44 protein-coding genes and 1 riboswitch are annotated in these 53,050 nt (G+C 69.3%); of the genes, 23 read left to right on the top strand and 21 right to left on the bottom strand.

The annotated features are described in order from the left end of the window. Positions 1 to 103: 103 nt before the first annotated feature. Entirely contained in the window at positions 104 to 298 is a 195-nt protein-coding gene (locus tag KIP79_RS38415) for a hypothetical protein (protein ID WP_214109929.1), read from the top strand. 215 nt (positions 299 to 513) lie between these two features. Here KIP79_RS38415 and KIP79_RS49840 read toward each other — a convergent pair whose 3' ends face one another. Then, positions 514 to 1,557, bottom strand: coding sequence for a GntR family transcriptional regulator (locus tag KIP79_RS49840; RefSeq protein ID WP_308170105.1), 1,044 nt, complete (start codon positions 1,555 to 1,557; stop codon positions 514 to 516). A 28-nt stretch (positions 1,558 to 1,585) separates the two neighbouring features. Next, on the bottom strand, positions 1,586 to 1,897 hold the full coding sequence (locus KIP79_RS38425; RefSeq protein ID WP_214109930.1) for a hypothetical protein: 312 nt from the start codon (positions 1,895 to 1,897) through the stop codon (positions 1,586 to 1,588). A 503-nt stretch (positions 1,898 to 2,400) separates the two neighbouring features. Here KIP79_RS38425 and KIP79_RS38430 point away from each other — a divergent pair. Further along, a complete protein-coding gene (locus tag KIP79_RS38430) occupies positions 2,401 to 3,714 on the top strand; it encodes a helix-turn-helix domain-containing protein (RefSeq protein ID WP_214109931.1) in 1,314 nt (437 codons plus the stop codon). An 831-nt stretch (positions 3,715 to 4,545) separates the two neighbouring features. Here KIP79_RS38430 and bldC read toward each other — a convergent pair. Continuing rightward, the gene (gene bldC, locus KIP79_RS38435) at positions 4,546 to 4,749 is read right to left on the bottom strand and encodes a developmental transcriptional regulator BldC (protein ID WP_013133571.1); all 204 of its coding nucleotides are present in this window, start codon (positions 4,747 to 4,749) and stop codon (positions 4,546 to 4,548) included. Between the two features lie 321 nt (positions 4,750 to 5,070). Continuing rightward, a complete protein-coding gene (locus KIP79_RS38440; protein WP_214109932.1) occupies positions 5,071 to 5,928 on the bottom strand; it encodes a DUF8083 family protein in 858 nt (285 codons plus the stop codon). 130 nt (positions 5,929 to 6,058) lie between these two features. Here KIP79_RS38440 and KIP79_RS38445 point away from each other — a divergent pair, with 130 nt between their 5' ends. Both KIP79_RS38445 and KIP79_RS38450 read left to right on the top strand, forming a co-directional pair. Then, entirely contained in the window at positions 6,059 to 7,183 is a 1,125-nt protein-coding gene (locus tag KIP79_RS38445) for a Leu/Phe/Val dehydrogenase (RefSeq protein WP_214109933.1), read from the top strand. Between the two features lie 151 nt (positions 7,184 to 7,334). Further along, complete coding sequence (locus KIP79_RS38450; RefSeq protein WP_214109934.1) at positions 7,335 to 7,565, top strand: DUF3073 domain-containing protein; 231 nt, start codon at positions 7,335 to 7,337, stop codon at positions 7,563 to 7,565. A gap of 181 nt (positions 7,566 to 7,746) precedes the next feature. Here KIP79_RS38450 and purM read toward each other — a convergent pair whose 3' ends face one another. Continuing rightward, complete coding sequence (gene purM, locus KIP79_RS38455) at positions 7,747 to 8,778, bottom strand: phosphoribosylformylglycinamidine cyclo-ligase (protein WP_214109935.1); 1,032 nt, start codon at positions 8,776 to 8,778, stop codon at positions 7,747 to 7,749. Further along, the gene (purF, locus tag KIP79_RS38460) at positions 8,775 to 10,211 is read right to left on the bottom strand and encodes an amidophosphoribosyltransferase (RefSeq protein ID WP_214109936.1); all 1,437 of its coding nucleotides are present in this window, start codon (positions 10,209 to 10,211) and stop codon (positions 8,775 to 8,777) included. The genes purM and purF overlap by 4 nt, the downstream gene beginning before the upstream one ends. A 161-nt stretch (positions 10,212 to 10,372) precedes the next feature. Here purF and KIP79_RS38465 point away from each other — a divergent pair, with 161 nt between their 5' ends. Further along, on the top strand, positions 10,373 to 11,755 hold the full coding sequence (locus tag KIP79_RS38465) for a DUF4190 domain-containing protein (RefSeq protein ID WP_214109937.1): 1,383 nt from the start codon (positions 10,373 to 10,375) through the stop codon (positions 11,753 to 11,755). Between the two features lie 41 nt (positions 11,756 to 11,796). Here KIP79_RS38465 and KIP79_RS38470 read toward each other — a convergent pair whose 3' ends face one another. Further along, positions 11,797 to 12,243 (bottom strand): sterol carrier family protein, encoded by a 447-nt coding sequence (locus KIP79_RS38470; RefSeq protein ID WP_214109938.1) that lies wholly within the window; start codon positions 12,241 to 12,243, stop codon positions 11,797 to 11,799. Positions 12,244 to 12,387: 144 nt separating this feature from the next. Here KIP79_RS38470 and KIP79_RS38475 point away from each other — a divergent pair, with 144 nt between their 5' ends. Then, a complete protein-coding gene (locus KIP79_RS38475; RefSeq protein WP_214109939.1) occupies positions 12,388 to 14,481 on the top strand; it encodes a PhoX family protein in 2,094 nt (697 codons plus the stop codon). Between the two features lie 65 nt (positions 14,482 to 14,546). Here KIP79_RS38475 and KIP79_RS38480 read toward each other — a convergent pair whose 3' ends face one another. After that, positions 14,547 to 15,944, bottom strand: coding sequence for a DHA2 family efflux MFS transporter permease subunit (locus tag KIP79_RS38480; protein ID WP_214109940.1), 1,398 nt, complete (start codon positions 15,942 to 15,944; stop codon positions 14,547 to 14,549). 79 nt (positions 15,945 to 16,023) lie between these two features. Between KIP79_RS38480 and KIP79_RS38485 the strand changes: the two genes are divergently transcribed. After that, the gene (locus KIP79_RS38485; protein WP_308170106.1) at positions 16,024 to 16,704 is read left to right on the top strand and encodes a TetR/AcrR family transcriptional regulator; all 681 of its coding nucleotides are present in this window, start codon (positions 16,024 to 16,026) and stop codon (positions 16,702 to 16,704) included. Here the strand turns inward: KIP79_RS38485 and KIP79_RS38490 are convergent. From KIP79_RS38490 to KIP79_RS38500, 3 genes are read right to left on the bottom strand one after another with little or no spacing between them, the layout of a single operon-like run. Continuing rightward, a complete protein-coding gene (locus KIP79_RS38490; RefSeq protein ID WP_214109942.1) occupies positions 16,646 to 18,127 on the bottom strand; it encodes an MFS transporter in 1,482 nt (493 codons plus the stop codon). The two genes, KIP79_RS38485 and KIP79_RS38490, sit on opposite strands and share 59 nt — an antisense overlap. Before the next feature lie 32 nt (positions 18,128 to 18,159). Then, positions 18,160 to 18,828 (bottom strand): Crp/Fnr family transcriptional regulator, encoded by a 669-nt coding sequence (locus KIP79_RS38495; protein ID WP_214109943.1) that lies wholly within the window; start codon positions 18,826 to 18,828, stop codon positions 18,160 to 18,162. Between the two features lie 43 nt (positions 18,829 to 18,871). Beyond that, complete coding sequence (locus KIP79_RS38500; protein ID WP_308170107.1) at positions 18,872 to 20,995, bottom strand: adenylate/guanylate cyclase domain-containing protein; 2,124 nt, start codon at positions 20,993 to 20,995, stop codon at positions 18,872 to 18,874. Positions 20,996 to 21,349: 354 nt separating this feature from the next. On the opposite strand from KIP79_RS38500, the gene KIP79_RS49845 reads away from it, so the two are divergent. Then, entirely contained in the window at positions 21,350 to 22,078 is a 729-nt protein-coding gene (locus tag KIP79_RS49845) for a collagen-like domain-containing protein (protein ID WP_214109944.1), read from the top strand. 210 nt (positions 22,079 to 22,288) lie between these two features. On the opposite strand, the gene KIP79_RS38510 is transcribed toward KIP79_RS49845, so the two are convergent. The 4 genes from KIP79_RS38510 to pdhA form a co-directional block, all read right to left on the bottom strand. After that, complete coding sequence (locus KIP79_RS38510) at positions 22,289 to 23,077, bottom strand: hypothetical protein (protein WP_214109945.1); 789 nt, start codon at positions 23,075 to 23,077, stop codon at positions 22,289 to 22,291. A gap of 185 nt (positions 23,078 to 23,262) precedes the next feature. Beyond that, positions 23,263 to 24,561, bottom strand: coding sequence for a dihydrolipoamide acetyltransferase family protein (locus KIP79_RS38515; protein WP_214109946.1), 1,299 nt, complete (start codon positions 24,559 to 24,561; stop codon positions 23,263 to 23,265). Positions 24,562 to 24,573: 12 nt separating this feature from the next. Continuing rightward, on the bottom strand, positions 24,574 to 25,548 hold the full coding sequence (locus tag KIP79_RS38520; protein WP_214109947.1) for an alpha-ketoacid dehydrogenase subunit beta: 975 nt from the start codon (positions 25,546 to 25,548) through the stop codon (positions 24,574 to 24,576). Continuing rightward, positions 25,545 to 26,621 (bottom strand): pyruvate dehydrogenase (acetyl-transferring) E1 component subunit alpha, encoded by a 1,077-nt coding sequence (gene pdhA, locus KIP79_RS38525; RefSeq protein ID WP_214109948.1) that lies wholly within the window; start codon positions 26,619 to 26,621, stop codon positions 25,545 to 25,547. The genes KIP79_RS38520 and pdhA overlap by 4 nt, the downstream gene beginning before the upstream one ends. Positions 26,622 to 26,902: 281 nt before the next feature. Here pdhA and purS point away from each other — a divergent pair, with 281 nt between their 5' ends. The 4 genes from purS (at position 26,903) to KIP79_RS38545 (ending at position 29,583) form a co-directional block, all read left to right on the top strand. Continuing rightward, the gene (gene purS / locus KIP79_RS38530; protein WP_214109949.1) at positions 26,903 to 27,151 is read left to right on the top strand and encodes a phosphoribosylformylglycinamidine synthase subunit PurS; all 249 of its coding nucleotides are present in this window, start codon (positions 26,903 to 26,905) and stop codon (positions 27,149 to 27,151) included. A 170-nt stretch (positions 27,152 to 27,321) separates the two neighbouring features. Continuing rightward, positions 27,322 to 28,008 carry a phosphotransferase gene (locus tag KIP79_RS38535; protein ID WP_214109950.1) on the top strand — a complete coding sequence of 229 codons (687 nt, stop codon included), beginning with the start codon at positions 27,322 to 27,324 and terminating at the stop codon, positions 28,006 to 28,008. A gap of 268 nt (positions 28,009 to 28,276) precedes the next feature. After that, positions 28,277 to 28,726: an ATP-binding protein gene (locus KIP79_RS38540; RefSeq protein WP_214109951.1), complete on the top strand. Its 450-nt coding sequence runs from the start codon at positions 28,277 to 28,279 to the stop codon at positions 28,724 to 28,726. Between the two features lie 206 nt (positions 28,727 to 28,932). Beyond that, positions 28,933 to 29,583, top strand: a complete 651-nt coding sequence (locus KIP79_RS38545) for a class I SAM-dependent methyltransferase (protein ID WP_214109952.1) — start codon at positions 28,933 to 28,935, stop codon at positions 29,581 to 29,583. On the opposite strand, the gene KIP79_RS38550 is transcribed toward KIP79_RS38545, so the two are convergent. Continuing rightward, complete coding sequence (locus KIP79_RS38550; RefSeq protein ID WP_214109953.1) at positions 29,580 to 30,119, bottom strand: TetR/AcrR family transcriptional regulator; 540 nt, start codon at positions 30,117 to 30,119, stop codon at positions 29,580 to 29,582. The genes KIP79_RS38545 and KIP79_RS38550 overlap by 4 nt on opposite strands. Positions 30,120 to 30,302: 183 nt before the next feature. Here KIP79_RS38550 and KIP79_RS38555 point away from each other — a divergent pair, with 183 nt between their 5' ends. The 8 genes from KIP79_RS38555 (at position 30,303) to KIP79_RS38590 (ending at position 41,496) form a co-directional block, all read left to right on the top strand. Then, complete coding sequence (locus tag KIP79_RS38555) at positions 30,303 to 32,624, top strand: MMPL family transporter (RefSeq protein ID WP_214109954.1); 2,322 nt, start codon at positions 30,303 to 30,305, stop codon at positions 32,622 to 32,624. A 194-nt stretch (positions 32,625 to 32,818) separates the two neighbouring features. Continuing rightward, on the top strand, positions 32,819 to 33,190 hold the full coding sequence (locus KIP79_RS38560; protein WP_214109955.1) for a type II toxin-antitoxin system RelE/ParE family toxin: 372 nt from the start codon (positions 32,819 to 32,821) through the stop codon (positions 33,188 to 33,190). After that, positions 33,187 to 33,522 (top strand): helix-turn-helix domain-containing protein, encoded by a 336-nt coding sequence (locus tag KIP79_RS38565; RefSeq protein ID WP_214109956.1) that lies wholly within the window; start codon positions 33,187 to 33,189, stop codon positions 33,520 to 33,522. Before KIP79_RS38560 ends, KIP79_RS38565 begins: the two co-directional genes overlap by 4 nt. 147 nt (positions 33,523 to 33,669) lie before the next feature. Continuing rightward, positions 33,670 to 34,344, top strand: a complete 675-nt coding sequence (gene purQ / locus KIP79_RS38570; RefSeq protein ID WP_214109957.1) for a phosphoribosylformylglycinamidine synthase subunit PurQ — start codon at positions 33,670 to 33,672, stop codon at positions 34,342 to 34,344. After that, positions 34,344 to 36,602 carry a phosphoribosylformylglycinamidine synthase subunit PurL gene (purL, locus tag KIP79_RS38575; protein WP_214109968.1) on the top strand — a complete coding sequence of 753 codons (2,259 nt, stop codon included), beginning with the start codon at positions 34,344 to 34,346 and terminating at the stop codon, positions 36,600 to 36,602. Before purQ ends, purL begins: the two co-directional genes overlap by 1 nt. After that, entirely contained in the window at positions 36,602 to 36,895 is a 294-nt protein-coding gene (locus tag KIP79_RS38580; protein ID WP_214109958.1) for a Dabb family protein, read from the top strand. Before purL ends, KIP79_RS38580 begins: the two co-directional genes overlap by 1 nt. Positions 36,896 to 37,207: 312 nt before the next feature. After that, the gene (locus KIP79_RS38585) at positions 37,208 to 40,000 is read left to right on the top strand and encodes a M14 family zinc carboxypeptidase (protein ID WP_214109959.1); all 2,793 of its coding nucleotides are present in this window, start codon (positions 37,208 to 37,210) and stop codon (positions 39,998 to 40,000) included. Positions 40,001 to 40,083: 83 nt separating this feature from the next. Further along, a complete protein-coding gene (locus KIP79_RS38590; RefSeq protein ID WP_214109960.1) occupies positions 40,084 to 41,496 on the top strand; it encodes a M1 family metallopeptidase in 1,413 nt (470 codons plus the stop codon). Between the two features lie 76 nt (positions 41,497 to 41,572). Here the strand turns inward: KIP79_RS38590 and KIP79_RS38595 are convergent, their stop codons facing one another. Beyond that, the gene (locus KIP79_RS38595) at positions 41,573 to 43,384 is read right to left on the bottom strand and encodes an acyl-CoA dehydrogenase (RefSeq protein ID WP_214109961.1); all 1,812 of its coding nucleotides are present in this window, start codon (positions 43,382 to 43,384) and stop codon (positions 41,573 to 41,575) included. 155 nt (positions 43,385 to 43,539) lie between these two features. After that, a riboswitch (guanidine-III (ykkC-III) riboswitch) is annotated at positions 43,540 to 43,608 on the top strand. A gap of 11 nt (positions 43,609 to 43,619) precedes the next feature. On the opposite strand from KIP79_RS38595, the gene KIP79_RS38600 reads away from it, so the two are divergent. Both KIP79_RS38600 and KIP79_RS38605 read left to right on the top strand, forming a co-directional pair. Beyond that, the gene (locus KIP79_RS38600) at positions 43,620 to 43,856 is read left to right on the top strand and encodes a CBU_0592 family membrane protein (protein ID WP_214109962.1); all 237 of its coding nucleotides are present in this window, start codon (positions 43,620 to 43,622) and stop codon (positions 43,854 to 43,856) included. 42 nt (positions 43,857 to 43,898) lie between these two features. Next, on the top strand, positions 43,899 to 44,291 hold the full coding sequence (locus tag KIP79_RS38605; RefSeq protein ID WP_214109963.1) for a VOC family protein: 393 nt from the start codon (positions 43,899 to 43,901) through the stop codon (positions 44,289 to 44,291). Here KIP79_RS38605 and KIP79_RS38610 read toward each other — a convergent pair. Beyond that, positions 44,275 to 44,760 (bottom strand): hypothetical protein, encoded by a 486-nt coding sequence (locus KIP79_RS38610; RefSeq protein WP_250214534.1) that lies wholly within the window; start codon positions 44,758 to 44,760, stop codon positions 44,275 to 44,277. The two genes, KIP79_RS38605 and KIP79_RS38610, sit on opposite strands and share 17 nt — an antisense overlap. Positions 44,761 to 44,841: 81 nt before the next feature. Next, complete coding sequence (locus KIP79_RS38615; RefSeq protein WP_214109964.1) at positions 44,842 to 46,851, bottom strand: molybdopterin-containing oxidoreductase family protein; 2,010 nt, start codon at positions 46,849 to 46,851, stop codon at positions 44,842 to 44,844. A gap of 195 nt (positions 46,852 to 47,046) precedes the next feature. Between KIP79_RS38615 and KIP79_RS38620 the strand changes: the two genes are divergently transcribed. After that, positions 47,047 to 49,452, top strand: a complete 2,406-nt coding sequence (locus KIP79_RS38620) for a lysylphosphatidylglycerol synthase transmembrane domain-containing protein (RefSeq protein ID WP_308170108.1) — start codon at positions 47,047 to 47,049, stop codon at positions 49,450 to 49,452. Here the strand turns inward: KIP79_RS38620 and mgrA are convergent. Further along, entirely contained in the window at positions 49,449 to 50,474 is a 1,026-nt protein-coding gene (mgrA, locus tag KIP79_RS38625; protein WP_214109965.1) for an L-glyceraldehyde 3-phosphate reductase, read from the bottom strand. The genes KIP79_RS38620 and mgrA overlap by 4 nt on opposite strands. Continuing rightward, positions 50,471 to 52,519: a S9 family peptidase gene (locus tag KIP79_RS38630; protein ID WP_308170109.1), complete on the bottom strand. Its 2,049-nt coding sequence runs from the start codon at positions 52,517 to 52,519 to the stop codon at positions 50,471 to 50,473. The genes mgrA and KIP79_RS38630 overlap by 4 nt, the downstream gene beginning before the upstream one ends. Positions 52,520 to 53,050 lie beyond the last annotated feature (531 nt).

Consider the following 53,050-nt stretch of genomic DNA (forward strand, 5'->3'; position numbering starts at 1 on the left):
TGACGGCAGCAACCGTGGAGAGCCCGTTGCGTTGAAAGGCGCACGGCGGGTTCGGCGAGCGGCATGAGGAGACGGGTTGAGAGCAATCTCGATACCGCGCCTCATGCCGACTCAACGGCCGCCCGCTGCGCGGGCGGCGAGGGCCAACCCGGCCGCCCTCCCCGCCGGGCATGCGGCCTTCGGCCGGTCCCGGCGGGAGCGGCCAGGCCCCCGCCCCGACGATGGGACCATGATCATCAAGAAGGGCACCGCGGGACCACCAAGATCACCGATGCCAGGGCAGACCGTGATCATGTGACGGCCCGCGATCCGCCGGCCCGAACTCCCTCACGGTCGCCCCTCCGGGGTGGCCACGGCCATCCGGGACGGCCCATCGCTGTCACCACAACCAGGCCCGTACCGCCACGGTCGAGGTACCCAGCGCCACTTACGCCGCCCAAGTTCGTCGGCACGGCCCTTTCTTGCTCTGACCCCACACGCCAGAACGCCCTGCACTCTCGCCGACGCCGCTTCCTAAACCCCACCTCGATCAGCGGCAATCAGTTCGCGCCACCACTCAAGCGCGGGCCATTCATCGGCGGGCAGGACACAGATTCCCTTACTCCCGAAATCCCTCGCCCAGCCCGCTTCCCGGAGCAGCCGTCCCGCCGCCCGCACGGCCAGCTTCGACGCCTTATACCGGCGGACAAGAACATGCAGACTCGGAATCGCCTGGTACGGCGCGACCCACCCCTGACGGATCTCCCACGCCAGATCACAGGCGATTACCTGATGCACCGGCATCGCGTTGCGCATCCCCGGACTACCCCACCCGACGAAACTGCGCCGCCCCGGCACCGTGACCACCAGCTCACGCTCCCGCAGCTCCCGATAAACACGCCGCGCCAGGTTCGGCGAGATCCCATACTCCCGCGACAAGACCACCTCACCCGGGACCGGATCCCCCGCGCGCAGTTCCCGCCGCGCCATCCGGCCCGCCAGCCGATCGGCCGCCTGCACATACAAGGGAACCGGACTGTACCGATCCAGCACACCGGCCCCACCGGGTGCCACGTGCGGCAGCAGGCCATCACCCCCTGCTGGCCACTCCCGCGCAGGCGCGGCGAACACCCCGGAACCGGGAACGCTGTAGGCCCACCCGTGATACTCCACCCGCGCCAGCACGAAACCAGCCATCTCAGCGGAGATCTTGAAGCGGGTCCGCAGCTCCCGCTGAGTCCCCACCGACTCACCGGTGGCGATCTTCCCCGCCCGGATGCACTCGGCCAGATCCGCCGCAACCCGGGCCACCATCCCCTCCTTACGCGCCGACAACCCCGACAACGGCCCATCACCCGGAGGACCGACCACCAGGCCATGCCGGGGGACAAAGTGGATCAACCGGCGCTTCCTGAGCTGACGCCAGACCCAATACATCTGATCAGACGTCAGCCCGTACCCGGCCTTCAACTCATTCAGAGCATGCGGATACCGCCCCTCCGCGAACTCCCCGCCCACGATCCGCGCCACCGCGTCTTCCAGCGCCCGTTCCCACGGCTTCTCGTCCCGCGCCGTCACAACGCCGCCCCGCACCGCGCCATGACCGTCACCGCGACACCGCCCGCAGAACCATCCCCGCCGGATCGGCGCTCTGCACGCCAACGGTGACAGCCACCGTGCTGACACCCAGGGCGTAGGCACCCACGGTGTACAGCCAGCCAGCGCGCTCCCTGCGCACCCCCACCCGCACCACCCCGCTGGAACCTCCCGGCATCTCCAGGACCGCGTACTCCCCACGCCGTCCCGGCAACCGAAGCGTGCAGGACACCCCCCGCCCCTCAAGCTCGAATGCCAGACGAACCAGGTACATGAACCGCTCACGCCGTAACTGCTCCCGCAGCGACCCCACATCCGTCACCGGACGCCGCTCCCCCAGACGCTCATCCCGTCCGCGACGGCCCCGCCGCCTCCTCACCTCGGACACTGGCTCGCACCTCCACATGCGATCAAGAGTCCGTCCAGGCACCCGCTGCACCGGGCGGACCCGCACCGTTTCCGGGCATCAGCCCTCTGTCGTGGTGCAATAGTTCAAGTCACGCAAGGTGTCCGACAAGACACACAATGTGGCAATCCCTGCCCACCGCTGCGACCACAGACCGAAGCGGGACAACGACCAGAAGAACCGCCCACTGCCGGATGACCTGTGCGGCCATTCCCCACCCAGAGCCCGCCAGAGCCCTGCACGGCATCCACACACCGCGTGGACAGGGTGACCACACACTGACCACGATCACCAGGCGGCCCGACAACCTTCCTGTGGTGCAATGGCGGAAGCCGCCCGGGTATTCGGCAAGTCACCAGGCAGGGTCACGAGCACCACGACCGCACCGCAACCGCTCGACAGCCCCCCACGAGGAACAGATGACCACAGGATCGCCGCCCCACCGGAACGCCTTCCGCGCTCACCTGCTCGCCTGCGCCCTGCGCTGGTGGCGCGAGACCAGCCAGATGTCACTCCGCCAGGTGGCCGCAGCCATCCACACGGACCACTCCCACCTCGCCAAAATGGAACGCGGACTACGGCCGACACCACCCCACGTCATCGACCAACTCGACCGCATCTACACCGCCAACGGTCAACTGGTGGCTCTCCACACCGCCATCACCCGACTCCACCGAGAGAGCACGCCCGACCTGGCATTCCACACTCAAGGCAAGGACGAGGACATGGAACGCCGACAACTACTCCAACTCGCCGCCGCCACCGCCGGACTCGGAGCACTCGGAGCAGCGGGCGAACCCGTACGCCAGTTGCTGGACATGACGGTCAACGGCCCGCACCGCAGCATCGAAGACTGGGAACTGGCCTGTGCCGATCACCTCCACGCGATCAACACCCGGCCCGCCGCCCAAGTCCACGATGATCTCCTGGCTGACCTGGTGGCGATGCAGCGACAGCTACGCAGCGCCGATAGCGCCCACGTCGTCGAGTTGCACCGGATCACCGCTGTACTCGCCGCCTTCCACGCCAGCGTCTTGGTCCGCCTCGGGGAACCGGGATCCGCGCTCCGCTGGTACCGCACCGCACGCAACGCCGCCGACACCTCCGGCGATCTCGACCTGCGCTTGAGAATCCGCGCCCACGAGGCGGAACACAGCGCGTCCGGCCTCCGCGATGCGACCACAACCCTGCACTTGATCGAGAATGCCCTGCAAATCGCGGGTACGGCAGTGCGCCCGTCAGTCGGTCAGGTGTCACTCATCCGCGCCAAAGCCAAGACACTGGCTTTACTCGGTCGCCACGACGAAGCCCGCCACATGCTGCAAACTCTTCTCGACCTCGTGGCGAAAAGCGACCTGCCAGCGGTCCCCGGATTCTGGGAACCTGCCGATTACCGCATCTACGTCACCAAAAGCCAGGTGCTGTCCGCTGCGGGCGACGAAGCCGGATCCAGCCGGGCGCAAGAGCACGTGCTGACGGGCAGCCCTGCGGGGCACCACATCGCGGTCAACATCCGCCTTCACGCCGCACATTGCACCGTCGTCAACGGCGGCATCGACGAAGGAATGCGCCAAGCAGCCACAGTGATCGATTCCGTGCCAGGTCCTTACCGCAATATCATGATCATGGAGACGGCGCGGCGAGTCTTCAACGCCGTACCCATTGCACAGCGGGAACGCCCGGTAGTCGGTGAATTCCGCGAAGTGCTAGCCCTAACCCCCGCTTCCAGTTGAGGTCAACCCTTTGCCTCCGGCGGGGGATCCTGCGTCCAGGATGGCAGGAGCCCGCGCACACGCGCGGGTGGCGTGGCGGCTGGGCTGAGACCGGTCTGTCATCCCGCCCGCGATCACCTACGCGAAGCAAAGCAGTCCGACGCGGGGGCGTCCAGGTCGTTCGTCCGTAGGGCGCTCCACCTGGACGCCCCCACGTCGGCCCGCTAGGCCCCGCTACGGGTGATCGCGGACGGGATGACAGACCGGGGGGAGAAAGTATGGAAGGAATCGGACACATCCCGCCGTAGTGCAGGGAACCGCGTCAGCGGACAACGCGGGTAAGAGGGTAGATGCCCATACTCACGACCCGGATCCGGGCCATCAGGCCAGGGGAGATGCCATCCGAGCAGCCAAAACACGGGAGCACACTGGCCCGTGTGTGGCCCGCGAATGCTGAGCTGGAGCGGGTCATAGCGGACAACAGTGAGACACCTCCCATGTCGAACGAACGGCATATACGCAGGTCAAAGCCCATTTTGAGGCATTGACCAGGGGGGTTACAGGGTCACCCCCGATGCCCTACCTCCATGGGTGGGTGGGATTTCACGGCAACCGGGGTGGGCGGGCGGGACCCAAAGGCGTCGGGCCTACCGGCTACGTTCCGCTACGGGGTTGGGGGTGTGTATGCATGCTGGGATGGCCGGTGGATCAGGTGGGTGCGCCCGGCCACAGGGGGTTGTGGGCGGGGGCGAGCCCTAGCGGGCGGCGCCGGGCGGGCGGCGCCGTGTGGACGCGCTCACGACGGACGCGAGCGCGTCGTTTCCTCCCCCTAGGTCCTGCGTTCCCCCGCTGCTACTCCGAGCGCTGCTGCGGAATCCCCGCGAGCAGCGCCCGGACCTCGGTCTCCCGGTAACGCCGGTGTCCGCCGAGGGTGCGGATGGACGTCAACTTGCCCGCCTTCGCCCACCGAGTGACGGTCTTGGGGTCGACGCGGAACATGGTTGCGACCTCCGCCGGGGTGAGCAGCGGCTCGGCCTCGGGTGTACGAGCTGACATTTGTGCGGCCTCTCCTCCGTGTGGACCGGCGACAGCGATCCTGCGACTTATCTTGGCGCTTGTCACGGATGTCCCCCAATGATCCATAACGTGCGGTTTCTTGGACCATTTGCGGCATCACCCGATGTGACCATACAGCCACGTAGCGCGATTGGCGAGCCCTAAGGGCGCAACGTCTCGACCACGTGTTGATGTCACGCTCGGTGATTCTAGCGACACGTTTCGTGGTATCGCAGTGAAAACGGCAAACTACTCAGTTCGCAGTTGCGAGATCGGGCATCTCGTGACCCAAAACTGCACTTCAGCCCCATGCGTTGGGACTCAGTTGGCCGACTCCAGGCTCTGGATCGACCGCCACCGGAGGATCACTCGCTGATACATCGCGAAGGCAAGTTCTTCCTGACCGTTGTCCAAACCCGTCAGAGCCGCGGCCAACTCGGCCACCGACTGGTCGGCCTGCAGGGTCTCGTCGTCCATCAGGTGCACCAGACCGCCGTAGTCCAGCTCCACCAGCGAGTGCGGATGGAACTCCTCCAGCCAGCGCCCCACGTCCTCCACGTCGGTGAGCGTGTCCACCTCCCCGATGTGCCGCCTGATCACCACCAGGGCCCGCGCCACCCGCTTGCGCGCCTGCGCCATCGAGGTCACGTACAGCATGTTCCTGGCCGGGGCCATCGTGGTGCCCTCGGGAGTCTCCTCCGCGCGCAGCACCAGCCACCGCTCGGCCGAGTCGAACGGCACGAACCACGGGGTGGGCACATGCCAGGTGCTGGTCCTGATGTGCATGCGCAGCGACGGCTCCCCGCGCTTGAACCGGTCGAACTCGTCGGCGGTCCGCTCCGCCACCGCGGTGGGCACGAACCGGTCGGCCAGCTTCACCGGCATGCTCCCCCGGAAGGAGGCGAAGGCCAGCCAGGAGCGCAGCCTGCTCTGCCAGGGGCAGACGTACAGCACGTCGTCGACCCGGCGCAGGTAGGCGTTGTGGCTCTCCTTGCTGGGGGCGGGGAACGGGGGCACACGCAGGATGCGCCGCACGGCCTCCTCGTGCTCGACCTCCAAGGCTCCGGCCCGCCTCGGGCGTTCCGGATTCTGGGCATATCTGGCCCAGGCCAGTTGGTCCTGCTCCGGGAAAGCGCTCAGCGGCTCGTAGACGCGGAGGTAGGCGGCGTAGGGCAGCACACCTCGAATCGTGCCATGTTAGAAGCGTCCGCGCAGTGCCCGTATCATGCGAATCCATGATCGTCGTTACCCTGGAGGGTGAGATCCGCCGCAATGGGGCGGCGGACAGAGGCGATCAGGAGTCACCACCGTGACCGACGTCTTCGGGCTGTCCCAGCCCGTCCACTCCTCCCCGGCCTCCCACAAGGACCTCGGCCGACCCAGCGACCGGCACGAGCAGGTCGTGTTCTGCTCCGACGAACGGAGCGGGCTCTACGCGATCATCGCCCTCTACAGCACCGCGCTCGGGCCGGGGCTGGGGGGCACCCGTTTCTACCCGTACCCGGATGAGCAGTCCGCCCTGGCCGACGTGCTCAACCTCTCCCGGGCCATGGCGTACAAGAACGCGCTGGCCGGCCTCGACCACGGCGGCGGCAAGGCCGTGATCATCGGGAACCCCGACACCGACAAGAGCGAGGCGCTGCTGCGCGCCTATGGGCGGTTCGTGCAGTCCCTCGGCGGGCGCTACTACACCGCCTGCGACGTGGGCACCTACAGCGAGGACATGGACATCGTGGCCCGCGAGTGCGAGTACGTCACCGGGCGTACCGTGGCCAACGGCGGGGCCGGCGACTCCTCCATCCTCACCGCCTTCGGGGTCTTCCAGGGCATGCGGGCCGCCGCCGAGCACCGGTACGGCAGCCCCTCGCTGCGCGGCCGCCTGGTCGGCGTGGAGGGCGTCGGCAAGGTCGGGCACCGGCTGGTCGAGCACCTGATCGAGGACGGCGCCGAGGTGGTCGTCTGCGACGTGAACGAGCGGGCCGTGGAACAGGTACGGCATCGTCACCCCCAGGTGTCAGTGGTCCCCGATGCGGCGACCCTGGTGGCGAGCGACCTCGACGTGTACGCTCCGTGCGCGCTCGGTGGCGCCCTCGACGACGCGAGCGTGGCCGCGCTCCGGGCCGCCATCGTCTGCGGCGGGGCCAACAACCAACTCGCCCATCCCGGCGTCGAGAAACAACTCGCCGACCGTGGCATCCTGTACGCACCCGACTACGTGGTGAACTCCGGCGGCGTCATCCAGGTGGCCGACGAGGTCACAGGCTTCTCCATGGACAGGGCCAGGGCAAGGGCGGCACAGATCTTCGACACCACGCTGAAAATCTTCGCCATCGCCGACGAGGAGGGCGTACCACCGGCGGTCGCAGCCGATAGGCTGGCAGAGCGCAGAATGTCGGAAGTCGGGCGGCTTAGATCCATTTGGCTGGCCCGCTGACGGGGGACGCCCATACGGCGTACCGAGTGAGGCGCAAAACAGGTACGGTTGTAGGCGAACGAGAGGCTGACGCCCTAAGTCAGGTGGCGTCAGTGCGTGGTGCGTTAGCGACGAGGGGTCGGGGACGACCCCGCATGAGGGGGTCGAGCCAATGGGGCGCGGCCGAGCCAAGGCCAAGCAGGTCAAGGTCGCCCGCCAGCTGAAGTACAACAGCGGCGGCACGGATCTTGAACGCCTGCGCGCGGAGCTCGGAGTCGATCACGTCGATTCCGACCGTAATGACGAGCACGACCCTTATGACGAGCTGGCAGAGCGGTATGCCGATTATGTCGCCGTCAACGACGAGGACGAAGAGGACGACCCACCCGGGAGCCGTCGTTGACCGGTTCCTGACTGCCTGATGGACACCCGGCGTAGCCCGGCTACGTCGGGTGTCGCAGCACGCCGGTAGTACCAGCGTTCCGGGCCCCAGGCCCGGAGCGCTTTTTGGCGTTCCGCCGTTCAGGTGGACCGCCCCATCGAGACGGGGGCCGCCGACAGCGTCGGCGGCCCCTGAAGCGCGGTCAGACGTACCGGGCCTGGCCGGTGCCGGAGGCCACCTCGCCGAGGATGTAGGCGGGGAGGCCGCGGGACGCCAGGAGGGCGAGGGCGTTGGTGACCTCGGCGGCGGGGAGGATGGCGCACATGCCGATGCCGAGGTTGAAGGTCTGGTCCATGTCGGGTTGCGGGATTCGGCCCCGGGTGGCGAGGGCCTCGAAGATGGGAGGCGGGGTCCAGGCGGAGCGGGTGAGGAGGGCGTCCGCCGTACCGGGAAGGGAACGCGAGAGGTTGGCGCAGAGGCCGCCGCCGGTGATGTGGGCGAAGGCGTGGACGGGGACCGCGTCGAGGAGAGCCAGGCAGTCCTGGGAGTAGATGCGCGTGGGTTCGAGAAGTTCCTCACCGAGGGAGCGGGAGAGCTCGGGAAGGGTGGCGTCCAGGTCCAGGTCGGCGGTTCTGAGGACGTGCCGGACCAGGGAGTACCCGTTGGAGTGCACCCCGGAGGAGGCCATGCCGAGCACGAGGTCACCGGGCCGCACGAGATGCGGCCCGAGCAGGCGGTCGGCTTCCACGGCTCCGGTGCCCGCCCCGGCGAGATCGTACTCATCGGGCCCCATGGCACCGGGGTGCTCCGCGGTCTCCCCACCGATCAACGCACAACCGGCGAGCCGGCACCCTTCCGCGACACCCCCCACAATCTCCGCGATGCGCTCCGGCACCACTTTCCCGCACGCGATGTAGTCGGTCATGAAGAGCGGTTCCGCCCCACAGACCACCAGATCATCGACAACCATCCCGACCAGATCGATTCCGATCGTGTCGTGCTTGTCCATGCGCTGGGCCAGCATGACCTTGGTGCCCACACCGTCGGTCGAGGTGGCCAGCAACGGCCGCCGGAACCGCAGCAGCGCCGACACGTCGAACAACCCGGCGAACCCGCTCGCGTCGTCCAGGACCTCCGGTCGCCGCGAGCGCGCCACCTTCGATTTCATCAACTCGACGGCACGATCCCCGGCCGCGATGTCCACCCCGGCAGCGGCGTACGAGCCCGAACTCATACCTTGGCCTCCAGCACGTACTTGCCGACCTGCGCCTCGTCGATGGGAATCGGATAGTCCCCGTCGAAACAGGCACGGCACAACCGATTGGCCGGAATGGTGGTGGCCGCCGTCAGGCCTTCCAGCGAGATGTACCCGAGCGAGTCGGCCCCCAGCGACTGCCGGATCTCCTCCACGCTCAGCGAGCCCGCGATCAGCTCGGCCCGGGTGGCGAAGTCGATCCCGTAGAAGCAGGGCCAGGCGACCGGCGGCGAGGAGATCCGCACGTGCACCTCGGTGGCCCCCGCCTCGCGGAGCATCTTCACGATCGCCCGCTGGGTGTTCCCCCGCACGATCGAGTCGTCCACCACCACCAGGCGCTTGCCCTGCACGATCTCGCGCAGCGGGTTCAGCTTCAGCCGGATGCCCAGCTGCCGGATGGTCTGCGACGGCTGGATGAAGGTCCGCCCCACGTACGAGTTCTTCACCAGCCCCTGCCCGTACGGGATGCCGCTCTGCTCGGCGTACCCGATGGCGGCGGGGGTGCCGGACTCCGGGGTCGGGATGACCAGGTCGGCGTCCACGGGATGCTCCCGCGCCAGCCGCCGCCCCACCTCGACCCGGGTGGCCTGCACGCCACGCCCGGCGATCGAGGTGTCCGGCCGGGCCAGGTACACGTACTCGAACAGGCACCCGCGGGGTTCGGCGAGCGCGAACCGCTGGGAGCGGACCCCGCGCTCGTCGATGGTGATCAGCTCGCCGGGTTCGATCTCCCGGGTGAAGACCGCGCCCACGATGTCCAGCGCCGCGGTTTCCGAGGCGACCACCCAGCCGCGCTCCAGCCGCCCGAGCACCAGCGGCCGCACGCCCTGCGGGTCGCGCGCCGCGTAGAGCGTCTTCTCGTTCATGAACACCAGCGAGTACGCCCCCCTGACCTGGGGAAGCAGCTCGGCCGCGGCGTCCTCGATGGGCCGGGAGCCGTCCCTGGCCAGCAGCGCGGTGAGCACCTCGGTGTCGGTGGTGGCCCTGGTCGTGCCCGGCGCGAGCCGCTCGGCCAGCGCGGCGGTGTTGATCAGGTTGCCGTTGTGCGCCAGCGCGAGCCCGCCCACCTCGGTGGAGCTCAGTGTGGGCTGGGCGTTCTCCCAGACACTCGATCCGGTGGTGGAGTAACGGCAGTGGCCGATGGCCAGGTGGCCCCGGAGCGTGCCCAGCACCGATTCGTCGAAGACCTGTGCGACCAGGCCCATGTCCTTGTAGACGAGGATCCGGGTGCCCTCGCTGACCGCGATGCCCGCGGACTCCTGGCCGCGGTGCTGCAACGCGTACAACCCGTAGTAGGTGAGTTTGGAGACGTCTTCCCCTGGGGCCCAGACGCCGAAGACGCCACACGCGTCCTGTGGGCCTTTGTCCAGCGGGTCAAGGTTATGGCTCAGTTGGCCGTCGCCCTTCAGCACATGCTTGAGTCTATTTCGGCCTCGCCGCTGCTCGGACACCCGGGTACGGAATACCCGGTCAAACCATCGACCTGGCTTTGCCGTGTCGGCTCCGATCGGCCTCCCGCGTAACGGGAGTCTGGGATCTCCGGCATGCGCAGATTCCGTCGGGGGAGAAGATCGTGAGCACACCAGAGGACCCCAAGCAGAACGACCCGTGGCGGGACCCGAGACACGCCAAGCCCGATGACTCGCCCACCCCGCCCGACCGGGTGACCGGGCCCAACTCGTGGCAGGAACCCGACCAGGAACGCCCTTGGTCGGCCCCGGCCTCCTCCGGCGCGCCCTGGCACGGCACCGCGCCCGAGCCGCCGCCAAGCGCCTCGGACTGGGCGTTTCCCCAGCCGACCCTCCAGCAGGAGTCCCAGGGCGGCCACTATCCGGGCCAACCGCCCGGTCCGTACGCGGAGCCCCAGCCCGGCCACCACCAGGACGCCCAGGTGTATCCCCAGCCGAGTCCCCCGTCGCCCGAATCCCGGCCCGGATATCAGCCGATATTTCCGACAGACCCGCCGATCCCCCCGCGCCAGCAACCCACCTTCGCCCCGCACGAACAACCCGGTCAGCCCTCCACTGCGGGCGACGCGGCCAGCCCCAGCAACGGCATGCACTGGGCCAACGGCGTCAACGACCGCCCCGCGACAGACCCGAAGGACCCGTACGACTGGCGCCAGCCCCACGAGCCCGACCGCGAGGACCTCTACGCCGACTTCGGCACCCAGAGCCAGCCTCTCCCCGGCTGGCCGACCAGTCCGCACGGCGAATGGGGCTACCCGGCCTCGGCGGGCGAGATCACGGCCCCGTACGGCCGATCCGTCGGCGACCCCTACGGAACCCACGTGGGCGAGGCCACCCAGACGTTCGCGGCGAACACCCCCGACCACGCCAGACCCGCCTTCAAGATCCCCGGCGAGGAACCCGCACCGCCCCCGCCGGGCCCCCCGGGACAGCCCTATGCCGCGCCTGGCCGGCCGGAGGGCCCCTTCGGGCGCCCCGAGGCCACACCCGCCCAGCCGGAGCCCGGCCCGCAGGCCGCCCAGCCCGGCCCGTACGGCGGGACCTATGGCCAGGAATATCCCCGTACGGAGGGCCCGGAGGCGTTCAGCGGCTACCCCGGCCAGCCGGTCTACCCGCCCCCGCCGGGCGGCACGCCGTACCCGCCCGGGGGAGGCCAGCCGCCGGGCACGCGCGGCGGGCTCGGCACGGCGGCGCTGGTGCTGGGGATCGTCAGCCTCGTGCTGCTGTTCTTCTGCGGCCTGGGCCTGGTCACCGCGATCGTCGGGATCATCATCGGCATCGTGGCGGTCAACAAGAGCTCCAACCGCACCCGCGCCATCATCGGCATCGTGCTCAGCGTCGTCACTCTGGTGCTAGGCGCGATCTTCAGCGCCATCCTGTTCAGCTGGATCAGGAACAAGGGCATCGACGAGTGCTTCGACCGGACCCTGCACCCGACCCAGGAATCCACCCAGCGCTGCCTGGAGCGCAAGTTCGAGCAGCCGTAGCACCTCGGCGGGCGGCACACGCCGCCCGCCGGGCTCAAATCTCAAAGAAGTGGCAAATATCCGGACAAGTCGGCTCGGGAGCCGCTGGCCCGGACCCGCCCGTCCCGTACCGCGTCCGCCCAGGAGACCACCCCGGTGGCCAGTTCCAGCCAGGTTCGCACGTCCACCTCCACCACATTGGGCGGAGTCCCCCGGGTGTGCCGGGGCCCCTCCACGCACTGCACCGCCGCGAACGGCGGCACCCGAACCTCCACACTCCGCCCGGGCGCCACCGAAACCAGAGCGTCCAGCAGATGCCGGACAGCCGCCCGCCCCGCCTCCCGAACCGGCACCAGCCCCGCCCGGTACGCCCGGAGCACCGCGGCCACACACGCCGCCCCCGGATCACCCCCGGCGAACGGCGCTTCCCCCAGCGCCGCCAGTTGCTCGTCGAGCGCCGCCCGGACCTTCGCGGGATCAAGTCTGCGCGCCGCACTCATGCGAACCATTGTGACTCATGAGACGGGCGTGACCAGGGTTCACCGAATGGGTAAACCTCGTTCACCTTCGGTTTGGCCGGTAGCCGTACCGTCCCGGCGGGAAGCATGTGCGATGACGCGCTGCTTCCGTCCCGCGCAACTTTTGGAGGAGCTGTGGCGAATCCGTCACCGCGTAGAACGCTGCCGCTGCTTTCCACCCCGCACAAGGGTGGCCGCAGCTCTTTGACCTGTGCCTTCCGTTGTGGCAACGCGTGTGCCCACGAGGTGTCCAACCCCAGTGACAACGCCTATTTCGGCGACATCGTCACCGAGGCGCTGTCCCGTCGTGGCATGCTCCGGGCCGGCGCGCTGGGCGCCCTGGTGGTCTCGACCGGCCTGGTCGGCGCCGCGGCCGCGGTTCCGGCCGCCGCCGACCCCGGAGACAAGGTCAAGTACAAGGACGACGTCGTCGGCGGCAACGGCTCAGGGCACAGCACCGGCCTGACCTTCACTCCGGTCGCCCCGAACAAGCTGGACGCGTTGACCGTGCCCCCGGGCTACGACCAGTCGGTCGTGGTGCGCTGGGGTGACCCCGTGCTGCCGGGTGCTCCCGCCTTCAATTTCGACAACCAGACCGCCGACGCCCAGGCCAAGCAGTTCGGCTACAACTGTGACTTCGTGACGTTCTTCCCGCTGGGCAAGGACCGCGCGCTGCTCTGGGTGAACCACGAGTACACCGACGAGAACCTGATGTTCCGCGGGTACACCGACGGCACCGCCGCCACCCTGGAGCAGATCAAGATCGGCATGGCCGCGCACGGCGGCTCCCTGGTGGAGATCGAGCGCGTCGGCAAGACCGGCAAGTGGGCCCTGGTCACCAGCGGCCGCCGCAAGTACAACCGGCGCGTCACCCCGGCCACCGCGATGCGCATCAGCGGCCCGGCCGCCGGCAGCGCCCTGCTCAAGACCACCGCCGACCCGCAGGGCCGGACCGTCAAGGGCATGCTCAACAACTGCGCGGGCGGCACCACCCCGTGGGGCACCATCCTGACCGCCGAGGAGAACTGGAACCAGTACTTCGTCGGCGGCAACGGCGTGCCGGAGAACCAGAAGGCCAACCTCGCCCGGTACGGCGTGAGCACCACCACCGCCATCCCCAGCGGCAGCCGGCGCTTCGATCGCGTCGAGGAGCGTTTCGACCTCGCCAAGCACCCCAACGAGATCAACCGCTTCGGCTGGATCGTGGAGATCGACCCGTTCGACCCCGACTCGACCCCGATCAAGCGCACCGCCCTCGGCCGCATGGCCCACGAGGCGGCCACCACCACCCTGGCCAAGGACGGCCGCCTGGTCGCCTACATGGGTGACGACTCGCGCTTCGAGTACATCTACAAGTTCGTCTCCAAGGGCCGCTACATCCCCGGCCACGACCGCAACAACCGGGACCTGCTCGACGAGGGCACCCTCTACGTGGCCAAGCTCACCGGCGACAGCCCGGCCGCCGAGATCGACGGCTCGGGCAAGCTCCCCTCCGACGGCGCCTTCGACGGCTCCGGCGAGTGGATCCCGCTGGTCAGCGGCAACAAGTCGTTCGTGCCCGGGATGACCGCCGAGGAGGTGCTGGTCTTCACCCGGGTGGCCGCCGACAAGGTGGGCGCCACCAAGATGGACCGCCCCGAGGACATGGAGCGCAACCCGGTCAACGGCGCCGTCTACCTGGCCCTCACCAACAACACCAACCGGACCGCCGCCCAGGTGGACGAGGCCAACCCGCGCCCGTCCAACCGGCACGGCCACATCCTGGAGATCGTGGAGCAGAAGGACGACGCCGGCGCCCTCAAGTTCGCCTGGTCGCTCCCGCTGGTCTGCGGCGACCCCACCGACCCGAGCACCTACTTCTCGGGCTTCGACAAGACCAAGGTGTCGCCGATCTCCTGCCCGGACAACGTCGCCTTCGACAAGGACGGCAACCTCTGGATCGCCACCGACGGCAACGCCCTGGGCACCAACGACGGCCTCTTCGTGATGCCGCTGAAGGGCAAGGAGCGCGGCTGGGTCCGGCAGTTCATGACCATGCCGTACGGCGCGGAGACCTGTGGCCCGCTGGTCACCGACGACCAGCGGAGCGTGTTCGTGGCGGTGCAGCACCCCGGTGAGATCACCGGCGCCACCCCGGACAACCCGTCCAGCCGCTGGCCGGACGGCGACCAGCCGCGCCCCTCGGTCGCGGTGGCCTGGCACAAGCAGGGCAAGAAGATCGGTTCCTGACCTGGATACGGCGATGCCCCCGGTTGCCGCCCGGGGGCATCGCTCTGTCCTGCCTGAAATGTCGGTCACCCAACGGGTTCCAGCACGGGCGCCGGAGGCGTGGGAGCCGAGGTCCGGCGCAGCGCGTACAGGCTGACGGGCACCCCGATCGCCACGATGGCGGCGGCGATGAGCAGCGTGAACTGGTAGGCGTCCAGGAAGGCCGGCATCGTGGGCGCCGTCTGCCGGGCGTTCAGGATGGCCCCCAGGATGGTGATTCCGAGCAGCCCGAACACCTCGCGGGACACGTTCATCACCCCGGAGGCCACCCCGGCCCGCCCGGCCGGCATGGCGCCCAGGATCACGTTGGTGAGCGGGACCAGGAGGCCGGCCCCGACGCCGTACAGCAGGAACCAGGGGAGCAGGTCGAGGTAGCCGGAGCCCGCGCCGGCGCCGGAGAGGCCGCCGATGGCGGCGGCCATCAGGGCCAGGCTCAGCGCGACGGTCCTGGCGGTGCCCACCCGCTCGGCGATGCGGGAGGAGACGGTGGCGATGGCCGCCATCAGCAGCGCCATCGGCACGAACCCGGCGCCCGCCTCGGTGGGCGTGAACCCGAGCGCGTTCTGCAGGTAGATCGCGGTGAAGAAGTAGATCCCGAACACCCCGAACGCCATCAGGCCCATCGCCAGCAGGCCGCCGCTGAAGATCCGGTCCCGGAACAGCGACAGGTCGATCATCGGCTGCCGGGTCCGCGACTCGATCGTCAGGAAGGCCGCGAACGCGGCGGCGGCCACCCCGAAGGCGCCCAGGATCAGCCCGGACGACCAGCCTTCCGACTCGCCTTCGATGAGCGCGAAGGTGAGCGCGAGCAGCGCCACCGAGGAGGCGGCCAGGCCCGGCAGGTCGAGCCGGGTGCCGGTGGCCCGCAGGGTGGGCACCCGCATGGCGACGCCCGCCAGCACGGCGGTGACCAGGGCGATCGGCACGTTGATCAGGAAGATCCAGCCCCAGTCCACGTTGTCGCTGATCAGTCCGCCGGTGAGCGGTCCGACGGCCAGCGCCAGCGCGCCGACCGCGCTCCAGATGCCGACCGCGGTGGCCCGCTCCTTGGGATCGGGGAAGAGCCGGGGCAGCAGCGCCAGCGAGGACGGGGCCAGCAGGGCGGCTCCCACGCCCTGGACCGCCCGGGCCGCGATGAGGACCTCCTGGGACCCGGCCAGACCCGCCGCGACCGAGGCCGCGGTGAAGATCCCGAGCCCGGCGAAGAAGACCGTCCGGAGCCCGATCACGTCCGCCAGCCGCCCGCCGACCAGCAGCAGCCCGGCGAAGACCAGGATGTACGCGCTGACGATCCACTCAAGCCCCGAGATGCTCAGCCCGAGGTCCCGTTGGATAGTGGGGAGTGCGACATTCACGACATTGTTATCCAAATAGGTCATGAACGTCGATAGCGCCACGGCGGTGAGCGCCAGCCATCTGTTCATCTCGCCTCTCCTGTACGGAGTACCTGTACGGTGTATATGTACAGTGGATAGGAGAACTTGTACGTCGTATAGTTGTCAAGTGGCACCTGAGAAGTTGAGCCGGGACACCGTGGTCGAGCAGGCGATCAAGATCGCCGACACCGAGGGCCTGGAGGCCGTCACCATCCGGCGGCTGGCCCAGGAACTCGGCGTCACGCCCATGGCCCTCTACTGGCATTTCAAGAACAAGGACCAACTGCTCGCGGCCCTGGCCGAACACCTGTTCCGCGAGGTCATCCCCGAGTTCCCGCCGGACGCCCCCTGGCAGGTCCGGCTCCGCGCCATCGTCGAGGCGACGGTCGGGGTCATCCGCCGCCACCCCGCGCTGACCAGCCTGCTGCCCTCGCTCAAGCAGTTGGACGTGACGAGCTTCCGGGTGGCCACCAACACCGCGCTGGAACTGCTCGCCCAGGCCGGGTTCGCGCTGGAGGAGGGCTTCCTGATCTCCGGCCACCTGCTGCACGGAGTGATCGCCCTGGTCGACGGCGCGCCCGGCTGCCCGCCCGGCGTCACCGGCGAGGAGGCCGTGGAGTGGCGTCGGCAGAAGCGCCTGAGTCTGGAGTCGCTACCCGCCGACCAGTACCCGTGCCTGGTCGAGTACGCCCGGACGCTGGTCGGGGAACCCGACCTGGATCGGTACTACGCCTTCGGCGTGGACCTGCTCATGAGCGGGGTGGAGGCGCTGGCGGCGAAGCCGCGGGAGCGGGCGGGCTGGACCTAGCCAGCACGGCGAACAGCGCGCCGAGCAGGCAGACGCCCAGCAGCACCGCGTAGGTGAGCCGGAACCCGCCCATCAACTGGCCGATCGCACCCGGCGGCAGCAGCCCCTGGTAGACCCGGCCGCGCAGCTCGGCGGAGACCGACGAGGTGAGCAGGCTGAGCGTGGACCCCACGCTGAGCACGATCCCCACATTCATGATCATGAGCCGGAACCCGTTCACCACCCCGAGGCCGCCCGGCGGCAGCGCCTCCATCACCTGCGTGGTGTTCCCAGTAAGGAACGTGCCGCTGCCGCACCCCGCCAGGAAGAGCCCGGCCGCGATCACCGGGTACGGCGCCCCGGTGCCCGCCGTCAGCACCAGCAGCCCGGCGCAGCCGAGCAGCGAACCGGCCACGGAGATCACGTACGCGCCGAACCGGCGGCCGAGCGCGCCCGCGATCGGGGCGGCCAGCGCCATGCCGACCGGCATCGGCAGCACGCCGAGCCCCGCCGTCAGCGCGTCCACCCCGCGCGCGGCCTGGAAGTAGAGCCCGGCCAGCAGGATCAGCGAGGACCTGGCCAGCGCGTTGCAGAACGAGGCCGCGTTGGCGAACACCAGCATGCGGGCGCCGAACAACGCCCCGTTCAGCACCGGGCTGGCCGCCCGCCGCTCCACCAGCACCAGCACCGGCAGCAGCACCAGCACGACCGCCCCGCCGACCGGCACGATCGGGCTGCCCAGCCCGCTCGCCCCGGCCTCGGTCAGCGCCACCAACGCCACCGACAGAGCCACAAAGATCACGAAATTTCCGGCTAAGTCCATGGGCTGGCGGTCGCGCGAGGTGGTCGCGCGGAGCGTGGCCGCCCCCCAGGACAGGGCGATCAGGCCCGCCGGCACGTTGATCCAGAAGATCCACTGCCAGCCCAGGGTGTGCGCGATCAGCCCGCCCAGCGTCGGCCCGGCCAGCTGCGCCACCGAGAACGTCCCGAGGTACACCCCCATGCCCAGGCTCAGCCGATCCGCCGGGAACGCGTCAGTGATGATCACCGTCCCGTTGGCCAGGATCATCGCCGCCCCCAGCCCCTGCACCGCGCGCAGCGCGATCAGCAGCCCCACGTTCGGCGCCAGCCCGGCCAGCAGCGAGGCCGCCGTGAACAGCACGAAGCCCACCAGGTAGACCTCCCGCCGCCCCAGCAGGTCGGCCACCCGTCCGAAGAAGACCAGAGTGGCCGTGTTCACCAGCAGGAAGGCCAACAGCACCCAATTGGCGGCCAGCGGTCCCGCCTGGAAGTGGCGGACCACCGAGGGCAGCGCGACGTTGAGCGTGCTGCCGCTGATACCGATCAGCACCAGGCCGAGGCTGGTGACCGAACAGACCTTCCACGCGTACCGGAGAGCCTGGGCGTACTCGGGGGAACCCGGCTCCAGGGGGACGACAGCCACAGAACACTATTCTGGCATTGCGTCCAGGGGCGTCACCGGGCGCGTCTGCGCAGGGCCTCCAGGTCGTAGATGATCACGCGCCGCCGCCCGGTCTCGATCAGCCCCCGGTCGCGCAGGCTGCGCAGCGCCTTGCTGACCGCCTCCCGGGAGGCGCCGGTCCACCCGGCCAGCTCGTCCTGGGAGAGCGGCAACATCACCTTGACGCCGCCGTCGGTGGGCTCGCCGTACCGTTCGGCCAGCTCCACCAGGCGGGTGGCGACCCGTCCCGTGGTGTCGAAGGCGCCGTACTCGATGCGCTTGCGGTCGGCGTCGCGGAGGCGGCCGGTGACCAGCTGGAGCAGCAGCACCGCGATCCGGCCGTGCTCGTTCAGGAAGCCCGCGAAGTCGCGGACCACGATGCCCTCGATCGGCTCAAGCGCGGTCACCGTGCCAGAACGGGGGCCGCCGTCCACCGCCGACATGTCGCCGAGCAGCGCGCCGGGACCGCGGACCGCGAGCACCACCTCGGTGCCCGCCGCGGTGTGCGAGGAGACCTTGACCCGGCCGGAGGTGAGCACCAGCACCCAGTCGGAGGTGTCGCCCTCGCTCATCACCGTGACGCCCCGGTCCCAGCGGCGCGGACGGCCCACCCGGCGCAGGTCCGCGATCTCCTCCGCGGTGAGCAGGGCGAGGAACTCACCGGGTTCGGGAGTGGCGTTCATGCGGTCAGTCTTGGTCCTGGCGGGGGTCCACGACAAGTTCACCTCAGCCCCCCAGCGAGGTCAGCACGTAGGCCCGTACGGTCTGCTCCTTGCCCTTCAGGCTCAGGTCGCCAAGCGAGCGCAGCCCGGCGGGGGAGGACAGCAGGTCACGGGTGGTCTGGCCGATCACCACCGTGCCCGGCTCGGCCAGGGCCTGGAGGCGGGCGGCCACGTTGACCGCGTCGCCCATCGCGTTGAAGCCACGGAACTCCGGGCTGCCGATGTTGCCCACCAGCGCGGGACCGGTGTTCACGCCCACCCGGAACTGCGGCCAGGCGACGTCGGAAAGCAGCCCGGCCGCCTGCTCGCGGAGCACCTCGGCGCTCACCCTGGCCGCCGCCTCCTGCATCTCCAGCGCCGCCCGCACCGCCCGCTCGGCGTGGTCCGGCTGCGCCGCCGGGGCGTTGAACAGGGCGAGCAGCGCGTCCCCGACGAACTGCACGATGGTGCCCCCGTTGCCGAGGATGCACGGCACCGCCGCGGTGTGGAACCGGTTGAGCATCTCCACGATCTCGCCCGGCGCGACCTGCTCGGAGAACGTGGTGAAACCGCGCAGATCGGCGAAGAGCGCGGTCACCTCCACCAGCGAGCCGCCCAGCGCCGCCCGGTTCGGGTCGGCCAGCAGGCTCTGCGCCACGTCCGGCGACAGGTACGCGCGGAACAGGGTGTCCAGCTCGGCGTAGAGGCGGGCGTTCTCCAGCGAGATGGCCAGCTGGGCGGCGAGCGTGGCGGCCAGCGCCTCGTCCTGCGGCGTGCCCCCCACCGGGACCGCCAGCGCCCCGGCCAGGCGGCCCTTGACCGTCAGCGGGTGCACCACCGCGCCCGCCAGGCCGACCGTACGGCCCTGCCCCAGTTCGGTGCGGTCGGCGGCCGACAGCTCGGGCACGCCCGCGCCGTCCTCGTTCGGGTACGGCACCAGCGCGCCGCCCTCCATCAGGCTCAGCCGGACGTCGCCGTAGCTCTGCCGTACCCGATCCAGGGCCTCGGCGAGCAGCCGGGACTCGGCCAGGCCGATCCGGGCTCTGGCGCCGATGTCGACCAGCGCGGCCAGCCGGTCGGAGAGCTCGCGCTCGTTGGCCAGCGCCTGGCCGGCCCGGTCCAGCACCGCCGCCTGGCCCTCGGTGAGCCGGAACCGCCCGGCCAGCCGGGTGGCCACGGGGGTGCCGGACTCGGTACGGCGGCGCAGGTGGGCGACCAGCTCCTCCAGGGCCTCCTCGTACTGAGCCTGGATGCGCCGGACCGTGGCCGACAGCGTGACCGCGTCGAACAGGCCCGCGCTGGAGCCCTCCCGGCGGAACTGGAGGTAGGCGCTGTAGGCCACGAAACCGAACGCGAAGGTCAGCAGCACGTGCCAGAGCCACCAGGACAGGTGCCAGTTGTGGTGCGACATTCCGGCGATCATCGCCTCGGCCAGCAGCGCGAAGGAGGTGATCAGGCTGATCAGCACCGCCGCCGGGCGTCTGCGGTGCAGCTGGAACATCATCGCCGCGGCGGCCGCGTACAGCGCCACGCCGACCAGCGCGAACGGCCCGAGGCTCAGGCCCCCTGGCGGCGGCGGGCTGCTCAGCGGGCTCAACCCCGGCACCAGCGAGGCCACCCCCCAGGCCACCAGGACCGCCGTGAGCGCGACCCGCAGCGGCAACTGCGCCCGCAGTACGGCCTCCGCCTGCCGTTCCCCGAGCGGCAGCCCGGCCAGGAACGCGAAGACGGCCGCGATGCTCAGGCCCACCGGCTGGGCCAGGTCGAACCCGGCCGTGCCGCCCGCCAGGAAGATCCCGGGGGTGGCCAGGCCGTGCAGCAGGAAGAAGCCGGCGCTGCTCAGGAAGACCAGCGAGACCAGCAGCAGCCGGGCGTCCCTGCGGCGGGCCGACGCCTGGCTGATCAGCGCGCCCAGCGCCAGGTTGACCCCGGCCACGGCCAGGATCAGCCAGAAGTGGCTGGGGTTGTGCTGCCATTTCTGGTCCAGGTCGACCGTGGCCGGGTCGCCGTCGATCGGGTGGCTGAGCAGCAGCCAGAGGCCGAGCATCGGCAGGGCCAGATGGATCAGCCAGACGACACCCCGGACGGGCTGGGTGGCGGGCGGCAGGAAGCCCGGGTCGCGTTCCTGCGGGGGGTAGGTCGAGGGCACGGTTGTCCTCCGCGTGAGCCGTCCGGCTGTGCATGATCAGACGATTGGCCTCGTGACCATGACCGAACCTTGCTGATTATTCCGGCGGTGGACAGTGTCGCCAACGCGCGCAAGTCCTACCACGGACTAATACCGGTTCACCGATGCAGAGATGTGATGTTTGTCAGGTGATCCACGGGAGTGGGTGAAACGTCTTCCCCATAGTTCTCGGCGGTGACTCTGGGCCCGTAGGTACCAGAGGTCACCCACTCCACAGGGAAGGGAAGTTCAGTGGCTATCAGGTTGCCTGGCGGGCGTTCGATCGGTCTGTTAACGGTTGGCGCGCTGGCCGGTTCGATTTTCGCCGTCGGGGGGATGGCGACAGCCTCGTCCGCCGCTGACACCGTCATCTACGCGTGTGTCAACAAGAAGACCCGGTACGCGCGCATCGTGAACGTCACCACCACGTGCAAGCCGACCGAGTACAAGATCAGCTGGGGCAAGGAGGGCCCGCAGGGCCCGATGGGCCTCCAGGGCATGACCGGCGCCCAGGGTCCGCAGGGTCTGCGCGGACTTCAGGGCCCGAAGGGTGACACGGGCGCGACGGGCCCCCAGGGTCCCAAGGGCGACACCGGCGCGGCTGGCGCCACCGGCCCCGCCGGCCCGGCCGGCCCTGCCGGCCCGCAGGGTCCGAAGGGTGACAAGGGTGCGCCGGGTGAGGATGGCGCCAGGGGTGCGACGGGTGCGACGGGCCCGCAGGGCGCGACCGGCCCCGCCGGCCCGCAGGGCCCGAAGGGCGACACGGGTCCGCAGGGCCCCAAGGGTGAGACCGGCCCGGCCGGCACCGGCGGCTCGGTGACCCCCACGCTCAAGACCGCCAACTTCTCGTTCAGCAGCAGTGGCGAGGATGACGCCACGGTGAGCTGCGACAACGGCAAGCGCGCTGTCGGCGGCGGGTACGACGTCACCAACAACACCCACAAGCTCAGCAAGGTGATCGCGAGCCGTCCTGCCACCAACCTCACCGGCTGGGTCGTGACGCTTGAGCACACCAGCAGCGGCAGCCAGCGCATAGGTGGCACGGTTTACGTGATCTGCGTCTAGCACCGGCTGGTTCGCGTCCAGCGGCGGAGTCGTGGGGCTCCGCCGCTCCATGTCCGAGGGTCTCCGGGCAATCCCCATAGTCGTATGTGGGGTTTGCCCGGCCGCGCCGGTGTCTGGACTGAACGTAGGGAGCGCAGCGACCGGAGAGAGGGAAGACACCGGCTGCGAAGCGGCCGGGCCGCCGTGCCGGAGGCACGGCCAATGTCACAGTCAGACCCAGTGCCATTCGATGGTGGCCCGGTCGCGCCGGGCCGTCAGCCACTCCGCGAACGCCGCGGTCCCGGCCGCGGCCAGGGTGTCCGGGGCGTCGGTGGCCGGGCGGCGGGCCAGGACCAGGCCCGTCAGGTAACCGTCACCGTGCCGTACCGGGCCGATCAGGGTGTCGCGGGGCGCGTGCCTGAGCGGGGCCGGCAGTTCCCTGGCGCGGTGTTCGCCCAGTGTGACCGCGGCGTCCGGGCAGCCGAGCAGGCCGCCGAGGCCGCGCAGCAGCTCCCCGTTGACCGGCTGGGAGCTGATCACCCAGAGCGCCCGCACCCGGTCGAAGTCCGGCCGGTGCGCCTCCAGGTACGGCCCGGCCAGCTCGGCGGCCTTGCGGCGGCGGAACCGGCCGCGCCGCGCGATGCCCGCGATGAAACCCTCGAACTGCCCCCCGGTCATGCCCATCTCGGCCACCCAGGCCAGCGTGGAGGCCGGATCCCGGAGCCCCAGCCGGTGCCGGAACTCCTCGGCCGCCTCCCTGAGCTCCTTCTCGCTGAGCGGCTCCACGTCCCCCGCCACCTCGGCCTTGATCAGGGCCTGCTCCACCAGCTCGTCGCGGATGCCGCGATCCCGCTGGGACAGGTGGCGCACCAGGGTGACCGCCTCGGCCAGCGACAGGTGCACGTCGTCGACGCGGACCAGGCAGTCGTCCGGCGAGTGCCCGTCGTAGTCGGCCGATCCGTCCCCGGAGAGACCGAGCCGGCGGACCCGGGTGATCTGCTCCACGTCTCCCGCGGTCACGGGTTCCTCCCTGCCGTTGCCCAGGTCGCGCGGTGAGGCCCATCCGAGGGGGCCCGGCGCCGCCCCACCGCGCGACTCAGGCTCCCTCCCTCCGGTGGGGAGCCTGAACACAGGCTAGGAACCCGTACTTGAAGCCCACTGGTGCGGATCTTGCAGAGTGCTTGCGGATCCGCCCTCCGGGCAGGTCAGCTCCAGGCCAGCAGGCGCAACGGGTCCTCCAGCATGGCGCCGACGTCGCGCAGCACGTACGACCCCAGCTCGCCGTCCACGATCCGGTGGTCGAAGGAGAGCGCCAACGTGGTCACCTTGCGCACCGCCAGCTGGCCGTCCACCACCCACGGCAGGTCCCTGATCTGGCCGAAGGCCAGGATCGCCGCCTCGCCGGGGTTGAGGATGGGGGTGCCGGCGTCCACGCCGAAGACGCCCACGTTGGTGATGGTGATGGTGCCGCCGGTCAGCTCCGCGGGGGCGCACCGGCCGGCCCTGGCCCGCTCGGTCAGCCCGGCCAGCTCGCGGGCCAGCTCGGGCAGGGACAGGGCCTGCGCGTCCTTGACGTTCGGCACGATCAGCCCGCGCTCGGTGGCCGCCGCGATGCCCAGGTTCACGTAGCGCTTGACCACGATGGTGTCCCCGGCCCAGCTGGCGTTGGCCATCGGGTACCGCCGGACCGCGGTGATCAGCGCCTTCGCCACCAGCAGCAGCGGCGACACCTTCACCTCGGCGAAGTCGGGCAGCTCACGCAACCGCCGGACCGCGTTCATGGTCTCGGTGACGTCCACCTGGAGGAACTCGGTCACGTGCGGCGCGGTGAACGCGCTGGCCACCATGGCGGCCGCCGTCGCCTTCCGCACGCCCTTGACCGGGATGTGCTCCTCACGGTCCGGCGCCGGTTGGGCCACCGGCTGCGGGGCCCGGACGGGGGTGGCCGCCGCCTGGACGTCATCCCGGGTGATCGAGCCGTGCGGCCCGGTGCCGTGGAGCGTCCCGAGGTCCACGCCCAGGTCCTTGGCGAGCTTCCGTACCGGCGGTTTGGCCAGCACCGCCGTACCGGTGCCGTTCCGCGCGGCCGGGGGCGGGGCGGGGGACTTGCGGGGGCGCCGTTTGGTGGCGCCCAGCTTCACGCCGTACCCGACCAGGACGGGCTGGCGTTCCTCGCGCGCCGGCTCGGGCTCCGGAGCCGGAACCTGCGGCACCAGGTCTTCGACCAGCCCCTGGGTCTCGGCAGGGGTCGGGGCGTCCCCGTCGGCCACGGTCTCCACCGCGATGATCGGCGACCCGACGTCGACCGTGTCGCCCTCGGTGGCCAGCAGGGACGCCACCGTGCCCTCGAACGGGCAGGGCAGCTCCACCACCGCCTTGGCGGTCTCGATCTCCACGATGATCTGGTTCACCTTGACCGCGTCACCGGCCGCCACGTGCCACTTGACGATCTCCGCCTCGGTCAGCCCTTCGCCGACGTCGGGAAGTTTGAACTCACGCCGCATCTGGTGGCCCCCTCAGTACGCCAGGACGCGGTCCACCGCGTCCAGCACCCGGTCGAGGTCGGGCAGGTAGTGCTCCTCCAGCCGGGACGGCGGATAGGGCGTGGAGAACCCGCCCACCCGCAGAATCGGGGACTCCAGCCGGTAGAAGCAGGCTTCGGTGAGCCGGGCCGCCAGTTCGCCGCCGAGCCCGCCGAAGATCGGCGCCTCGTGCACCACCACGCACCGCCCGGTGCGGTTCACCGAGGCGGTGAGCACCGGCAGGTCCAGCGGGTTGAGCGAGCGCAGGTCGATCACCTCGACCGACCGCCCGTCCTCCGCGGCGGCCTGGGCGGCCTCCAGACAGGTCTTCACCATCGGCCCGTACGCCAGCAGGGTCACATCGTCGCCCTGCCGCACCACCTTGGCCTTGTCCAGGGCCAGGCCCGGCGCGCCGAGCTCCACCTCCGCCTTCTCCCAGTAGCGGCGTTTCGGCTCGAAGAACACCACCGGGTCGTCACAGCGCACCGCGTCCTGGATCATCGTGTAGGCGTCGGCCGGGTTGGAGCAGGCCACCACCCGGAGCCCGCTGGTGTGCGTGAAGTACGCCTCGGGGGACTCGCTGTGGTGCTCGACCGCGCCGATGCCCCCACCGCACGGGATGCGCACCACGACCGGGAGCTTCAGCTTGCCCAGCGAGCGGAGCGGCATCTTGGCCAGCTGGGTGATGATCTGGTCGGCGGCCGGGAACACGAACCCGTCGAACTGGATCTCGCAGACCGGCCGGTAACCCCGGATGGCCAGGCCGATCGCGGTGCCGATGATGCCCGACTCGGCCAGCGGGGTGTCGATCACCCGATCCTCGCCGAAGTCCTTCTGCAGGCCGTCGGTGACCCGGAAGACGCCGCCCAGCTTGCCCACGTCCTCGCCCATGACGAGCACCTTGGGGTTGGTCTCCATGGCGGCGCGCAGGCCCTCGTTGAGGGCTTTGGCCAGACTCAGTGTGGTCATCGCTCGAACCCCGCCAGGTAGGTCAGGTACTGCTCGCGCTCTTCGGCCATGAGGGCGTGGGGCTCGGCGTACACGTGCTGGAAGATGGCCTCGGGTGCCGGGTCGGGCAGCGCCAGGCAGCGGCGGCGCAGCTCCTTGCCGAGCGCGTCGGCCTCCGCCTCCACCTTGTCGAAGAACTCCTGGTCGGCCAGCTGGCCGCGGAACAGGTACGCCTTGACCCGCTCGATCGGGTCCTTCAGCTTCCAGGCCTCCAGCTCGTCGGCCACCCGGTAGCGGGTGGGATCGTCGGAGGTGGTGTGCGCGCCCATCCGGTAGGTGAACGCCTCCACCAGGGTGGGACCCTGCCCGGCCCTGGCGGCGGCCAGCGCCTTCCTGGTGACCGCCAGGCAGGCGAACACGTCGTTGCCGTCCACCCGCACGCCGGGGAAGCCGAAGCCGGAGGCGCGCTTGTACAGCGGGATGCGGGACTGCTTCTCCAGCGGCTCGGAGATGGCCCACTGGTTGTTCTGGCAGAAGAAGACGACGGGGGCGTTGAACACCGAGGCCCAGATGAACGCCTCGTTCACGTCACCCTGGGAGGTGGCGCCGTCCCCGAAGTAGACGATCGTGGCGGCCTCCGCGCCGTCCCGCTGGATGCCCATCGCGTAGCCCACCGCGTGCAGGGTCTGGCTGCCGATGACGATCGAGTACAGGTGGAAGTTGTGCTCCTGGGGGTCCCAGCCGCCGTGGTTGACGCCGCGGAACAGGCTGAGCAGGTGCAGCGGGTCGACGTCGCGGCACCAGGCCACCCCGTGCTCCCGGTAGGTGGGGAAGGCCATGTCGGCGTCGGTGAGGGCGCGGCCTGAGCCGACCTGCGCGGCCTCCTGGCCGAGCAGCGAGGCCCACAGGCCCAGTTCGCCCTGGCGCTGGAGGGCGACGGCCTCCAGGTCGATGCGGCGGACCAGGACGAGGTCGCGGTAGAGGGAGCGGACCTCCTCCGCGGTGAGATCTATCTCGTAGTCGGGATGCTCGACCCGTTCCCCTTCGGGTGTGAGGAGCTGGACGAGCTCTGGGGGTGCCATGGGGGCGGTCATGTGCCACTCCTGCGCGTTCGGGGCCGGGGATGGGTGGGGTCGCCACCGTTATTCGGCCATTTACAGGCACGAACGTCCCATTTGGTGGTGGAACGCACGTATATGCGGACATGTTGGCAGAGGGTGCACCCTGGTGCCCAGCACCCCCGCCCACTCTCCACACTCTCCCCGTTCCCGGTGGCCGTTCTCCCACACAATCCACAGGCTGTGGATAACCGGGGGGTCGGAGGACCGCTAGGCTGTTGCGCGGCAGGCAGTACATCTACCAGGAGGAACCCACTGTGGCGCGCGTGATCGTGGATGTCATGCTCAAGCCCGAGATCCTCGACCCCCAGGGCCAGGCCATCGCCCGAGCCCTTCCCCGCCTCGGCTTCTCCGGTGTCACCGACGTACGCCAGGGCAAACGCTTCGAACTGACTTTCGACGGCCCCGCCAACGAAACCACCCTCGCCGCCGCCCGAAAAATGGCCGAAACCCTCCTCGCCAACACCGTGATCGAGGACTTCCAGGTCCACATCGAACAGGAGTAGTAACCACCACTCCTACCCCCGCGCCCGTGCCGGAAGGAAACGGAGTGAGCGACCGTGCCGAGTGGATGCGCACTCAGTTCGTTCGTGCGGTTCAGACCTTCGGAGTGGCTTCCGATGGGCCTACGGTGGCCGGTGTTCGTGACCGCACCATCAGCGGTCCGGTCGCTGACGTGGGTGAGGCACGGTGGTTGCGGGTGATCTCCGCTCCCGTAGACCTGGCGCGTGGCGTGGTCTGGGATGGTCCGGTTTCCGCGGCCGGTCTGACCAGTGTCCGCCGTCCTGATCTTCTGGTCGTCGACACCTGGATGGATGGTGGCGAACTGGTCCGTGCGGAGTTGTGGGAGTTGGTCGACGAGCCGATCTGCGCCCGGCACGAGACCCTCAGCGGCCATCTTGTCCTGACCGAGTCGTGGTGGCGGAGTCTGCATGCTTCGCTCGCCGGGCTGGCCGCGCACTCCACGGATCGGGTGCCTCGGACTCAGGAGCAGATCACGGTCGCGATGCGGAGGGCCTACGGTCCGGAGGTCGAGACTCGGGTTGTCCAATGGGTGACCCAGCATGGTGACCTGCGCTGGACCAACCTCACCGCCCGCACGCCGTACCTGCTCGACTGGGAGTTCTGGGGGCTCGCGCCGGCCGGGACCGACGCGGCCACCCTGTACTGCACCAGCCTGTTGGTCCCGGAGTTGGCCGCTGAGATCTATGACCGGTTCCGGAACGTGCTGGACACCCCGGACGGACGCATCGCGCAACTGTGCGTCTGCATCCAGATCCGTCGCCACGGGGACTGCGGGGTCCTTGACGAGCCGTTGCGGCAACTCGCTGAGCGCCTCATCCATGGCCGACGCAGGAGGTAGGCCGGGCCAATCAATCTTTGGGAGGGCGGAGGGTAGGCGACGGTTCCGGCGGAGTTGAGTTCGAGTGGAGGGCTCGTCCGGGCGGTGGGGGTTCGGGGTGGTTGCCGGGGGTTTTTAGAGGTGTGGCGTTTGGGATGGTTTGCTGGGTTTTTGCTTGTTGCTGGGCTGGGGGAATGACAGAGACGTGATTTTGGTGTCGAGGGTGGCGGTTAGGCGGGAATCCCTGGGGAAGCCTTGCTAAGTGACCTACGTTGAAGGGAGGGTTCCAGTGGACATTGAGTTCTCTCTGGCCCTTCCCCGTGATGCGATCGGCATCCCGATGGTCCGTCGCGTGCTCGGGGACGCGCTCCGCTCGCTGGGCGTGACCGAGGAATGTGTTTCGGACATCCTGCTCGCCACCTCAGAAGCCTGCGCCAACGCCGTCCGCCACGGCGGCCCCGCCACCCGGTACCAGGTCCGCGCCACCATAGACGACGGCCGCTGCGAACTCCGGGTAGCCGACCGCGGCCTCGGCCTGACCTCGATCCCTCAGCAGTACCCCCCAGGCGAAACCGAGAACGGCCGCGGCATCCTCATCATGCAGTCCGTGGTGGACGAAATCTCCTTCGACATCACCCCAGGCAGCGGCACCACCGTCCGCCTCAGAAAGTCCCTCGACTGGGACGAGGACGCCATAGCCCACCACCTCACCCGCACCCGCGAACTCGCGTCCGTGTAAGGACTCGCCACCGTGTGAACAGTCCCGGCAACCGGTTGCGCGGGCGTGTCATGAGGGCGGGATCCCCCCCACAGGGCACGCGCGGATCTTCACGCTTTGTGAGAAATTTGCTACACACGCGCCGCAGGTCGCCATGCCGATCGCGATGGCCGACAGCTTCTCCTGTGGATTACGAGGCGAGATCGGTTCGGCTATTTTGATCGGCTATGACCGAAGCCGGCTTTCTCGAAGCGACCCGCAGTGCCTACAGCGCGAGGGCGGCCGAGTACAGCGAGTTGTTCCGCGATCCTCTGGCGGACGAGCCGCTGGACCGGGCCCTCATCGACACCTTCGCCGACCTGGTGAAGGCGGCGGGCGCCGGGCCGATCGCTGATCTCGGATGCGGGCCAGGACACTACACGGCCTACCTCCACGCGCGGGGACTCCCCGTGTTCGGGATCGACCTGTCGCCCGGGATGATCGAACAGGCCCGCCAGGAGCATCCAGGCCTCCGGTTCGAGGTCGGCTCGATGTTCGCTCTGGAGCTGGCGGACGGCAGTGTCGGCGGCGTCTTCAGCCACTACTCGATCATTCACACCCCGCCCGAGCGGGTGCACGAGTTGTTCGACGAGTTCACCCGCGTGCTCGCACCCGGCGGGCACGTCCTGCTTTCCTTCTCAGCGACCGAAGAGCCGTCGCAGCCGGCCGAGCCGTACGACCATGCCGTCTCGCCGGCCTACCGATGGTCCACCGACATGATCTCCGGCATGCTCCGTGAGCGGAACATCATCGAGACCGCCCGGCTGATCTTCCCCGGGTACCAGGATCCGAGGCGCGGCTTCCCGAGAGTGTTCCTGCTGGCCGGCAAGACTGTCTAAGGGACGGGTTTCTCGCTGAAGAACTGGGCCACGATGCGGTCCATCAGTTCCTTGTCCGGCCGGTGGTCGCTGACCAACCGCCATTGCTGCATGACTGCCACGGGCAGCAACGACAACAGCTCTACGTCGGTGGTCGCCGGTATCTCTCCGCGGTCGACAGCGCGGGTGACCATCGTACGCAGGCTGTTCACGAGTGTTCCGGTCATGCCGGCGCGGAACGCTTCACGTAGCTGGGGGTTGTTGGCGATCTCGCCGCTGACGGCGGCCAGAGCCTGCGCGCTGCGCTGCTGTTCGCGTAGCAGCGCGTGCAGGAAGTGCCGCATGTCTTCGGCGAGGCTGCCGGTGTCGGGTATGTCGGGGACGACGTCGGCGTGGCGCTGCATCGCCTCGGCTGCCAGCGCCGCTTTGTTGGACCAGCGCAGATAGAGGCTGGCTTTGCTCACCTCGGCCCGTACGGCGACCTGTTCCATGGTCAAACCCGCATAGCCCACTTCGGCCAGCAACTCCAATGCCGCAGACAGCACCGCGGCATCCACACCAGGATCGCGTGGGCGACCCCGTCGAGGGCGCGCCGCCTCGCCAGCCTGGTCCGCCATCTTCTCGCCTCTTCCCACCGGCGACTCTTTACTAAACGCTCGCGTCTGGATATTGTGCGGCCTGGCTTATTACCAGACGAGGCCGTTCAGATAATACACCAGGCATCCGGTGAGGACGTGGTCATGTTCGAGGCTTTGGCACGGTTCGCTATACGGTTCCGCTGGCTGATCGTCGTGGCGTGGGTAGCCCTCGTCGCCGGTGCGGTATTCGCGCTACCGAGCCTGTCCAGCGTCACCCAGTCGAACAACGCCCAGTTCCTGTCGGCCGACGCGCCGAGCCGGCACGCAGCCGACCTGGCCGCTCCGTTTCAGGGGGCCAGCCCCGGCGCCACCGCGATCATCGTCGCGTCCCGGGCGGACGGGCCGCTCACCACGGCCGACGACACCGCCATCGAGCGGGTGCTGCAAGCCGCCGCCACCGTCAAGGATGTGACCTCGGTCCGCGATCAGGGTGTATCGGCCGACGGGCACGCGCGCCGGGCGCTGCTGATCACCGTGCCCGACGGCCCCGGCAACACAAGCAACTCCGGCCTGGTCAGCGCTGTCCGCGCCACGTTCACCTCCGCCTCGCCGCCAGCGGGGCTGACCTTCCACCTGACCGGCCCGCTGGCACAGACCACCGACGCGGATACCGCCGCCACGAAGGCGGGCAGCAACATTCACAGATTCACCCTGTTGTTCGTGATCGTGTTGTTGTTCGTCGTGTACCGCTCGCTGCTGGCCCCCGTCATCACCCTGATCCCCGCAGTGCTGGCGCTGCTGCTGGCCGGACCGGTGATCGGCCAGGCCGGCGAGGCCGGGCTGCCGGTGTCACCGGCCATCCAACAGCTGCTCGTGGTGCTGCTGCTCGGTGCCGGAACCGACTACGGCCTGTTCCTGGTCTTCCGGATGCGTGAAGAGATCCGCCGAGGCCGGCACCCCCGCGAAGCCCTGATCGCCGCGATGGGCCGGGTCGGGGAGTCGATCACCTTCTCGGCCGTCACCGTGATCGCGGCTCTGGCCTGCCTCGCTCTCGCCACCTTCGGCCTGTACCGCGGCCTCGGCCCGGCGTTGGCCATCGCCCTGGTCGTGATGTTGCTGGCCGCGCTGACGCTGTTGCCCGCCCTCCTGGCGATCGCCGGGCGGGCGCTGTTCTGGCCCACCCGTCCCGCTGACGGGCAGCAAACCGTCGGCGTGTGGGGTCGCATCGGCGCACGCGCGGTACGACGGCCCATACCCGTCCTCGCCGCAGGGATACTCCTCTTCGGTGGTCTCGCGGCGGGCTTGAACGGGTTCACCACCGGTGGCTTCACCTCCGGCAAACCCGCCACGGCCGGCGATTCCGCCGACGGCGCCGCCGTGCTGGCCGCACACTTCCCCGCCCCCACGAACAACGGCGAAACGGTGCTGCTGCGGTTCGCCGACCCTGTCTGGCACAACCCGAACGCCCTGCAGACGGCCCAACAGCAACTCGCCGCGGCTGCCACCATCAGCGCGCTGACCGGTCCGCTCAACCCCAACGGCACCACCATCACCGCCGCCGATCTGGCCGACCTTCACACGCGCCTCGGTTCGGGCACACGTCTGTCCCCGACCCCGCCGACCGGGATTTCGCCGAGCCTGTACCAGGCGTACCGAGCCAGTACCCAGTTCATCAGCACCGACGGGCGAACCGTACGCTTCGACGCGGTACCTGCCGCCGGACCGGCCGGAAGCCGAGCCGCCATCGACGCCGTCCCCATGCTGCGGGCCACCGTGACCGAGGTGGCGACCAGTGTCGCCGCAACCGACAACGGCGTCGCCGGGCTCGACGCGACCGCGCACGACATCTACACGGCCTCCACCAGCGATCTGATTCGCCTGGTCCCCATCGTGCTACTGGTCATCCTGCTCCTGCTCGCCGTCCTGCTGCGCAGTCTCATCGCGCCGCTGTACCTGATCGTCACCGTGGGCCTGTCCTACGTGGCCGCCCTCGGCTTCGCCGGCATCGTGTTCGTCCACTACGGCAACGGCGACGGCCTGAACTTCATCATCCCGATCCTGCTGTTCATTTTCGCCATGGCCCTGGGCGAGGACTACAACATCCTGCTCATGGCCCGCGTCCGCGAAGAAGCCCACACTTATCCGCTGCGCGAAGCCCTGACCCGGGCGATCGGGCATACCGGCGGCACCATTACCGCCGCTGGGCTCATCCTGGCCGGCACCTTCGCCGTCCTTGCCATCGCCGGCGACAGCGACCAGGCCCGCCAACTCGGCTTCACCATAGCCTTCGCCGTCATCCTGGACACCTTCTTCGTACGCACCCTCCTGGTTCCCGCCGCCGCCGTCCTGCTCGGCCGATACAACTGGTGGCCCTCCGCCCTGTCACGCATCCCAGCCGACCACCAGCCCACCACCGCACCTGACCCCACAGCCGACAACACGGCTGATCCCGCCCAGCCGGCCACAACTGGAGGTACGCCATGACCCGGCCCGACAGCCTCCAGCTATCGGAGTCCCGGGGGGAGGAGAGGTAAGGGACAGAGCATCGGCGTGCGGGATCCCTCGGATGATGTCGCGAGCCTCTTGCGGACCAGCAGCGCCGCGCGTCATTAGGGCAGCGACTATGCCGCAGATAGTTCTTGCCTCCGAGTGGTAGAGGATTTGCTACACTCGCGCTCGTGGAGGAGTGGGAGATCCGCGTCACCAATGAGTTCCTGGGCTGGATCAGCGCCCTGGACGCGAGGTCCGAGGCTCAAGTGGTCGATGCCATCGACCGGCTGGCTGAGGGGGGACCCGGGCTGGGGAGGCCACTGGTCGACCGGCTGGAAGGCTCGCAGATCCACAACCTCAAGGAGTTGCGGCCGGGGTCGGCGGGACGCTCCGAGATTCGGATCATCTTCGTGTTCGATCCGTGGCGGTCGGCCATCCTGTTGGTCGGTGGGGACAAGTCGGGGGACTGGTCCGGGTGGTATCGGCGGGCCATCCCACTGGCCGAGGAGCTTTATGCGCAGTATGTGAAAGAACGAGAAGAGGAGGAGGGCCAGCGATGACGAATTTTCCCAAGTGGAGCGACGTACGCCCCGGCTTGGTCGCTGGTGTCGGGGGCGAGCAGGTGGTCGCTGAGGCCCGTAAGCGTAACCAGGCCTACATCGACGGCCACCGCCTCGCTGAACGCCGTGCCGCTCTGGAGTTGACCCAGGTCGAGGTGGCCGAGCGGATGGGCGTCACCAAGAGCCGTGTTTCTCAGATCGAGCGCGGCGAGGTGTCCACCGTCGAGGCCATCGCTCGCTACGTACAGGCTCTCGGAGGTCACCTCCAGATCTCCGCCGTCTTCGGCGACGACCTGTACATTCTGCGCGGTACCGACACCCACGCCGCATAAGGCGGGCAGGCGTTCGAGAGCTGGCTGCCGCGGTGCCCCTCCCACACGCGGAGGGCAGTTCTGGCCATTCGATACGCTGAGGCGTACCGCCATGACTGCCGATGACCTGTCGGTGGCTTGTGCGTGTGCTTTGGGAGGGCTTCTTTGATGCGGGTGGGCGTCGTCACCTTTCCCGGGACACTCGACGATCAGGATGCGGCGCGGGCCGTGCGGCTGGCCGGAGGAGAGGCTGTGCCGCTCTGGCATGCGGAGCACGATCTCAAGGGCGTGGACGCGGTGTTCCTGCCGGGAGGGTTCTCCTACGGGGACTACCTACGCTGCGGGGCGATCTCACGGTTCGCGCCGTTGATGGCGGAGGTGATTCCCGCGGCTCAGAAGGGGCTTCCGGTGCTGGGAACCTGTAACGGGTTCCAGATCCTGTGCGAGGCACACCTCCTGCCGGGCGCGCTGACCAGGAACGCGGGCCTCCACTACGTCTGCCGCGACCAGCGGATAAAAGTGGAGAACGCCACGACCGCCTGGACGGGCGACTACACGGCGGGCCAGGAGATCGTGCTCCCGGTCAAACACGGCGAGGGGCGGTACGTCGCCGACGCGAAGACCCTGAACGCGCTGGAGAGCGAGGGCCGCGTCGTGTTCCGCTACGTCGGCGGCAACCCGAACGGCTCGCTGAACGACATCGCGGGCATCACCAACGAGGCCGGGAACATCGTCGGCCTGATGCCGCACCCCGAGCACGCGGTCGAGGACCTGACCGGCGCCCCCAGCGTGGACGGCAGGGGATTCTTCACCTCGATTCTCCAGAGGCTGGTGAACGCGTGATGCGGGTGGACAACGTCGACCGGGCGAAGAACACCCCGGACGAGCCCATGCCGTACGCCGAACTCGGCATGAAGGAAGAGGAGTACCAGCGGGTCAAGGAGATCCTCGGCCGCCGCCCCACCGGCTCCGAGCTGGCCATCTACTCGGTCATGTGGAGCGAGCACTGCTCGTACAAGTCCTCCAAGGTGCATCTCAAGCAGTTCGCCACCAAGGCCCCGAAGTCGGACGCGCTGCTGGTGGGCATGGGGGAGAACGCCGGGGTCGTCGACATCGGCGACGGCTGGGCGGCCACCTTCAAGATCGAGTCCCACAACCACCCGTCGTACGTCGAGCCGCACCAGGGCGCGGCCACCGGCGTCGGCGGCATCGTGCGGGACATCATGTCGATGGGCGCCCGCCCGATCGCGGTCATGGACTCGCTCAGGTTCGGCGGGCTGGACCAGAAAGACACCCGGCGGGTGCTGCCCGGCGTGGTGGAGGGCATCAGCCACTACGGCAACTGCCTGGGCCTGCCCAACATCGGCGGCGAGGTCGTCTTCGACCCCTGCTACATCGGCAACCCGCTGGTGAACGCGCTCTGCGTGGGCCTGCTCAGGAAGGACCAGATCAAGCTGGCCACCGCGCCCGGCCCGGGCAACAAGGTGGTGCTGTTCGGCGCCCGTACGGGTGCGGACGGCATCGGCGGCGCCTCGGTGCTGGCCTCGGCCACCTTCGAGGAGGAGTCCCAGGCCAAGCGGCCCGCCGTCCAGGTGGGCGACCCGTTCATGGAGAAGCTGCTGATCGAGTGCTGCCTGGAGCTCTACCAGGCGGACGTGGTGGTCGGCATCCAGGATCTCGGCGCGGCCGGGGTGTCCTGCGCGACCACTGAGCTGGCCGCCAAGGGCACCGGCGGCATGACCGTCGACCTCAACCTCGTCCCGCTGCGCGACCCCACGCTGCGGCCCGAGGAGATCCTGATGAGCGAGTCGCAGGAACGCATGATGGCCGTCGTACGGCCGGGCGACATTCCCGCCTTCATGGCGATCTGCGAGAAGTGGGATGTGCCCGCGACCGTGCTCGGCGAGGTGACCGACACCGGCCGGCTGGTGATGACCTGGGACGGTGAGGTCATCGTGGACATCCCGCCCGGCACGGCGGCCGACGAGGGCCCGGTCTACCATCGGCCGTTCCACGAGCCCGCCGGCCAGGCCGCCCTGAACACCCATGTCGAGCTGGAACGGCCGACCGACCTTGGCGCGACCCTGCTCCTGCTGCTCGGCTCCGCCAACCTCTCCTCCCGCGAGTGGGTCACCTCCCAGTACGACCGGTACGTCCGGAGCAACACCGTGCTCGCCCAGCCCGCCGACGCCGGCATGCTCCGCATCTCCGAAGTGCTCCCCGGCGCCGAGGAGACCACCCGCGGCATCGCCCTGGCCACCGACGGCAACGGCAGGTACGCCAAGCTCGACCCGTACGCGGGGGCGCAGCTGGCGCTGGCCGAGGCCTACCGGAACGTGGCCGTCACCGGCGCCACCCCGCTGGCGGTGACCAACTGCCTCAACTTCGGCTCCCCGGAGGACCCGGAGGTGATGTGGCAGTTCGCCGAGGCGGTGCGCGGCCTGGCCGACGCCTGCCGGACCCTGGGCGTGCCGGTGACCGGCGGAAACGTGTCCTTCTACAACCAGACGGGGGCGGCGGCGATCCACCCCACCCCGGTGGTCGGCGTGCTCGGCGTGATCGAGAACGTGGCCGACCGGGTGCGCCCCGGCTTCACCGCCGAGGGCCTGCGGGTGGTGCTGCTCGGCGACACCGCCGAGGAGTTCGGCGGCTCGGAGTGGGCGTACCTGGCCCACGGTCACCTGGGCGGCCTGCCGCCGCGGGCCCACCTGGAGGCCGAGCGGGCGCTGGCCACCGTGCTGACCACCGCCGCCGGGCGGGGGCTGCTGGCGGGCTCGCACGACCTGTCGGACGGCGGCCTGGCCGTCGCGCTGGCGGAGTCCTGCCTGGCCAACGGGATCGGCGCCACCGTGTCGCTGCCCGGTGAGGACGCCTTCGTCGACCTGTTCAGCGAGTCGGCCGCGCGGGCGCTGGTCTGCGTGCGCCCCGAGCACTTCGACGCGCTGGCCGCGCTCTGTGCCCGGCAGGAGGTGCCCTGCTACGGTCTCGGCCGTACGGGCGGCGACTCGCTGGCCGTGGCGGGCGCCTTCGACATCCCCGTGGCCACCCTCCGGGAGGTTCACGAGCGGACGTTGCCCGCCGTCTTCGGTTCGGAGGTGTGATGTTCCGGCACATCGTGCTGCTGTCCTGGATCGCGGAGGCCACCCAGGACCAGAAGGCGGAGGTGGCGGCCCAGCTGGCCAAGCTGCCCGGCGCCATTCCCGAGTTGCGCGGCTACGACATCGGCGTGGACGCGGGCATCGGCCCGGGTAACTACGAGCTCGCGGTGGTGGCCGACTTCGACTCGGTGGACGGGTATTTCGTCTACCGGGACCATCCCGCCCACGTCGCGGTGCTTAACGAGTACATCAAGCCCATCCTGGCCGCCCGCGCGGCCGTACAGCACGAACTCTGAGTGCAGCGGCCCGGCCCCCGGCCCGTCGACCTGACGGGCCGGGGGCCGGGCCGTCTGTCTTCCTGCCCTACGTCCGACCTGTGTGTGAACCCGACGCCTAGTTGTTATCGGACGTTATAAATAGGCGATTCGGTCACGCTTAACTGCCTTGACCTGGGAAAACGACAACTTCACACCAGCCGACGCCAGACAGTTGGATTTTCTCTCCATCTTGTCCGCTTTATTGCGTTCCAATACCGTCCGCAGTGAGTTTGTCCTTTCTTGGACGGGTTCTCCACCAGAGTCCTCCCGTCCCCCCGCCCTGGAGGCGAGATGCGGTTTCGCGCAACGGTGCGCACAAGATCCCCCTATGGCAAGGCGTTAGGAGTCGCGGTCCTGGTTTCGGCCGCGCTCACCCTGACGCCCACCACCTCGGCGCAGGCCAACCCCGCCGGCGCCGAGTGCAGCACCGACCCCAACGCCCATGTGACCACCGTCCCGAGTCCCGAGCAGTACTTCGGCTTCCCCCTGGGTGTGGGACAGCCCAAGGTGCTCACCACAGAAGAGATCAAGAACTACCTCCAGGTTGTCGGAAGCGCCTCCAACCGTGTCGTCACGGGCTCGATGGCGACCAGCGTCACCGGCCAGGACCTGCCCTACGCCATCGTGTCGGACCCCCACCACCTGGTTCCCGGGCAGCTGAAGAAGATCGCCAGCCAGGTCTCCTCGCTGCGCGACCCGCGCTCGCTGAAGGCCGACAAGGCGGGCCGGATCGCCGAGGACTCCCCGGCCATCGTCTGGATCGCGGGCAACGTGCACGGCGGTGAGAAGAGCGGCGCCGACGCCGCGCTCAAGACCCTGTACGAGCTGGCCAGCGGCCTGTCCTGCGACACCTCCAAGCGCAACGACAACCTGGTCACGGTCATCGTGCCGACCCAGAACCCGGACGGCCGCGACGCCAGCCGCCGGCAGAACGAGTACGGCTTCGACCTGAACCGGGACTGGTTCGCCCGCACCCAGCCGGAGACCGACGGCAAGATCGAACTGCTCCGGCAGTACCCGCCGCAGGTCTTCGTGGACGCGCACGAGATGAGCGGCCGGCAGTACTTCTTCCCGCCGAACGCCGACCCGATCCACCACGAGATCGCCGACCAGCCGGTCAACTGGATCAACCGCATCGGCGCGGCCAACGGCGCGGGCTTCGGCTACAACGGCGCCTGCCGCACCGGCGTCACCACCGAGTGCTACTTCAACTACGCCACCTACGACCTGTTCTACATGGGCTACGGCGACACCGTGCCGGCCACCGGCTTCGGCGCCGCCGGCATGACGTACGAGAAGGGCAGCTCCTCGGCCGTGCAGGACCGGGTGCAGCAGCAGTTCAACACCCAGTGGGCGACGATCGGCTGGGCCGCCGACAACAAGCGCGAGATCCTCGACGGCTACTACTCGATCTACCGGACCGCGATCGCCGAAGGCGCCGCGGGCACCCTCCAGCCGAACGAGGTCGTCCAGCCGACCAACACCGTGCAGTTCCCGGTGCCGGACATCAAGATCCGTTCGTACTTCCTGCTGCCCGACCGCCAGATCGGCGACGTGCGCCGGCTGGTCGAGCGGCTGCGCGGCATGGACGTCGAGGTCTACCGGGTGAAGAAGGCCGTCACGGTGCCCAACGCCCGGATCTTCGGCGGCCGCAGCGCCACCAACCTCACGGTGCCCGAGGGCGCCTACTGGATCCCGATGGACCAGCCGCAGAAGCACTGGATCCAGGCGCTGATCGGCGAGGACCCGTACACCCCGTTCCCGTACTTCTACGACGTCTCCTCGTGGAGCAACCCGCTGCTGATGGGCGTCGACACCGTCTACACCGGCGACGTGGTGGCGCCCAAGGCCGACCTGGTCAAGGACATCGACGGCGGCATCCTCTCCTCGGCTCCGAACACCGGGTCCTACGCCTACCCGATGGACTCGGCGGCGGCCTCCGAGCTCACCTTCAAGCTGCTCGCCGCGGGCCTGCCGCTCACCCGTGACCTGGGGACCGGCGTGATCAGCCTGCCGGCCGCCGCGGTCACCCCGAACACGCTGGACAAGCTGGCCCGCTCGCTCGGCGTGAACGTCACCGGCAGCTCGGCGGCGGCCTCGGGCACCCCGCTGCGCACCCCGGACGTCGGCCTGTTCAACGGCACCGGCATCTCCACCACCTCCGGCTCGTACGGCGAGGCCCGCTACGTGCTCGGCGCTCGCTGGGGCCTGAACCTCAAGCCGGTCTCCACGGCCGACATCAACGGCAACACCCCGGCCTTCACCGAGCGGACCGTCCTGGTCGTCCCGGACGGGAGCAGCTCCACGGGCGGTCTGACCGCGCAGGGCCTGGCCAACCTCAAGCAGTGGGTGTCCGCCGGCGGCACGTACGTCGGGCTGCGCAACGAGGGCACCCGGGTGGCCCGTTCCGCGGGGCTGACCTCCACCACCGAGAAGACCAAGCCGGCCGGCTACCAGGTCATCGGCTCGCACTTCCGGGTGGACACCGCCACCGCCGACCCGGTGGCGCTGGGCCGTCCCGCGGAGGACTTCCAGTTCAACAACGGCGACCCGATCCTGAACGCGAGCAGCACCGGCACGAACGTCCTGACCTACCCGTCCGACGGCAGGTTCTGGTCCAACGGCTACACGGTGGGGTCGGCCGCGCTCAAGGGCACGGCCGCCCTCGTCAACGAGCCGAACGGCGCCGGGCACGCTGTCCTGTTCGCCTACAACCCGCTGTTCCGCGCCTACAACGAGAACGGCATCCACCTGGTGGCGAACGCGCTGCTCCAGCCGGCGGGCACGCCCGCCGTCCAGCAGCGGACCGCTCGGGCGCTGGCGCTGCCTTCCGCCGAGGAGCAGCCCAACCTGGGCGGCGAGTGGCGGCCGATCACCATCCAGGTGGCCGAGGCCGACCTCGCGCGGACCCAGGCGGTGGTCGAGCAGTACACCGACACGGCGGAGACCGCGACCGCCGACGGCTCGGCGTACCTGACGATCCCCAACCCCGAGGGTCTGACCGCCGACGAGCACCCGTACGTCCGTGACCTGGTCCGCGCCCTGAACGACGCGGGCATCCCGCTCCGCTCCGTCGTCGCCTGATCTGGCGCTACCGCCCGCGGAGCATGACGGATCCAGCCGGGTCCGTCATGCTCCGCCCAGCGCCCCCGTTCGAAAGGAACTCCATGAAATCGTCCCGGTTCCGCGTCGCGGCCCTCGCGGCCGCGTTGCTCGCCGTGACCCAGGTCCACCCAGCGCTGGCTGCTCCCGGCGACCCCGGCGAGCCGCGCTACTCGGCCGGTGCCTCCTCGCTCGACGACCCGTACTTCCCCGACCAGGGCAACGGCGGGTACGACGTGCAGGACTACGACGTCACCTTCGCGTACGACCCGGCCACCAAGATCATGAACGCCACCACGGTCATCACCGCGCTGGCGACCCAGGACATGGACCAGTTCAACCTGGACTTCCAGGGCCCGGAGATCACCTCGCTGAAGGTGGGCAAGCACCCGGCCGACTTCACCCGCAGCGGCCAGGAGCTGGTCGTGACGCCGCGGCCGAAGGTCAAGAGCGGGCAGACCTTCACCGTGACCGTGTCGTACGAGGGGACGCCGCCGGTCATCACCGACCCCGACGGCTCGATCGAGGGCTGGGTGCCGACGGACGACGGCGTGTTCGTGCCGGGTGAGCCGCAGGGCGCCCCGTCGTGGATGCCGGTCAACGACAGCCCGGCGGACAAGGCGACCTTCACCTTCCGCGCCACCGTCCCCGAGGGCATCACCGTGGTGGGCAACGGCCGGCTGCTGTCGCAGACGACTGAGGACGCCAAGACGACCTTCGTCTGGCGCTCGGCGGAGCCGATGGCGACCTACCTGGCCACGGTGACCCTGGGCAACTTCGTGGTCACCGAGTCCACCACGCCCAGCGGCATCCCGGTGTACACGGCGGTGGACCCGCGCCTGGTCACCCAGTCGGCCACGGCCGTGGCGAGGATCCCGGACATCCTTGAGTACTTCAGCACGATCTTCGGGCCGTACCCGTTCAACCAGGCCGGTGCGATCATCGACCGCGCGCCCAACGTCGGCTACGCCCTGGAGAGCCAGACCAAGCCGATCTTCTCCAGCGCGCCCAGCGTGAGCACGATGGCGCACGAGCTCGCCCACCAGTGGTACGGCGACAGCGTCACCCTGAGCAAGTGGTCCGACATCTGGCTCAACGAGGGCTTCGCGACCTACGCGACCTGGCTGTGGACCGAGCACAGCGGCGGCGCCACCGCCCAGGCCACGTTCAACAGCTCCAGCAACTACGGGCGCGCCGCGACCTCGTCGTTCTGGCAGATCCTGCTGGCCGACCCCGGCCCCGAGGACATGTTCAGCAACATCCCCTACAACCGTGGCGCGATGACGCTGCACGCGCTCCGCGGCAAGATCGGCGACACCGCCTTCTTCAAGCTGATCAAGGACTGGGCCGCCGACCACCAGTACGGGAACGCGACCACCGCCGACTTCATCAAGGCGGCGGAGAAGATCTCTGGACAGAACCTGACGAGCTTCTTCGACGTCTGGCTCTTCCAGAAGGGCAAGCCCACCACCTGGTAACACGTTCTGGCTGGTGAACACGCGTGAGGCCCGCCCCTGCGACTCCCGGGGGCGGGCCTCACCACGTTCGGAAGGCTCAGAAGGCGTCTTCCGGCAAGTCCATCAGCTCCTGGCCGGTCGCGTCGAGGATCCGCCGCTCGGCGGCCAGACGCGGCAGCACGGTCTGCGCGAAGAACGTGGCCGTGCCCACCTTTCCGGTGTAGAACGCCTCGTCCTTGGAGTCCTCGCCGAGCGCCCGCAGGGCCACTTCGGCCTGGCGCAGCAGCAGCCAGCCGAGGGTCAGGTCGCCCAGGGCCATCAGGAACCGGGTGGTGTTCAGGCCGACCTTGTAGATCTCCTTGGGCGTCTCCAGCGAGGTGATCGCCCACCCGGCCATGGTGTCGGCCATCGCCTTGACCTCGGCGGCGGCCTCGGCCAGCAGGCCGCGTTCGACCTTGAGCCGGCCGTTGCCCGCCTCGGAGGCGGCGAAGGTGGTGATCTCGCCGAGCAGCGAGCCGAGCGCGGCGCCCTGGTTCCTGAGCACCTTGCGGAAGAACAGGTCCATGCCCTGGATGGCGGTGGTGCCCTCGTACAGGGAGTCGATCTTGGAGTCCCTGATGTACTGCTCGATCGGGTAGTCCTGGAGGAAGCCCGAGCCGCCGAGGGTCTGCAGGGAGCGGGCGAGCAGCTCGTAGGAGCGCTCGGAGCCGACGCCCTTGACGATCGGCAGCAGCAGGTCGTTCATCGCCTCCGCGTCCCGGTCGCCCGGGTTCAGCTGGAGGGTGTCCTGGAAGGTCGCGGTGTAGAGCACCAGGGCGCGCATGCCCTCCGCGTACGCCTTCTGGAGCTGGAGCTCACGCCGTACGTCCGGGTGGGCGATGATGCGTACCCGGGGGGCGGACTTGTCGGCCATCTGGCTCAGGTCCGCGCCCTGCACCCGCTCGCGGGCGAACTCCAGCGCGTTGAGGTAGCCGGTGGAGAGGGTGGCGATGGCCTTGGTGCCGACCATCATCCGGGCGCTCTCGATCACCGTGAACATCTGCCTGATGCCGTCGTGCACGTCGCCGACCAGGTAGCCGACGGCGGGGTGCCGCTCGCCGAAGGTGAGCTCGCAGGTGGTGGAGACCTTCAGGCCCATCTTCTTCTCGACGTTGGTGACGTAGGCGCCGTTGCGCTCGCCGAGCTCGCCGGTCTCCAGGTTCACCAGGAACTTGGGCACCAGGAACAGGGACAGGCCCTTGGTGCCGGGGCCGTGGCCCTCGGGGCGGGCCAGCACCAGGTGGAAGATGTTCTCGGCCAGGTCGTGCTCCGCGCTGGTGATGAAGCGCTTGACGCCCTCGATGTGCCAGGTGCCGTCCTCCTGGCGGATCGCCTTGGTGCGGCCCGCGCCCACGTCGGAGCCGGCGTCCGGCTCGGTGAGCACCATGGTGGCGCCCCACCGGCGCTCGACGGCCAGCTCGGCGAAGCGCTTCTGCTCGTCGGTGCCGAGCTGGTGGAGCAGCCGGGCGAAGGACGGGCCGCAGCCGAACATCCAGATGGCCGGGTTGGCGCCCAGCACCAGCTCGCCCAGCGCCCACTGGAGGCTGCGGGGGGCGGGGGTGCCACCCAGCTCATGCGGGAGCTCTAGCCGCCACCACTCGGCGTCCATCCACGCTTGGTACGACTTCCGGAAGCTGTCCGGCATGGTGACGCTGTGGGTCGCCGGATCGAAGACCGGAGGGTGGCGGTCGGCGTCCTCGAACGAGGCCGCGAGCGGGCCGGTGGCCAGGCGGTTCACCTCGTCCAGGATGTTGCGGGCGGTCTCCTCGTCGACGTCGGCGAATGGTCCGCTACCGAGGATGTCCTTGCGACCGAAGACCTCGAAGAGGTTGAACTCCAGGTCCCGGATGTTGCTCTTGTAGTGGGCCATGGTGATGCGCTCCTACAGCCGGGGGTTTGCTACTGGCGAGTAACTCTACTGGAATGCTACCCGTCAGTAACAGAAGCTAAGCGCAGTTTTTAGGCGGAACCGGTCACGGGGTGCGGCGGCGGGAAATAGTTCTCACAGTCCGGATGTTGCCGGTGTTAGAGATCACCGGCTCGGGATCTCCCGGACGAGGGCGGCCGTACCCGGCTCGGCGAAGACGGCGCGCGGAAAAGCGATCATGCATGGACTCGTTCAGGTCATCGGCGCGCTCTTCGTTCTGAGCGCCTTCCTGCTCACCCAGACCAGGGTGGTCGACGCCCAGTCGAAGATCTACCTGCTGCTCAACCTCGTCGGGTCGGCGGTGCTGACCTGGATCGCGCTGCTCAGCCAGGACTGGGGATTCCTGCTGCTGGAGGGGGTGTGGGCGATCGTGTCGGCGGTAGGGCTGGTCCGGGTGGTGAGAAGCCCGAGATAACCCGTTTGACGTCTTTGCTGGTGTTGCTGTTGGTTTGGGCGCATGACTATGGAGATCCACACGGTGACCTTGGACTGCGCCCGGCCACACGAACTGGCGGCCTGGTGGCATGACGTGCTCGGCTGGCGGCTGGTGGAGTGGGCGCCCGACGACGACGAGGTGATGCTCGAGCGCCCGGACGGGCCCCCGCACGTGCTGTTCATCAAGGTGCCCGAGGGCAAGACGGTGAAGAACCGGATTCACCTGGACCTGATGCCCACCGAGGGGCGGACCCGGGACGAGGAGGTGGAACGCCTCCTGAAGCTGGGCGCCACCCTGCACGGCGATTTCCGGCGCCCGGACGGGACCGGCTGGGTGACCCTGCTCGACCCTGAGGACAACGAGTTCTGCGTCTGCCGGAGCGAGCAGGAGCGGGCGGCTACCAGTCCTGCTTAGGCCCGCCCAGCCGCCGTTCCCTGGCCCGGCCGCGCATCGACATGGCCAGTACGGCGGTGATCGCGTACACCCAGACACCGCCCCAGACCGCATCCCAGGCCGCCCCGAAGACGCCCTCGCGGTCCACGATCAGCTGGACCGGGTACATCAGGATGGCCGAGGCGGCGGCCGGGTAGAGCGAGAACCGCCACGGGTGCCGCAGCGACCAGCGCCGGGCCTGCTGGGTGACGCGGTCTCCGATGTCCGGCTTGGAGACCGCGCCGACCGAGGCGACCAGCGAGAAGAGCGTGATGCCCACGCAGAGCGCCCAGGTCAGGTTGGCGGTACCGGTGACCAGGCCCAGCAGCAGGCTGGTGCCCGCGACGGCGCCGCCGGTCACGGCGGCGGGCTTCCACGGGGCGCCACGCAGCGCGGCGCCGGCGAGTGACATCTCGTCACGTCGAGTCAGTTCGTTCATGTTCTCTGCCATGGTTTCAGCGTGCCTCGCCGGTCGCTTCCGCCACATCGGGGAAGTCCCTGAGCAGCCCCTGACGCACCTCCGTCAGGGGCGTCAGGCGGGGGTGATCTCCACCCAGTTGTCGTGGTAGGTCGCGCCCCGGCCCATGTCGGCGTCGGCCTCCTCGACCAGGGCATTGACGTTGGCCCCGCCGGGAGTCAGCTTGAGCCACCGCCCCTTGGCCATGGCCGCCACCCCCGGCCGCACTTTGTCGGAAATTTCGATGTTCGCGGTGACTTCGCCGGTCGCGTTGACCACCCGGGCCAGGGTCCCCGAGGTCAGGCCGCGGGCCGCCGCGTCGATGGGGTGGACCAGGACGACCGGGTCCTTGGAGCGGCGGAGCAGCTCCGGGTTGTTGGCGAAGATCGTGTTCAGGAAGGTGTGCGAGGCGGGGGTGATCAGCGTCAGCCGGGTGGACGGCCTGGCCGCCGTCCGGGACGGGACGTAGGTGGCGACCCTGGGCAGGCCGTCGGCCTCCGCCGGCGCGGAGACGAACTCCAGCTTGCCGCTCGGCGTGGGGAAACCCTCGGTGAACGGGACGAACGGGTCGGCCACGTCCAGCCGGGCCCAGCCGTCCTTGCGCAGCTGGTCCAGGTTGATGGTCGGGGTTCCGGCCAGCAACTGCTCGGCCAGGTCGAGGTCGGAGTCGTACAGGGAAGGCTCGGTCAGGCCCAGGTGGCGGGCCAGGCGGCGGAAGGTCTCGGTGGTGGACAGGCACTCGCCCGGCGGCGGGACGGCCGGTTCGTTCCACATCAGGTACATGTGCCCGTAACCGGCGTGCAGGTCGGTGTGCTCGATCTGCATGGTGGCGGGCAGCACGATGTCGGCGTAGTCCACCGTGTCGGTCGGGAACTGCTCCATGACCACGGTGAACAGGTCCTCGCGGAGCAGCCGCTCCCGGATGCGGTTCTGGTCCGGGGTGGAGCCCATCGGGTTGGCCGCGTACACCCAGAGGCACTTGACCGACTCGTCCAGCTGGTCGGCCAGCCGGGTCATGGTGAGCGTGCGGACCGGGCGGGGGAGCAGGTCGTAGCGCGGGTTGACGGCCAGCGGCACGTGCGCCGAGGTCGAGTACGCCGTGCCGCCCCCCGGATACCGCCAGTCGCCCGTGACTCCGGGGATGCAGGCGATCACCCGCATCGCGGCGCCGCCGCCACGGTGGCGCTGGATGCCCATGGTGGCCCGGATGGCGGTCGGGCGGGTGTGCGCGAGCCGTACGCCGAGGGCGCGGATGTCCGCTTCGGGCAACCCGGTCAGCTCCGCCACCCTGCTCGGCGGATATTTCAGGATCTCTTCCCGGAACTCCGCCCAGCCGAGGGTGTGCTCCGCCAGGTAGTCCCGGTCCTCTGCGCCCTCCTCCAGCACCACGTGGAGCAGCCCGAGGGCGAGCGCGCCGTCGGTGCCGGGACGGATCGGCAGGTGCTCGTCGGCCTGCTCGGCGGTCCTGGTCCGGATCGGGTCGATCGCCACCACGTACGCCCCGTCCGCCCGGGCGTCCTGGACGAACTTCCACAGATGGTGACCGCTGGTCAGGGTGTTGGTGCCCCACAGCAGGATGAGCCGGGACCGCGCCATGGTCTCAGGGTCCATGCCGGCCGGCGTGCCGTTCGTATAGCGCAGTCCGACATTTCCGGCGCGGGAGCAGATATTGAGATCGTGCCGGGACGCGCCCAGTACGTTCCAGAATCGCCGCCCGGCCTCGCCGGTCTCGCCCTGGATGTAACCGAGCGTCCCGGTGCCCTGGTACGGCCAGATGGCCTCCCCGCCGAACTCGTCGATGATCGAGGTCAGCCGCCCGGCGATGGTGTCCAGCGCCTCATCCCAGGAAATACGGACAAACTCCCCGGCGCCCTTCGGCCCCACCCGCTTCAACGGGTACAGAATGCGGTCGGCCGCCTTCGTGTGCTCCAGGTACCGGTTGACCTTCACACACAGCGCGCCCCGCGTGTACGGATGATCGCGGTTGCCCCTGAGCCCCACCGCCTCCCCGTCCTTGACCGTGACCACCCACGAACAGGTATCCGGACAGTCCAGCGGACAAGCCCCCAAAACCCGCAACTCCATCCCGCTACTGTACGATCCCCGGGTTTCAGAACGGCTACCCGGCCGAAGAGATGGGCAAGATCTGCCTGATCATCGCGCCCCTCGGCTCCATAGAGTGGGGTAAAGCGCGTAACCCGGGCAATCTCCCGGACGAGGGGCCATGCGCAGCACTTACGTTGTGGACACGGTCAGTAAAGATCGCACAGAATCACGGTGGTGAGGGGCATCAAGGAGAAGGACGCATCGGTGGGGGCTCCGGATCACGGAGTCGTCCTCGTCGTCGAGCCCTTGCTGCCCCAGCGCATCCGCCGGCCCTCGGACGCCATCCGCTTCCTGCTCACCCTGGTCGCGCTGGCCGCCGTGGTGCTGCTCGCCCTGGTCGCCCAGCGCACACTCAACGGCCTGGAAATCGACGTACAGGCAGGAACAGGACGAGCCCCCGCGTTTCTCTCCTCGATCGCGGGCCTGCTCGGCGGCATCTCGGTGCTCGCGGTCCCGGTCGCCTTCGCCGTCGAACGCGTCTTCCACCGGGACGGCATGCGCGTCGCCCAGGGCCTGATCGCCGCCATCCTGGCGCTGCTGCTCTCGTACGCGATGGACGAGTGGATCATCGCCGCCGGCCCGGCGGACCTCAACCAGTTGCTCACCGGCGGCCGGGACGTGGAGCCGCTCAACACCGTGCTCACCCCGGCCATCGCCTACGCCACGGCCGTCCGCATGTCCCGCCGCCCGCAGTGGCGCGCCCTGCTCTGGACGGCACTCTGCCTGGACCTGTTCGCCCTGTTCACCGCCACCAAGGTGACCGCGCTCGGGGCCATCGTCACCTACCTGGTCGGCCTGGCCGTCGGCTACGCCACCCTGTACGGCATCGGCAGCGCCAACACCCGCCCGCCCGGCAGCGCCATGGTGGCCGCCCTGCGCCGCCTCGGCTTCGCCCCCGTCAGCGCCCGCCGCATCGACGACGACCTGTCCGGCAGCCGCCGGTACGTGGTGGGCCTGGCCGACCAGTCCCGCCTGGACGTCACCGTGCTCGACCGGGACCGCCAGGTGGCCGGGGTGGTCTACCGGATCTGGCGCCGCCTCCGCCTCACCACCGAGACCCGCCGCCGCGCCATCCGCTCCCTGCGCGCCGAGCTCGAACGCGAGGCCCTCATGGCGTACGCGGCCCAGGCGGCCGGGGCCAGCATCCCCCGCCTGCTCGGCACCAGCGAGGTGGGCACCGAGGCCGCACTGCTCGCCTACGAGCACGTGGACAGCCGCCCGCTGGCCGAACTGCCCGACCACGAGATCGACGACGAACTGCTCGCCCAGATCTGGGAGCAGGTCCGGCTGCTCCAGGCGAACCGGCTGGCCCACCGCCACCTCACCGGCGACAGCATCCACCTCGACGAGAACGGCCGGGTGGTGCTGGTGGACGCCCGCAGCGGCGAGATCGCCGCCGGCGACCTGCTGCTCCGCCTGGACATCGCCCAGCTGCTGGCCTACCTGGCCCTGCGGGTCGGCCCGGAACGCTCGGTCAAGTCGGCCACCGCGGTGCTCGGCGCGGACGCGCTGGCCGGGGCCCTGCCGCTGCTCCAGCGCATCGCGCTGACCCGGGCCACCCGGGCCGCCACCCGCCGCCAGAAGGACCTGCTGCCCGCCATCCGCGAACACATCGTGGCGCTGAAACCGCAGGTCGAGGTGGACGAGGTCCGCCTCGAACGGTTCCGGCCCCGGACCCTGGTGACCATCATCGCCAGCGCCTTCGCGGCCTACTTTCTGCTCTCCCAGCTCAGCAAGGTCAACCTGGTCTCGGTGGTGACCACCGCCAACTGGGCCTGGGGCGGGGTGGCGCTGCTCGCCGCCGCGGGAAGCTACGTGGCGGCGGCGGCCATGCTGCGCGGGTTCGTGCCCGAGCATCTGCCGCTCGGCCAGACCGTGCTGGTCCAGCTGGCCAGTTCCTTCGTCAAGCTGGTCGCCCCCGCCGCCGTGGGCGGCGTCGCGATCAACACCAGGTACCTGCAGAAGCACGGCATCCCGCCGGGCCTCGCGGTGGCCAGCGTGGGCGCCTCCCAGCTGGTCGGCCTGGCCTCGCACATCACCCTGCTGCTCGCCTTCGGCTACCTCACCGGCACCCAGGCCGCGCCGTCGCTGACCCCGTCCCGCGGCCTGCTCGTGGTGCTGCTCGCCCTCGCGGTGGTGATGGTGGTCGTGCTGGCCGTACGGCCGCTGCGGCGGATGCTCACCACCCGGGTCCGGGCGCTGTTCTCCGGGGTCATCCCGCGCCTGCTCGACGTGCTCCAGTCGCCCCGGAAGATCATCGAGGCGCTCACCGGCACCCTCATGCTGACCCTGATGTTCGTCATCTGCCTGAGCGCCTGCGTGCGCGCCTTCGGCGGCGAGGTCAGCTTCGCCGCCGTCGCGGTGGTCTTCCTGGCCGGGAACGCGATCGGCTCCGCCGCGCCCACCCCCGGCGGGCTGGGCGCGGTCGAAGCCTCACTCTCGCTCGGCCTCACCGTGGCGGGCCTGCCCGGCACCGTCGCCACCTCGGCCGTGCTGCTCTTCCGGTTGATGACCTTCTGGCTGCCGGTGCTGCCAGGCTGGGCGTCTTTCACCTGGCTGCAACGGCACGACGCCCTTTAGCTGGTGCTGGAACCGCGCCAGAGGTCGATGCCGGCCTCCACCGCGTCCTTGTCGATCGCGTCCAGCTCGTCCGGGGTGAAGTCCAGGCGGTTCACCGAGGCCAGGTTGTCCTCCAGCTGCTTGACGCTGCTCGCCCCGATCAGCACCGAGGTCACCCGCTTGTCACGGAGCGCCCAGGCCAGCGCCATCTGCGCCAGCGTCTGGCCGCGCCGTCCGGCGATCTCGTTCAGCGTGCGGATGTGCTTGAGGGTCTCCGCGGTGAGCATGTCCGGGTCGAGCGACTTGCCCTGGGACGCCCGGGACCCCTCGGGGACGCCGTTCAGGTACCGGTCGGTCAGCATGCCCTGAGCCAGCGGGGAGAACGCGATGCAGCCGACGCCCTCCGCCTCCAGCGTGTCCAGCAGGCCGCCCTCGATCCACCGGTTGAGCATCGAGTAGGACGGCTGGTGGATCAGCAGCGGGGTGCCCATCTGCCGCAGGATCGCCGCGGCCTCGGCCGTACGCTCCGGGGAGTAGGACGAGATGCCCGCGTAGAGCGCTTTCCCGGACCGGACCGCGTGGTCCAGGGCGCCCATCGTCTCCTCAAGCGGGGTCTCCGGGTCGAACCGGTGACTGTAGAAGATGTCCACATAGTCCAGCCCCATCCGCCGCAGCGAGTCGTCCAGGCTGTTCAGCAGGTACTTCCGCGACCCGAACTCCCCGTACGGCCCGGGCCACATGTCCCAGCCCGCCTTGGTGGAAATCACCAGCTCATTCCGGTACGGACGGAAATCCTCGGCGAAGATGCGCCCGAAGTTCTTCTCCGCCGAGCCGTACGGCGGGCCGTAGTTGTTGGCCAGGTCGAAGTGGGTCACGCCCCGGTCGAACGCCCGGCGCAGGATCGCCCGCTGGGTGTCGAGGTGCCGGTCGTCGCCGAAGTTGTGCCACAGGCCCAGCGAGACCGCGGGCAGCTTCAGCCCGCTCCGCCCGGTCCGGTGGTACGGCATCGGGCCATAGCGGTCGGTGGCGGCAACATACGTCATTTCGTCACTCCAACTCGGTCGAGGATCCAGGAGAGCGTGAACGCCTCCTCGTGCCAGGCGTCGTACCGGCCGCTCCTGCCCCCGTGCCCGGCCCCCATCTCGGTCTTCAGCAGGAAGGGGCCGCCGCGCGCGGTGGCCCGCAGGCGGGCGATCCACTTCGCCGGCTCGTGGTAGAAGACGCGGGTGTCGTTGAAGGAGGTGATCGCGAGGATCGGGGGGTAGTCGGTGTCGCGCACGTTCTCGTACGGCGAGTACGACTTCATGTAGGCGTACACCTCCGCGTTGTGCAGAGGATCGCCCCACTCGTCCCATTCGATCACCGTCAGCGGGAGGGACGGGTCCAGGATCGTGTTGAGCGCGTCCACGAAAGGGACCTCGGCCACGACGCCGGCGAAGAGCTCGGGGGCCAGGTTGGCCACCGCCCCCATCAGGAGGCCGCCCGCGGAGCCACCCCTGGCCACGATCTTGTCGTTGTCCAGGTGCCGGGCCACCGCGACGAAGTCGGTGAAGGTGTTCTTCTTGCGGAGGAGCTTGCCGTCCTCGTACCAGTTGCGGCCCATTTCGCCGCCGCCCCGCACGTGCGCGACCGCGAACGCGAGCCCCCGGTCCAGCAGGGAGAGCCGGGCGACCGAGAAGTACGGGTCGATCGAGCTTTCATAGCTGCCGTAGCCGTACAGGAGGATCGGCGCGGTCTTGAGGTCGGTGCCCTTCTTGAGCACCACCGAGATGGGCACCTTCGTGCCGTCCTCGGCCGTGGCCCAGTCCCGGAACTGCTCGTAGTCCTCGGCGTTGTAGCCGCCCAGCACCGGCCGCTGCTTGAGCAGGATCAGCTCCCGGGCCGGCAGGTCGTAGTCGTACACCGAGGGCGGGGTGACCATCGAGGTGTACGCCAGCCGCAGCCGCGAGGTCACGAACTCGGAGTTCCCGGCGGGGGCCACGTCGTAGAGCGGCTCCGGGAACTTGATCTCGTACGGCTCCGCGTCCTCGGGCAGGATGCGCAGCCCGGTGAGCCCGTCCCGCCGGAAGTGCACCACCAGGTGGGACTGGAAGGCGTCCACGTCGAGCAGCCGGGTGTCGTCCCGGTGCGCGATCAGCGGCGTCCAGGCGGCCGGGTCGGTCACGGGGGCGGTGGCCAGCTCGAAGTTGACCGCGTTCCGGTTGTGCAGGATGAGGAAGCGGTCGTTCTGGTGGTCCAGGTGGTACTCGACGCCCGTCTCCCGGGGGAGGACCACGGTGAACTCGCCCGTCGGCTCGGTGGCGTCCAGGAACCAGACCTCGCTGGTGATCTTGCTGTGCGCGCCGAGCACCAGGAAACGCTCACTCCGGGAGAGCGAGATCCCGATCCAGAAGCGCTCGTCCGTCTCGTGGTAGACGATGGGGTCCTCATCGGTGGAGCCCAGCACGTGACGGAACACCCGGTCCGGCCGCCAGGCTTCGTCCACCTTCGTGTAGAAGAAGGCGGAGCCGTCCCCGGCCCAGGCGCCCCCGTAGAAGATCCCCGGGATCTCGTCGGGAATAAGCTCGCCCGTCTCCAGGTTTTTGAACCTCAGGGTGAAACGTTCATCCCCCGAGAAATCAGTCGAATAGGCCAGCATGCTGCCGTCCGGACTGAGGGACGACGCGCCGAGCGCGAAATAGGCGCTGTCGCCGGCGAGTTCGTTACCGTCCAGCAGGATCTGCTCCCCAGGCAGTGGCTCTCCCGGCGTCAAGGTGGGCGGGTCGTCACCGTCCGCCGCCACCCGGCACTGGATGCCGTACTGCTTGCCCTCCTCGGTGCGCGAGTAGTACCACCAGGCGCCCTTGCGGGTCGGCACGCTGAGATCGGTCTCCTGGGTGCGGGCCTTGATCTCCTGGAAGATCGTCTCCCGCAGCCCCTGGAGGTGGTCGGTGGCCGCGCTGGTGAAGGCGTTCTCCGCCTCCAGGTAGGGGACGGTGTCCGGGTCGTCCTTGCTGATGAGCCAGGCGTACTCATCGATCACGGTGTCGCCGTGGTGGGTACGCTCGACCGGATTCTTCTTGGCCGCGGGCGGCATGTCGATCGTCACCCGCTCACTCTATGGTGTGAGGCCGGTTGTGCCGGATGGGTCGCGGCGTCCCTGGTCGGGGATGCTCTGGAGGGCTGGTAATCTTGGTGGGCCGGAGTGGTCCGGCGCAATCCCACCCCGGTGCTTCGGCGCAGGTTAGTGGTGTGCGCTGGGAGCTTCGGTAACTCCTTGAATGTGGCGGTTCTGATGATCGGTTCGCGTGACCGATTCGGGGCTGGTAGATTCGAGGGGTTGCCCTGGGAACGGGGCGGTCCGAATTCCCAGTAAGTGACCGGGGTCGGCGTCAGAGAAATCCTCGAACGGATTGATTTGACACTGACTGAATCACTTGCCAGGATAACAGACACAAAAGCAAAAAGACGCCCCCGGGCGGTGGGAATCTAGGTTCCTTCTGATTCGGGAGAACGTGTGCGTTTCTTGAGAACTCAACAGTGTGCTAAAAGCCAGTGCATGATGCACAACCCCGTCATTTTTGACGGATTCCTTTGGTTGACATTCATGTGAATGTTGGCCAGGAGCATTTCTTCAAGC

The organism is Acrocarpospora catenulata (assembly GCF_018476525.1).
Taxonomy (GTDB): Bacteria; Actinomycetota; Actinomycetes; order Streptosporangiales; family Streptosporangiaceae; genus Acrocarpospora; species Acrocarpospora catenulata.

Excerpts from the sequence above, each read along its gene's own strand:
- KIP79_RS38565 (WP_214109956.1), top strand. The coding sequence starts at position 33,187 with ATGACGAATTTTCCCAAGTGGAGCGACGTACGCCCCGGCTTGGTCGCT.
- KIP79_RS38470 (WP_214109938.1), bottom strand. The coding sequence starts at position 12,243 with ATGGTTCGCATGAGTGCGGCGCGCAGACTTGATCCCGCGAAGGTCCGG.
- KIP79_RS38495 (WP_214109943.1), bottom strand. The coding sequence starts at position 18,828 with ATGAACGCCACTCCCGAACCCGGTGAGTTCCTCGCCCTGCTCACCGCG.
- KIP79_RS38605 (WP_214109963.1), top strand. The coding sequence starts at position 43,899 with ATGACTATGGAGATCCACACGGTGACCTTGGACTGCGCCCGGCCACAC.
- KIP79_RS38595 (WP_214109961.1), bottom strand. The coding sequence starts at position 43,384 with ATGGCCCACTACAAGAGCAACATCCGGGACCTGGAGTTCAACCTCTTC.
- KIP79_RS38450 (WP_214109934.1), top strand. The coding sequence starts at position 7,335 with ATGGGGCGCGGCCGAGCCAAGGCCAAGCAGGTCAAGGTCGCCCGCCAG.
- KIP79_RS38600 (WP_214109962.1), top strand. The coding sequence starts at position 43,620 with ATGCATGGACTCGTTCAGGTCATCGGCGCGCTCTTCGTTCTGAGCGCC.
- KIP79_RS38480 (WP_214109940.1), bottom strand. The coding sequence starts at position 15,944 with ATGAACAGATGGCTGGCGCTCACCGCCGTGGCGCTATCGACGTTCATG.
- KIP79_RS38415 (WP_214109929.1), top strand. The coding sequence starts at position 104 with ATGCCGACTCAACGGCCGCCCGCTGCGCGGGCGGCGAGGGCCAACCCG.
- KIP79_RS38555 (WP_214109954.1), top strand. The coding sequence starts at position 30,303 with ATGTTCGAGGCTTTGGCACGGTTCGCTATACGGTTCCGCTGGCTGATC.
- KIP79_RS38515 (WP_214109946.1), bottom strand. The coding sequence starts at position 24,561 with ATGCGGCGTGAGTTCAAACTTCCCGACGTCGGCGAAGGGCTGACCGAG.
- bldC (WP_013133571.1), bottom strand. The coding sequence starts at position 4,749 with ATGTCAGCTCGTACACCCGAGGCCGAGCCGCTGCTCACCCCGGCGGAG.
- KIP79_RS38590 (WP_214109960.1), top strand. The coding sequence starts at position 40,084 with ATGAAATCGTCCCGGTTCCGCGTCGCGGCCCTCGCGGCCGCGTTGCTC.
- KIP79_RS38430 (WP_214109931.1), top strand. The coding sequence starts at position 2,401 with ATGACCACAGGATCGCCGCCCCACCGGAACGCCTTCCGCGCTCACCTG.
- KIP79_RS38580 (WP_214109958.1), top strand. The coding sequence starts at position 36,602 with ATGTTCCGGCACATCGTGCTGCTGTCCTGGATCGCGGAGGCCACCCAG.
- purM (WP_214109935.1), bottom strand. The coding sequence starts at position 8,778 with ATGAGTTCGGGCTCGTACGCCGCTGCCGGGGTGGACATCGCGGCCGGG.
- pdhA (WP_214109948.1), bottom strand. The coding sequence starts at position 26,621 with ATGACCGCCCCCATGGCACCCCCAGAGCTCGTCCAGCTCCTCACACCC.
- KIP79_RS38585 (WP_214109959.1), top strand. The coding sequence starts at position 37,208 with ATGCGGTTTCGCGCAACGGTGCGCACAAGATCCCCCTATGGCAAGGCG.
- KIP79_RS49845 (WP_214109944.1), top strand. The coding sequence starts at position 21,350 with ATGGCGACAGCCTCGTCCGCCGCTGACACCGTCATCTACGCGTGTGTC.
- KIP79_RS38615 (WP_214109964.1), bottom strand. The coding sequence starts at position 46,851 with ATGGAGTTGCGGGTTTTGGGGGCTTGTCCGCTGGACTGTCCGGATACC.
- purL (WP_214109968.1), top strand. The coding sequence starts at position 34,344 with ATGCGGGTGGACAACGTCGACCGGGCGAAGAACACCCCGGACGAGCCC.
- KIP79_RS38545 (WP_214109952.1), top strand. The coding sequence starts at position 28,933 with ATGACCGAAGCCGGCTTTCTCGAAGCGACCCGCAGTGCCTACAGCGCG.
- KIP79_RS38520 (WP_214109947.1), bottom strand. The coding sequence starts at position 25,548 with ATGACCACACTGAGTCTGGCCAAAGCCCTCAACGAGGGCCTGCGCGCC.
- purQ (WP_214109957.1), top strand. The coding sequence starts at position 33,670 with ATGCGGGTGGGCGTCGTCACCTTTCCCGGGACACTCGACGATCAGGAT.
- KIP79_RS38610 (WP_250214534.1), bottom strand. The coding sequence starts at position 44,760 with ATGGCAGAGAACATGAACGAACTGACTCGACGTGACGAGATGTCACTC.
- mgrA (WP_214109965.1), bottom strand. The coding sequence starts at position 50,474 with ATGACGTATGTTGCCGCCACCGACCGCTATGGCCCGATGCCGTACCAC.